General features: G+C 72.7%; 59 protein-coding genes and 1 riboswitch (2 of these 60 running past the window's edge). Of the genes, 34 read left to right on the top strand and 25 right to left on the bottom strand.

From position 1 onward, the window contains the following. A protein-coding gene (locus AB0B35_RS31170; RefSeq protein WP_361052131.1) for a hemerythrin domain-containing protein crosses the window boundary here: on the top strand, positions 1–792 show its 3' portion. It extends 54 nt beyond the left edge of the window; only the last 792 of its 846 coding nucleotides appear in the window; the start codon falls outside the window, past its left edge; it ends in the stop codon at positions 790–792. A 242-nt stretch (positions 793–1,034) separates the two neighbouring features. Continuing rightward, a complete protein-coding gene (locus AB0B35_RS31165; RefSeq protein WP_361052128.1) occupies positions 1,035–1,880 on the top strand; it encodes a hypothetical protein in 846 nt (281 codons plus the stop codon). 16 nt (positions 1,881–1,896) lie between these two features. On the opposite strand, the gene AB0B35_RS31160 is transcribed toward AB0B35_RS31165, so the two are convergent. The 3 genes from AB0B35_RS31160 to AB0B35_RS31150 all read right to left on the bottom strand — a co-directional run bounded on the left by AB0B35_RS31160 (position 1,897) and on the right by AB0B35_RS31150 (position 4,779). Next, entirely contained in the window at positions 1,897–2,544 is a 648-nt protein-coding gene (locus AB0B35_RS31160) for a thymidine kinase (protein WP_361052143.1), read from the bottom strand. Between the two features lie 97 nt (positions 2,545–2,641). Next, a complete protein-coding gene (locus AB0B35_RS31155) occupies positions 2,642–4,000 on the bottom strand; it encodes an MFS transporter (RefSeq protein ID WP_360540149.1) in 1,359 nt (452 codons plus the stop codon). Next, positions 3,997–4,779, bottom strand: coding sequence for a glycerophosphodiester phosphodiesterase (locus AB0B35_RS31150; protein ID WP_361052125.1), 783 nt, complete (start codon positions 4,777–4,779; stop codon positions 3,997–3,999). The genes AB0B35_RS31155 and AB0B35_RS31150 overlap by 4 nt, the downstream gene beginning before the upstream one ends. A 213-nt stretch (positions 4,780–4,992) precedes the next feature. On the opposite strand from AB0B35_RS31150, the gene AB0B35_RS31145 reads away from it, so the two are divergent. Then, complete coding sequence (locus AB0B35_RS31145; RefSeq protein ID WP_230686784.1) at positions 4,993–5,211, top strand: hypothetical protein; 219 nt, start codon at positions 4,993–4,995, stop codon at positions 5,209–5,211. Between the two features lie 6 nt (positions 5,212–5,217). On the opposite strand, the gene AB0B35_RS31140 is transcribed toward AB0B35_RS31145, so the two are convergent. Continuing rightward, the gene (locus AB0B35_RS31140) at positions 5,218–5,940 is read right to left on the bottom strand and encodes a lysophospholipid acyltransferase family protein (protein ID WP_361052140.1); all 723 of its coding nucleotides are present in this window, start codon (positions 5,938–5,940) and stop codon (positions 5,218–5,220) included. Between the two features lie 183 nt (positions 5,941–6,123). Here AB0B35_RS31140 and AB0B35_RS31135 point away from each other — a divergent pair, with 183 nt between their 5' ends. Continuing rightward, positions 6,124–7,542, top strand: a complete 1,419-nt coding sequence (locus AB0B35_RS31135; protein WP_360540143.1) for a cytochrome ubiquinol oxidase subunit I — start codon at positions 6,124–6,126, stop codon at positions 7,540–7,542. A 9-nt stretch (positions 7,543–7,551) separates the two neighbouring features. Then, positions 7,552–8,616 (top strand): cytochrome d ubiquinol oxidase subunit II, encoded by a 1,065-nt coding sequence (gene cydB / locus AB0B35_RS31130; protein ID WP_361052122.1) that lies wholly within the window; start codon positions 7,552–7,554, stop codon positions 8,614–8,616. 161 nt (positions 8,617–8,777) lie between these two features. On the opposite strand, the gene AB0B35_RS31125 is transcribed toward cydB, so the two are convergent. Then, positions 8,778–9,476: a hypothetical protein gene (locus AB0B35_RS31125; RefSeq protein ID WP_361052119.1), complete on the bottom strand. Its 699-nt coding sequence runs from the start codon at positions 9,474–9,476 to the stop codon at positions 8,778–8,780. Positions 9,477–9,672: 196 nt separating this feature from the next. Between AB0B35_RS31125 and AB0B35_RS31120 the strand changes: the two genes are divergently transcribed. The 3 genes from AB0B35_RS31120 to AB0B35_RS31110 all read left to right on the top strand — a co-directional run bounded on the left by AB0B35_RS31120 (position 9,673) and on the right by AB0B35_RS31110 (position 11,249). After that, positions 9,673–10,401 (top strand): glucose 1-dehydrogenase, encoded by a 729-nt coding sequence (locus AB0B35_RS31120; protein ID WP_361052117.1) that lies wholly within the window; start codon positions 9,673–9,675, stop codon positions 10,399–10,401. A gap of 248 nt (positions 10,402–10,649) precedes the next feature. Further along, positions 10,650–11,054: a hypothetical protein gene (locus tag AB0B35_RS31115; RefSeq protein WP_361052114.1), complete on the top strand. Its 405-nt coding sequence runs from the start codon at positions 10,650–10,652 to the stop codon at positions 11,052–11,054. Between the two features lie 51 nt (positions 11,055–11,105). Then, positions 11,106–11,249, top strand: a complete 144-nt coding sequence (locus tag AB0B35_RS31110) for a hypothetical protein (RefSeq protein WP_361052111.1) — start codon at positions 11,106–11,108, stop codon at positions 11,247–11,249. Between the two features lie 10 nt (positions 11,250–11,259). On the opposite strand, the gene AB0B35_RS31105 is transcribed toward AB0B35_RS31110, so the two are convergent. Together AB0B35_RS31105 and AB0B35_RS31100 are read right to left on the bottom strand one after the other, a co-directional pair. After that, the gene (locus tag AB0B35_RS31105) at positions 11,260–12,474 is read right to left on the bottom strand and encodes an ATP-binding protein (protein WP_361052108.1); all 1,215 of its coding nucleotides are present in this window, start codon (positions 12,472–12,474) and stop codon (positions 11,260–11,262) included. Continuing rightward, a complete protein-coding gene (locus AB0B35_RS31100; protein ID WP_360540127.1) occupies positions 12,474–13,130 on the bottom strand; it encodes a response regulator transcription factor in 657 nt (218 codons plus the stop codon). Before AB0B35_RS31100 ends, AB0B35_RS31105 begins: the two co-directional genes overlap by 1 nt. 110 nt (positions 13,131–13,240) lie before the next feature. On the opposite strand from AB0B35_RS31100, the gene alr reads away from it, so the two are divergent. Together alr and AB0B35_RS31090 are read left to right on the top strand one after the other, a co-directional pair. Further along, on the top strand, positions 13,241–14,422 hold the full coding sequence (gene alr, locus AB0B35_RS31095; RefSeq protein WP_361052105.1) for an alanine racemase: 1,182 nt from the start codon (positions 13,241–13,243) through the stop codon (positions 14,420–14,422). Next, positions 14,419–15,420, top strand: coding sequence for a D-alanine--D-alanine ligase family protein (locus AB0B35_RS31090; RefSeq protein ID WP_361052102.1), 1,002 nt, complete (start codon positions 14,419–14,421; stop codon positions 15,418–15,420). Before alr ends, AB0B35_RS31090 begins: the two co-directional genes overlap by 4 nt. 129 nt (positions 15,421–15,549) lie before the next feature. Here AB0B35_RS31090 and AB0B35_RS31085 read toward each other — a convergent pair whose 3' ends face one another. After that, complete coding sequence (locus tag AB0B35_RS31085; protein WP_361052099.1) at positions 15,550–15,969, bottom strand: FBP domain-containing protein; 420 nt, start codon at positions 15,967–15,969, stop codon at positions 15,550–15,552. 126 nt (positions 15,970–16,095) lie between these two features. Here AB0B35_RS31085 and AB0B35_RS31080 point away from each other — a divergent pair, with 126 nt between their 5' ends. The 3 genes from AB0B35_RS31080 (at position 16,096) to AB0B35_RS31070 (ending at position 18,535) form a co-directional block, all read left to right on the top strand. Then, positions 16,096–16,746, top strand: coding sequence for an HAD family hydrolase (locus AB0B35_RS31080; RefSeq protein WP_361052096.1), 651 nt, complete (start codon positions 16,096–16,098; stop codon positions 16,744–16,746). A gap of 77 nt (positions 16,747–16,823) precedes the next feature. Next, a complete protein-coding gene (locus AB0B35_RS31075) occupies positions 16,824–17,081 on the top strand; it encodes a hypothetical protein (RefSeq protein WP_203690644.1) in 258 nt (85 codons plus the stop codon). Positions 17,082–17,218: 137 nt separating this feature from the next. Next, the gene (locus AB0B35_RS31070) at positions 17,219–18,535 is read left to right on the top strand and encodes a hemolysin family protein (protein ID WP_361052137.1); all 1,317 of its coding nucleotides are present in this window, start codon (positions 17,219–17,221) and stop codon (positions 18,533–18,535) included. A 34-nt stretch (positions 18,536–18,569) separates the two neighbouring features. On the opposite strand, the gene AB0B35_RS31065 is transcribed toward AB0B35_RS31070, so the two are convergent. Next, positions 18,570–19,148 carry a TetR family transcriptional regulator C-terminal domain-containing protein gene (locus tag AB0B35_RS31065; protein ID WP_360540117.1) on the bottom strand — a complete coding sequence of 193 codons (579 nt, stop codon included), beginning with the start codon at positions 19,146–19,148 and terminating at the stop codon, positions 18,570–18,572. A 162-nt stretch (positions 19,149–19,310) separates the two neighbouring features. Between AB0B35_RS31065 and AB0B35_RS31060 the strand changes: the two genes are divergently transcribed. Further along, a complete protein-coding gene (locus tag AB0B35_RS31060) occupies positions 19,311–20,030 on the top strand; it encodes a hypothetical protein (RefSeq protein ID WP_361052092.1) in 720 nt (239 codons plus the stop codon). Positions 20,031–20,048: 18 nt separating this feature from the next. Here AB0B35_RS31060 and AB0B35_RS31055 read toward each other — a convergent pair whose 3' ends face one another. The 3 genes from AB0B35_RS31055 to AB0B35_RS31045 form a co-directional block, all read right to left on the bottom strand. Further along, positions 20,049–20,216: a hypothetical protein gene (locus AB0B35_RS31055; RefSeq protein WP_361052089.1), complete on the bottom strand. Its 168-nt coding sequence runs from the start codon at positions 20,214–20,216 to the stop codon at positions 20,049–20,051. An 88-nt stretch (positions 20,217–20,304) separates the two neighbouring features. After that, the gene (locus AB0B35_RS31050; RefSeq protein ID WP_361052086.1) at positions 20,305–20,778 is read right to left on the bottom strand and encodes an NUDIX domain-containing protein; all 474 of its coding nucleotides are present in this window, start codon (positions 20,776–20,778) and stop codon (positions 20,305–20,307) included. Further along, a complete protein-coding gene (locus AB0B35_RS31045; RefSeq protein WP_361052083.1) occupies positions 20,775–21,341 on the bottom strand; it encodes a helix-turn-helix domain-containing protein in 567 nt (188 codons plus the stop codon). The genes AB0B35_RS31050 and AB0B35_RS31045 overlap by 4 nt, the downstream gene beginning before the upstream one ends. Positions 21,342–21,421: 80 nt before the next feature. Between AB0B35_RS31045 and AB0B35_RS31040 the strand changes: the two genes are divergently transcribed. Further along, complete coding sequence (locus AB0B35_RS31040) at positions 21,422–21,832, top strand: nuclear transport factor 2 family protein (protein WP_361052080.1); 411 nt, start codon at positions 21,422–21,424, stop codon at positions 21,830–21,832. 18 nt (positions 21,833–21,850) lie between these two features. Here AB0B35_RS31040 and AB0B35_RS31035 read toward each other — a convergent pair whose 3' ends face one another. Together AB0B35_RS31035 and AB0B35_RS31030 are read right to left on the bottom strand one after the other, a co-directional pair. Next, complete coding sequence (locus AB0B35_RS31035) at positions 21,851–22,801, bottom strand: hypothetical protein (protein ID WP_361052078.1); 951 nt, start codon at positions 22,799–22,801, stop codon at positions 21,851–21,853. A gap of 65 nt (positions 22,802–22,866) precedes the next feature. After that, on the bottom strand, positions 22,867–24,174 hold the full coding sequence (locus AB0B35_RS31030; protein WP_361052075.1) for an AAA family ATPase: 1,308 nt from the start codon (positions 24,172–24,174) through the stop codon (positions 22,867–22,869). A 152-nt stretch (positions 24,175–24,326) separates the two neighbouring features. Here AB0B35_RS31030 and AB0B35_RS31025 point away from each other — a divergent pair, with 152 nt between their 5' ends. The 4 genes from AB0B35_RS31025 (at position 24,327) to AB0B35_RS31010 (ending at position 27,516) form a co-directional block, all read left to right on the top strand. Beyond that, on the top strand, positions 24,327–24,758 hold the full coding sequence (locus AB0B35_RS31025; RefSeq protein WP_361052072.1) for a hypothetical protein: 432 nt from the start codon (positions 24,327–24,329) through the stop codon (positions 24,756–24,758). Further along, a complete protein-coding gene (locus AB0B35_RS31020) occupies positions 24,758–25,633 on the top strand; it encodes a tetratricopeptide repeat protein (RefSeq protein WP_361052070.1) in 876 nt (291 codons plus the stop codon). Before AB0B35_RS31025 ends, AB0B35_RS31020 begins: the two co-directional genes overlap by 1 nt. A 6-nt stretch (positions 25,634–25,639) precedes the next feature. After that, positions 25,640–26,644, top strand: a complete 1,005-nt coding sequence (locus AB0B35_RS31015) for a methyltransferase domain-containing protein (RefSeq protein WP_361052067.1) — start codon at positions 25,640–25,642, stop codon at positions 26,642–26,644. Between the two features lie 68 nt (positions 26,645–26,712). Then, complete coding sequence (locus AB0B35_RS31010) at positions 26,713–27,516, top strand: PhzF family phenazine biosynthesis protein (RefSeq protein ID WP_361052064.1); 804 nt, start codon at positions 26,713–26,715, stop codon at positions 27,514–27,516. A 42-nt stretch (positions 27,517–27,558) separates the two neighbouring features. Here the strand turns inward: AB0B35_RS31010 and AB0B35_RS31005 are convergent, their stop codons facing one another. Together AB0B35_RS31005 and AB0B35_RS31000 are read right to left on the bottom strand one after the other, a co-directional pair. Continuing rightward, positions 27,559–27,807 carry a hypothetical protein gene (locus tag AB0B35_RS31005; RefSeq protein ID WP_361052061.1) on the bottom strand — a complete coding sequence of 83 codons (249 nt, stop codon included), beginning with the start codon at positions 27,805–27,807 and terminating at the stop codon, positions 27,559–27,561. Positions 27,808–27,840: 33 nt separating this feature from the next. After that, positions 27,841–28,497 carry an MOSC domain-containing protein gene (locus AB0B35_RS31000; RefSeq protein WP_361052058.1) on the bottom strand — a complete coding sequence of 219 codons (657 nt, stop codon included), beginning with the start codon at positions 28,495–28,497 and terminating at the stop codon, positions 27,841–27,843. 51 nt (positions 28,498–28,548) lie between these two features. On the opposite strand from AB0B35_RS31000, the gene AB0B35_RS30995 reads away from it, so the two are divergent. Both AB0B35_RS30995 and AB0B35_RS30990 read left to right on the top strand, forming a co-directional pair. After that, complete coding sequence (locus AB0B35_RS30995; protein ID WP_361052055.1) at positions 28,549–29,040, top strand: GNAT family N-acetyltransferase; 492 nt, start codon at positions 28,549–28,551, stop codon at positions 29,038–29,040. A gap of 8 nt (positions 29,041–29,048) precedes the next feature. Beyond that, on the top strand, positions 29,049–29,630 hold the full coding sequence (locus AB0B35_RS30990) for a hypothetical protein (protein WP_361052052.1): 582 nt from the start codon (positions 29,049–29,051) through the stop codon (positions 29,628–29,630). Positions 29,631–29,688: 58 nt separating this feature from the next. On the opposite strand, the gene AB0B35_RS30985 is transcribed toward AB0B35_RS30990, so the two are convergent. Further along, positions 29,689–30,381, bottom strand: coding sequence for a hypothetical protein (locus AB0B35_RS30985; RefSeq protein WP_361052049.1), 693 nt, complete (start codon positions 30,379–30,381; stop codon positions 29,689–29,691). A gap of 93 nt (positions 30,382–30,474) precedes the next feature. Here AB0B35_RS30985 and AB0B35_RS30980 point away from each other — a divergent pair, with 93 nt between their 5' ends. Next, positions 30,475–31,884 (top strand): protein kinase, encoded by a 1,410-nt coding sequence (locus AB0B35_RS30980; protein ID WP_361052046.1) that lies wholly within the window; start codon positions 30,475–30,477, stop codon positions 31,882–31,884. A gap of 103 nt (positions 31,885–31,987) precedes the next feature. On the opposite strand, the gene AB0B35_RS30975 is transcribed toward AB0B35_RS30980, so the two are convergent. Continuing rightward, positions 31,988–32,896, bottom strand: coding sequence for a DUF4184 family protein (locus tag AB0B35_RS30975; RefSeq protein ID WP_361052043.1), 909 nt, complete (start codon positions 32,894–32,896; stop codon positions 31,988–31,990). A gap of 95 nt (positions 32,897–32,991) precedes the next feature. Here AB0B35_RS30975 and AB0B35_RS30970 point away from each other — a divergent pair, with 95 nt between their 5' ends. The 5 genes from AB0B35_RS30970 (at position 32,992) to AB0B35_RS30950 (ending at position 37,330) form a co-directional block, all read left to right on the top strand. Then, positions 32,992–33,234 carry a hypothetical protein gene (locus AB0B35_RS30970; RefSeq protein WP_361052041.1) on the top strand — a complete coding sequence of 81 codons (243 nt, stop codon included), beginning with the start codon at positions 32,992–32,994 and terminating at the stop codon, positions 33,232–33,234. 48 nt (positions 33,235–33,282) lie between these two features. Further along, positions 33,283–34,245 carry an aldo/keto reductase gene (locus tag AB0B35_RS30965; RefSeq protein ID WP_361052038.1) on the top strand — a complete coding sequence of 321 codons (963 nt, stop codon included), beginning with the start codon at positions 33,283–33,285 and terminating at the stop codon, positions 34,243–34,245. 17 nt (positions 34,246–34,262) lie between these two features. Further along, positions 34,263–34,550: a GNAT family N-acetyltransferase gene (locus AB0B35_RS30960; protein ID WP_361052035.1), complete on the top strand. Its 288-nt coding sequence runs from the start codon at positions 34,263–34,265 to the stop codon at positions 34,548–34,550. Positions 34,551–34,712: 162 nt separating this feature from the next. Next, the gene (locus AB0B35_RS30955; protein WP_361052032.1) at positions 34,713–36,302 is read left to right on the top strand and encodes an ABC-F family ATP-binding cassette domain-containing protein; all 1,590 of its coding nucleotides are present in this window, start codon (positions 34,713–34,715) and stop codon (positions 36,300–36,302) included. 53 nt (positions 36,303–36,355) lie between these two features. Beyond that, complete coding sequence (locus AB0B35_RS30950) at positions 36,356–37,330, top strand: sporulation protein (RefSeq protein WP_361052029.1); 975 nt, start codon at positions 36,356–36,358, stop codon at positions 37,328–37,330. Between the two features lie 142 nt (positions 37,331–37,472). Here the strand turns inward: AB0B35_RS30950 and AB0B35_RS30945 are convergent, their stop codons facing one another. Next, on the bottom strand, positions 37,473–38,279 hold the full coding sequence (locus AB0B35_RS30945) for an alpha/beta hydrolase (RefSeq protein ID WP_361052026.1): 807 nt from the start codon (positions 38,277–38,279) through the stop codon (positions 37,473–37,475). 262 nt (positions 38,280–38,541) lie between these two features. Here AB0B35_RS30945 and AB0B35_RS30940 point away from each other — a divergent pair, with 262 nt between their 5' ends. Further along, entirely contained in the window at positions 38,542–39,321 is a 780-nt protein-coding gene (locus AB0B35_RS30940) for a TSUP family transporter (RefSeq protein WP_361052023.1), read from the top strand. Here AB0B35_RS30940 and AB0B35_RS30935 read toward each other — a convergent pair. Further along, positions 39,262–40,221, bottom strand: coding sequence for a LysR family transcriptional regulator (locus AB0B35_RS30935; RefSeq protein ID WP_361052020.1), 960 nt, complete (start codon positions 40,219–40,221; stop codon positions 39,262–39,264). The genes AB0B35_RS30940 and AB0B35_RS30935 overlap by 60 nt on opposite strands. 82 nt (positions 40,222–40,303) lie before the next feature. Here AB0B35_RS30935 and AB0B35_RS30930 point away from each other — a divergent pair, with 82 nt between their 5' ends. Next, the gene (locus tag AB0B35_RS30930) at positions 40,304–41,182 is read left to right on the top strand and encodes an EamA family transporter (protein ID WP_361052017.1); all 879 of its coding nucleotides are present in this window, start codon (positions 40,304–40,306) and stop codon (positions 41,180–41,182) included. Positions 41,183–41,265: 83 nt separating this feature from the next. Here the strand turns inward: AB0B35_RS30930 and AB0B35_RS30925 are convergent, their stop codons facing one another. After that, positions 41,266–42,216 carry a hypothetical protein gene (locus AB0B35_RS30925; protein ID WP_361052014.1) on the bottom strand — a complete coding sequence of 317 codons (951 nt, stop codon included), beginning with the start codon at positions 42,214–42,216 and terminating at the stop codon, positions 41,266–41,268. Between the two features lie 217 nt (positions 42,217–42,433). Between AB0B35_RS30925 and AB0B35_RS30920 the strand changes: the two genes are divergently transcribed. From AB0B35_RS30920 to AB0B35_RS30905, 4 genes are all read left to right on the top strand, one after another. Continuing rightward, positions 42,434–43,981 (top strand): IucA/IucC family protein, encoded by a 1,548-nt coding sequence (locus AB0B35_RS30920; protein ID WP_361052011.1) that lies wholly within the window; start codon positions 42,434–42,436, stop codon positions 43,979–43,981. Further along, positions 43,981–45,591, top strand: coding sequence for an IucA/IucC family protein (locus AB0B35_RS30915; RefSeq protein WP_361052134.1), 1,611 nt, complete (start codon positions 43,981–43,983; stop codon positions 45,589–45,591). The genes AB0B35_RS30920 and AB0B35_RS30915 overlap by 1 nt, the downstream gene beginning before the upstream one ends. Positions 45,592–45,685: 94 nt before the next feature. After that, complete coding sequence (locus tag AB0B35_RS30910; RefSeq protein ID WP_361052008.1) at positions 45,686–46,870, top strand: alanine racemase; 1,185 nt, start codon at positions 45,686–45,688, stop codon at positions 46,868–46,870. 171 nt (positions 46,871–47,041) lie between these two features. Then, the gene (locus tag AB0B35_RS30905) at positions 47,042–48,781 is read left to right on the top strand and encodes a substrate-binding and VWA domain-containing protein (RefSeq protein WP_361052005.1); all 1,740 of its coding nucleotides are present in this window, start codon (positions 47,042–47,044) and stop codon (positions 48,779–48,781) included. 98 nt (positions 48,782–48,879) lie between these two features. On the opposite strand, the gene AB0B35_RS30900 is transcribed toward AB0B35_RS30905, so the two are convergent. Beyond that, positions 48,880–50,088 carry a chorismate-binding protein gene (locus AB0B35_RS30900; RefSeq protein ID WP_361052002.1) on the bottom strand — a complete coding sequence of 403 codons (1,209 nt, stop codon included), beginning with the start codon at positions 50,086–50,088 and terminating at the stop codon, positions 48,880–48,882. A 175-nt stretch (positions 50,089–50,263) separates the two neighbouring features. Between AB0B35_RS30900 and AB0B35_RS30895 the strand changes: the two genes are divergently transcribed. Then, positions 50,264–50,461 carry a DUF5999 family protein gene (locus AB0B35_RS30895; RefSeq protein ID WP_120321268.1) on the top strand — a complete coding sequence of 66 codons (198 nt, stop codon included), beginning with the start codon at positions 50,264–50,266 and terminating at the stop codon, positions 50,459–50,461. A 118-nt stretch (positions 50,462–50,579) separates the two neighbouring features. On the opposite strand, the gene gcvP is transcribed toward AB0B35_RS30895, so the two are convergent. The 3 genes from gcvP to AB0B35_RS30880 all read right to left on the bottom strand — a co-directional run. Continuing rightward, on the bottom strand, positions 50,580–53,384 hold the full coding sequence (gene gcvP, locus AB0B35_RS30890) for an aminomethyl-transferring glycine dehydrogenase (protein WP_361051999.1): 2,805 nt from the start codon (positions 53,382–53,384) through the stop codon (positions 50,580–50,582). 99 nt (positions 53,385–53,483) lie between these two features. Continuing rightward, positions 53,484–53,572: riboswitch (glycine riboswitch) on the bottom strand. Between the two features lie 237 nt (positions 53,573–53,809). Continuing rightward, positions 53,810–54,787, bottom strand: a complete 978-nt coding sequence (locus tag AB0B35_RS30885; RefSeq protein WP_361051996.1) for a zinc-binding dehydrogenase — start codon at positions 54,785–54,787, stop codon at positions 53,810–53,812. Positions 54,788–54,871: 84 nt separating this feature from the next. After that, positions 54,872–55,001, bottom strand: the end of a protein-coding gene (locus AB0B35_RS30880; protein WP_361051993.1) for a cysteine desulfurase-like protein. It continues 1,085 nt past the right edge of the window; the window shows 130 of its 1,215 coding nt (coding positions 1,086–1,215); the start codon falls outside the window, past its right edge — the gene reads right to left on this strand; the stop codon is at positions 54,872–54,874.

Raw genomic sequence — 55,001 nt, 5'->3', positions numbered from 1 at the left:
CGGCCCGGTCGCGCCGAGCGCGACGTGTACCGGATGAAGGTGCAGGAGCTGCGCGCCCTGCTGCGGGAGGCGGGCGTGCCCGGGACCTCGCACATGCACAAGGACGAACTGGTCCGCGAGCTGGTCAAGACCATGCACTCCGACCAGCGCGCCCGCCCCATCGCGAAGGTCGCCACGGGCAAGAAGAGCGTGGTGCCGCCCGACGACGGCGCGCCCAGCTCGAAGGTGCCGAAGGCGCAGCGCCCGGCCAAGCGGGTGCCCCCGGCGGCCGAGCCGATGCCGCCCGACGAGCACGGCGACGTGATCGACATCCTGCTGGTGCAGCATCAGCAGCTCGGTGACCTGTTCGACGAGCTGGAAGGGGCGCGTGGCGCGCGCCGCCGGGACCTGTTCGCCGAGCTGGTACGCCTGCTCGCGGTGCACGAGAGCATCGAGCAGCTGCTGGTCCACCCGCTGGCGCGGGCGCGGCTGGCCGACGGCGACGCCGTCGTGGACGCCCGGGTCGAGGAGGAGGACCAGGCCGAGCAGGACCTGACGGAGCTGTACGAGCTGGGCCTGGAGCACGACGACTTCGCCGACAAGCTGGCCAACCTGCGCGACGCCGTGATCGAGCACGGTGAGCTGGAGGAGGAGGAAGAGTTCGACGCGCTGCGCGAGCAGGTGCCCGCCGAGGAGCTGAGTCGGCTGGCGGCGATCGCGACGGCCGTCACCGACGCCGTCACCTCCGCCGACGACGCCGCCGCGCCGGACGAGATCTTCGCCCTCGCCCGCGAATCCTTCCCCGAACCCTGACCCGTCCCGCGTGGCGGCGGCGGGAGCACCCATGATCGTCCGACTTGCCAGGCAACCGGGCGAATGGCTCCTCAAGATACGCACGAGTGCCCGGCAAGTCGGACGACCTTGGTGTGGTGCGGCACCGCATCGACCCACGCCGCGCGGGCGGGCGTCGGGGTGGGTGGGCGTCGGGGTGGGCGGGGCCGCCGAAGTCCTCGCGATCCGGGAGGATGAGGGCGCACCCATCGACGGAGGTCGTCATGATCGATAGCGCCCGGCACGAAGGCCCGCCCACGCGGCTTGTGTTCGGCACCGCCATGGCCGTGATCGTGCTCGCTGCGGCCGGGGCGGCCGCGGCCGTCATGGCGGTGCCGGGACGCGGCCTGTGGGCGGGCAACACCGGCACGCTGTACACGGCCCACCACAAGATCCTGGTGGGCCTACTGATGCTCTGCGGGCTGCTGCTGGCAGCCGGGCGGCAGCCACGGTTCGCCGGGGCGGTGGGAATGGCGGGCGCGGTCACGGCGGCGCAGCTGTGCGCCATCGGGGTGTGGGCGGCCCGGCACTGGCGGCCGATGATCGGCATGAACGGCATCCCCGAGGCCAACATCGGCCAGGTCCGCGCCCTGGCCCTGGCGATGGCCGCGGGCGCGGCCGTCGCGACGCTCGCCTGCCTGGCCGTCGTACGCCGCAGCGGAGTGTGGCGGCCCGCCGCCCTGGGCGGTCCCTGGCGTCGCGGGCTGCTGCTCGCCGCGACGGTCGCCGTCGCCGTCCTGCCGGTGCTCGGCATCGTCGAGCGGGACTTCCTGACGATGAAGATCGCGACGCATGTCCTGCTGTACTCGCTGCCCTGGGCCCTCGCCGTGGCGGCCTGCGTCCGGCTGCACCGGCCCGCCGCCGCGGCCGGGGCGCTCGCCGTGGGCGTCAGCGCATTGGCCCTCACCGGCGGGACCGCCGCCCTCGCCGCCAAGTACGGCGAGATCTCCTACCTCCTGCCCGCGCTGGTCGCGTTCTCGGCCGTCGCCGCGGTCGCGGCCGGTGTCCTCGTGATCGCCCTCCGGGACGCCGACGAGCAGCTCCCGGCTGCGCTGCCCGAGCACGGCTAGCCGAGGCAGCCCGCGGCTAGCCGCCCAGGTCGCCGGTGCGGTGGTGGCGGCGGCAGAGCACCTGGTAGCGGACCTCGGCCTGGGCGGCGGCGGTGTCACCGATGACGACCTGCTCGCCCTCGCGGGCCACCGACCCGTCGACGACGCGGGCGTTGAGCAGGCCTTCCCGGCCGCACCAGCACAGCACCTCGACCTGCAGCCGGTTCACCTCGTCGGCCAGCTCGAACAGCCGCTGCGCCGCCGGGAACAGGTACGAGCGGAAGTCCGTCGCGAGACCGAAGGCGTACACGTCGACGTCGTAGGAGTCGACCAGGTCGGCCAGCTGCTCGATCTGTTCGACGGTGTAGAAGCACGCCTCGTCGCAGATCAGGTAGTCGATGCGGGCCCCGTCGCCCCACTCCTTGCACACCAGCGCGATGAGGTCCAGGTCGTCAGTGACCTCGACGGCCGCATGGGCCAGCCCGATCCGCGTGGTCACCTGCGGACCCATGGACCGGTCGTTACGGGTCAGCACCAGGCCGCGCCGGCCCTGGCGGCCGTGGTTGTGACCCATCTGCAGGGCCAGGGTCGACTTGCCGCAGTTCATCGGGCCCCAGAAGAACTTCAGGGCCGCGCCGTGGCGCAGTCGGCGGTCCCCGGTGGGCTGGAAGTACGCCGGGGCGATGGTGGGTTGGTCAACAGCGGTCACGGAGGGGCAGCCTAGTGGCTGCCCCTCCGCAATCGGGAATCCATCTCTGCGATTCCGCTTGCCGCCGGCCGGGTCAGAGCTTCTCGGGCGGCGTGTTGCCGACCGCGGCGATGGCCCGCGCCATCGGCACCATCAGCAGCATGATGAACCCGGCCACGAAGAACACGATCAGCGAGATGATCGCGATCCGGTACGAGCCGGTCAGGTCGTACGCGAGGCCGAACAGCAGCGGCCCGAGCCAGCTGGTGCCCTTGTCGGAGATCTCGTAGAGGCCGAAGTACTCGCCCTCCTTCCCGCGCGGGATGAGCTGGCTGAACAGCGAGCGGCTCAGCGCCTGGCTGCCGCCGAGCACGATGCCGATCGCGCCGCCGAGGATCACGAACGGGACCGCCTGGCCGTACGGCAGGAAGAACGCGGCGATCAGGATCGCCGTCCAGCCGACCAGGCTGCCGAGCACCGTCTTCCACGCGCCGTAGCGCTTGGCCAGTCTGCCGAGCAGCATCGCGCCCGCGAACGCGAGGAACTGCACCATCAGGATCGTCGGCATGAGCACGGTGTTGTCGAAGCCGAGCTGCTTGGAGCCGTACGTGCCCGCCATCGCGATGACGGTCTGGATGCCGTCGTTGTAGATGAGGAACGCGCCGAGGAAGAACAGCGTCAGCGGGAACGCCCGCATCTCCTTGAGCGTGTGCCCGAGCTGCTTGAAGCCGTCGATCAGCACCGAGCCGCGCGCGGTGCCCGCCGGGGAGGGCCGGTCGCGCAGCCACAGCAGCGGCAGCGTGGTGAACGCCGCCCACCACACGCCCGCCGACACCAGGGACCAGCGGGCGATCTCGCCCTGGTTCTCCTCGCCGCCGATCAGCACCACGATCACGTTGAGCAGCAGGAGCAGGCCGCCGCCGAGGTAGCCGAACGCCCAGCCGCGGCTGGACACGCCGTCGCGCTCGTTCTCGTCGGCGATCTGCGGCAGGAACGAGTTGTAGACCACGATGCTCGCACCGAAGGCAAGGTTCGCCACCAGGAACAGCCCCGCGCCGAGCTGGTAGCGGTCACCGGTGAGGAACACCAGGCCGCAGGTCGCGCCGGCGCCGATGTAGGCGAAGATCGCGAGCCAGATCTTCTTGCGTGCCGCCCGGTCGGCGATCGCGCCGACCACCGGCAGCAGCAGCACCTGCAGCACCACCGACAGAGAGGTGGTGTACGCGAACAGCGAGCCCGCCTTGAACGACATGCCCAGCAGGTGCACGTCACCCGCGGCGTCGGCCCCGTTCTCGGCGATCGCGGTCAGGTAGGGGCCGAGGAAGGCGGTGACCACCGTGGTGGAGAACGCGGAGTTGGCCCAGTCGTAGAAGTACCAGCCGACTCGTTCACGTTTGGTGCTCTCGCCGTAGCCCTCAGCAGGAGCGGGGGGTGCGCTGACATCAGCGGTCATGCAAGGTCCTTCCAGAGGCCCCGGTGCGTGAAAACTTCCCGTAACACGTCGATGCGATCGGTCATGATGCCATCCACACCGAGATCAAGTAACCCCTCCATCACGGCAGGATCGTCGACCGTCCACACGTGGACCTGGAGCCCCAGCACGTGCGCGTGGTTCACGAACCGCCGGTCCACCAGGCGCACCGCGCCGAAGCGGATCGGCACCTGAGCGGCGACGACCGAGGGCGGCAGCACGATGCGCCGGCCCAGCCGCGAGGACAGCCACAGCCGGGCCGTCTCCCGCTGCGCCAGCGAGGTGGCGTACGCCGGACCGGCCAGCGCCCGGGTCCGCTGGAGGCGGGCGTCGGAGAAGGAGGCCAGCAGCACCTGCTCGGGGATGGCCCGGTCGTGCACCGCGGCGACGGTCGGCTCCACCGCCGCGTCGGCCTTGATGTCGATGTTGAACCGGATCTCGGGCCAGGCGTCGAGGACCTCGTCGAGCCTCGGCACGGCGGCCGCCCCCGCGACGCGTACCGTCTGCAGGTCTTTCCAGGTCATCGAGGCGACCGCCTGCGGCTCGCCGGCGACGCGGCGCAGGTTCGCGTCGTGCAGCACCACCGCGACCCCGTCTCGGGTGGCGTGCACGTCGGTCTCGACGTACCGGTAGCCGGCTTTCACCGCCCGGTCGAACGCGTCGGCGGTGTTCTCGTCGCCCTCCGCCGCGCCACCCCGATGGGCGAAGGCGAGCGGCGGCGCGGCGAGATACGGATGGGGGTGACCCTGCGGCGTCTCCATCTGGGAAAGCTTGCCACTGCCGGGTGCGGATGGATGGCCCGCGTACTGACCGCTCGCCAACAACGGGCGACATCGGTGAGAATGTCCGCACCACCGCGTCGAAACAAATCGATCTATCCAGGACCGCTGGTGGGGAGTCCACGGCGAATCGCCGTCCAGGCGATCGCCGGGACGAGCCACTAGCGGAGTCTGAAGTGATGAAGGGGTGCTCAGGTGGCCGACGACGACCCAGTGGACTGGCTGCGACAGCTGTCCCCGGTCCAGCGTGCGCTGCTGGACCGGCTGGCTGACGGCGCGACGATAGCCGCGGCCGCCGCCGCGGAATACCTGTCGCTGCGCACGGCCAACCGCCGCATCGCCGACCTACGCCAGGAGCTGGGCCTGGCCACCACCCGCGAACTGGTGGCCGCCTACCGCTCACGCCGGGGTTGACGCCGCTCAGCGCGCGGTACGCGGCCTCGCGCGGCGGGTCTCGGTGGGACGGGACGGGTCGGTGAAGCGGGGCACGTCGGGTTCGTCGGCGCGCAGCGGGACCAGTTCGGCGGCGATCGCGTCGATGATGCGGTCGGCGATCCGCTGCGCGGCGCCCGGCCGCCCCTCGTCGATGCCGGACAGGTCCACCGGCTGGCCGACGTGCACCCGCACCCGCGGCCGACGCCGCAGCGACCGCCAGACCATCGGCCACATGCCGGCAGGCGCGGCGTACGGGATGACCTCGTGGCTGCCCCAGATCGCGATCGGCACGACCGGTGCGCCGGTGGCCAGCACGAGGCGGCCGACGCCGGTGCGGCCGCGCTCGGGCCACATGCCGGGGTCCAGGCCGATCCGGCCCTCCGGGTAGATCATCAGCGGCGCGCCGCCGTTGAGCGCGGTGACGCTGTCGGTGACGGCGTTGCGGGCGGTCGGCTCGCCCCGGTCCACCTGGATGTGGCCCTGCCGGCGCATCAGCGGCCCGACCACCGGGGTGCGGAACAGCCCCGCGTTCGCCATGATCCGCGGGTACACGCCCCGCCTGCGGAACGCCGCCGCGACCGCGACCGGGTCGAAGGGGCTGATGTGGTTGGCCGCGAGGATCAGCGGGCGGCCGCGCAGTGCCGCGGGGATGTCCCCGGTGACCTCCATGCGGGTCAGCAGCCGCACCACGCCCTCGGCGAGCAGCATCGCGAAGCGCAGCAGCGGGGGCGGGGACCAGTCGGTCGAGGGGCTCACGGTCCACGATCCTGCCATGCGCCGTCCACGGCCCGGGGAGTTGTTCGACGCAGGGTCCGCAAAGTCGGCTTCCCGGCCCGCCACCTGTGCTTATCGTCAGCGGAAGGAATGAATTCGGAACGGGGATTCCACGCCATGGACGCGACGGACCTGGCTCGCTGGCAGTTCGGCATCACCACCGTGTACCACTTCCTGTTCGTCCCGATCACGATCGGCCTGTCGTTCCTCGTCGCGGGGCTGCAGACGGCCTGGTCGCGGACCGGGGACGAGAAGTGGCTGAAGCTGACGAAGTTCTACGGCAAGCTGCTGCTGATCAATTTCGCGATGGGCGTGGTGACCGGCATCGTGCAGGAGTTCCAGTTCGGCATGAACTGGAGCGTGTACTCCCGCTTCGTCGGCGACATCTTCGGCGCGCCCCTGGCGATGGAGGCGCTGCTCGCGTTCTTCCTGGAGTCGACGTTCCTCGGGCTGTGGATCTTCGGCTGGGAGCGGCTGCCCAAGAAGATCCACCTGGCCTGCATCTGGATCGTCGCGGTCGGCACGGTGCTCAGCGCCGCGTTCATCCTGGCGGCGAACTCGTGGATGCAGAACCCGGTCGGGTTCAGGATCAACCCCGAGCGCGGGCGGGCGGAGCTGACCGACTTCGGCGCGGTGCTGACCAACAAGGTCGCCCTGATCACGATCCCGCACACGATCGCGGGCGCGTTCCTGACCGCAGGGGCGCTGGTCGCCGCCGTGGCCATGTGGCACCTGGTCCGCCGCCCGGGGCGGGACACGGCCGCGTTCCGCAGCGCGGTGAAGCTCGGCTCGTGGACCACGCTGGTGGCGATGGCGCTGCTGTTCATCACCGGCGACGTCCAGGGCAAGATCATGACCGAGGTGCAGCCGATGAAGATGGCCGCCGCCGAGGCCCTCTACAACACCGAGCAGCCCGCGCCGTTCTCCCTGTTCACCATCGGCACGCTGGACGGCAGCCGGCCGGTCTGGTCACTGGACGTGCCGCGGCTGCTGTCGTTCCTGGCCACCGGCACCTTCGACGGCCGGGTCCAGGGCGTCAACGACCTGCAGGCCGAGTACACGGCGCGGTTCGGGCCGGGCGACTACGCGCCCAACATCCCGGTCACCTACTGGTCGTTCCGCCTCATGATCGGCTTCGGGGTGCTGGCGGCGCTGTTCGCGCTGTGGGCGCTGTGGGCGATCCGCAAGGGCCGCTCGCCCGCCCCCGAGCGGCGCGGCACCCGGTTCCTGATGTGGGGCATGATCGCGCTGCCGCTGATGCCGCTGGCCGCCAACTCCTTCGGCTGGATCTTCACCGAGATGGGCCGCCAGCCCTGGATCGTGTTCGGCCAGATGAAGACCGCGGTCGCGGCCTCGCCTGCCGCCTCGTCCGGCGACGTGATCACCTCGCTGATCGTGTACACGCTGCTCTACGGCGTGCTCGCCGTCGTCGAGGTGGGCCTGCTGCTGTACTACGCCCGCGCCGGGCTGCCCGACGTCACCCCGCCGCCCCCGGCCGAGTCCGACGAGGACCGGCCACTGGCGTTCGCGTACTAGGAGGACGCCGTGGAGCTGTCGACCGTCTGGTTCATGCTGATCGCGCTGCTGTTCATCGGCTACTTCGTGCTGGAGGGCTTCGACTTCGGCGTCGGCATGCTGCTGCCCGTGCTCGGCCGCGACGAGCGCGAACGCCGCGTGATGATCAACACGATCGGGCCGGTCTGGGACGGCAACGAGGTCTGGCTGATCACCGCGGGCGGGGCGATGTTCGCCGCGTTCCCCGAGTGGTACGCCTCCCTGTTCTCGGGTTTCTACCTGCCGCTGCTGCTGATCCTGCTGGCGCTGATCCTGCGCGGGGTGGCGTTCGAGTATCGCGGCAAGCGCCCCGCCGCCTCGTGGAAGCGGCGCTGGGACTGGTGCATCGTGTTCGGCTCGGCGGTGCCGGCGTTCCTGTGGGGCGTCGCCTTCGCCAACATCGTGCGCGGCGTGCCGCTCAACGCCGAGCACGACTTCACCGGCAACCTGTTCACGCTGCTCAACCTGTACGCCATCCTCGGCGGTCTGACCACGCTCGCGCTGTTCCTGACCCACGGCGCGGTCTTCGTCGCGCTGAAGACGGTCGGCGACATCCGGCACCGGGCCAACCTGCTCGCCGAGCGGCTGGGCGTGTTCGCGGTGATCGCCGCGGCGCTGTTCCTCGACGTGACCCTGCTGCGGCGGGCCACCCCGGCGGCCGTGGTGCTGGCCGTGCTCGCCGCGCTGTGCCTGGTCGGAGGCCTGGTCGCGAACCGGATGCCGTCGCGCACCGACCCCGCGGGCCGCCGCGAGGGCTGGGCGTTCGCGGGCACCGCCGCGGCGATCGCGCTGGCCGTGGCGTCGCTGTTCGCCGACCTGTACCCGTTCGTGCTCCCGTCGACGGTCGACCCGCTGACCAACAGCCTGACGGTGGGCAACGCGTCGTCCACGCCGTACACCCTGAAGATCATGACCTGGGTCGCGGTGGTGTTCACCCCGCTCGTGCTGCTCTACCAGGGCTGGACGTACTGGGTGTTCCGCAAGCGCATCGGCACGACCCACATCCCCGCGGAACCGGCCCCGGTGCCCGCCTCCGGCGGCCGAGGGCCCTCATGATCGTCGGACTTGCCCGGCACGTGTGCGTATCTTGAACGCGCTCTCGCCCGCCTGCCTGGCAAGACCGACGATCAAGGGCGCGGTGCCGTGCTCCTGCCGCACGCCATGGGCACGCGCACAGAAGCGGGTGGCCGTGATGGCCACCCCGCTTCGACGGAAGCTCAGGCGCCTGCCGCGCCCAGTTCGGCTAACTTGGCCTCCAGCTCGGCCAGCTCGGCGCGCAGCTTCAGCGCGTGCGCCTCGGCCTCGGCCCGCTCGGCGGCCAGGATGTGCTCCACGGCCTCCTGCACACCGGGCACGTCGAGCATCGACACCATCTTCAGCGCCTCCTGCGCCTTGATGATGTAGGGCTTGGCGAGCGCCTTGGTGCCCTGGACCGCGCCGACCGTCCACTCGCCCTCGGTGTAGGCCAGCGTCACGGTCAGCCCGGCCGGCGGCTTGACCTTGGGGCCCTTGCCGGCGGCGGGCTTGCGCGGGGCGGGCGCCACGGCGGGGGTCTCCGGTTCGGACACCTCGGGATTCACGGACACTGGTCGCTCCTGACGGACGGGCTTCTCACGGATGATCATGAACTCGGGCTCGGGCGGGGCGACGGGCTCCGGCACCGGCTCGGGCGTGGGCTTGCGACCCGTGGCGCCCTTGGGCGGGATGCTGAGATCGCCGGGAGCGAAGGGCAGCACGTCGCTGCCGAACTTCACCATGATCCACTCATCGTGGGTATCGGGGTCGTCGAGCTGCACGACCTGCCCCAGCTGGCCCGCGATCTGGCCGGCCGCCTCGGTGAACATGACCCGGGGCCGCTTGCCCGACGCAAGCGTCTCCTGGATCTGCGTCAACTCCTGAGTCGACAGTCCCGCCATAACCGCGCTCCCACACCCTCGCCGAACACATGTTTGATACGCATGTTCTATCAGAGCCCACCGACAACAGCGGAACTGACACCATGCGGAAAGTGGGGACATCTTCGCAGCACCGGCCCGCGCCGCGCACCGGGTGTGTCGGCGGTGACAGTGTCACGGTCTGTCACGGTCGCGCGACGGTTGTTCTAATGGGCCGATGGGGATCATCATCGTGACCGGCGGCAGCCGCGGCATCGGCGCTGCCACCTGCGTGAAGCTCGCCGCGGCGGGACATGACGTCGTGGTCGGCTACCGCGGGGACGCCGACGCGGCGGCCGAGGTCGTGGCGGAGGTGGCCGGGGCCGGACGGCGCGCGATCGCGGTGCGCGTCGACGTGTCCGACGGCACGCAGGTGCGTGAGCTGTTCGACCGTACGCAGGACGAGCTGGGCACACCCACGGGCCTGGTGAACAACGCCGCCGTGAGCAGCGCCATCGGGCCGTTCACCGAGCTGTCCGAAGCCGACCTGCGCCGCGTGGTCGAGGTCAACGTCATCGGCGCGATCCTCTGCGCGCAGGAGGCGGCCCGCCGCATGGGCCCCGGCGGCGCGATCGTCAACGTCTCCTCGGTCGCCGCGACCCTGGGCAGCCCCGGCGAGTACGTGCACTACGCCGCCTCGAAGGCCGCGGTGGAGACGCTGACCGTGGGTCTGTCCAAGGAACTCGGCCCGGTCGGGATCAGGGTCAACACGGTCTCCCCCGGTGTGATCCACACCGGATTCCACGCCGGCAGCGGCGAGCCCGGCCGCGCGGACCGGCTCGGACCGGCCGCCCCGCTCGGCCGCTCCGGGCAGCCCGAGGAGGTCGCGAACGCGATCGCCTGGCTGCTGAGCGACGAGGCCTCGTACACCACAGGCGCGACCCTCAAGGTCTCCGGCGGCCGCTGACCCGCCCCGCCCCGTTCGGTCGCGGCGGGCGCGGCGCGGCGTGGGGCATGATCCACCGACTTGCCAGGCACCTGGGCGAATGGCGTCTCAAGATACGCACAGGTGCCAGGCAAGTCGAACGGTCATGGTGTGGTCCGCGCCCGCACCGGCAACGCGAGCAAGGGCCACCCGGCAAAAGCAGTTGACGGCATCAGGCGCGTGCTGGATAGTGATGCTATCCATTATCTGCCACCCCCAGCGAGGCCCTCGTGTCCCACGCCACTCTGCTCACCGCCGGCATCCTGCTCATCACCGTCTCGACCATCGTCTTCGGCGGGCTGTCGCTGCTGATGAGCATCGTCAAGCGCGTCCCCGGCTACCTCGACAACCCGGTCCGGCGAGCGCTGTGGACCGCCGGGCACGCGCACGCCGGCGTGCTGGTGATCTTCGCGCTGGTCGCCCTGCCCTACCTCGACCAGACCGGCTACAGCTCGGGCACGCAGACCCTGGTCCGCGCCCTGCTGGTGGCCCCGCCGATCGTGATGTCGCTGGGCTTCTTCCTGTCCGTGGTGCGCCCGGGCGACACCAAGCCGAACAAGCTCATCTGGCTCGTGCCCCTGGGCGGGGCATCGCTGGTGGCGGGAACGCTGACCCTCGGCCTCGGCCTCGTCTGACCCACCCGGACCCCGGGCACAGGAACATGTGGGGACGGCTACCGTCCCCACATGTTCTTCGACGGCATGCCCGGCGCCTGGGAACCGGTGCGCCCCTGGCCCAGGCGGCGCACGGAGCTCCTGGCGGACAGAGGCGGCGTCGACGTGGACGCGATCCATCGGGCCGTGCTGGCCTGCCGCCCCGTGCTGCGCTGACGGCGGCCGGTCAGGGGCGGTCGAGGTCGTGGCGGTCGGGCAGCCCCGGCGCCACGATCACCGGCTCGGCGAGCGGGTGCGCGGAGCGCGGCAGGATCACCCGCACCACCAGGCCACCGCCGGGGCGGGGCACGGCGACCGCGTCGCCCCGGTGGGCCTGCGCGACCGCGCGCACGATGGACAGCCCGAGGCCGCTGCCGCGCGAGGAGCCGACCCGGTCGGTGAGCCGCCGGAACGGCTCGAAAAGCGTCGGTACCTCGTACGCCGAGATGACCGCGCCGGTGTTGCTCACCACGATCTCGGCATGGCGGGGCCGGGCGATGGTCTGCACCCGCACCCAACCGCCCGCGACGTTGTACCGCGTCGCGTTGTCGATCAGGTTGCGGATCAGCTGCTCCAGCAGGATCGGGTCGCCGGTCACCGGCGCCGGGGCCAGGTCCCGGCCGATCTGCACGGACAGCCGCCCGGCCAGGGCCTCGGTGGTGTCGGCGGCGATGGTGGCCAGCTCGGCGATGTCGACGAGGCGGCGCTCGGTCACCGCGTCCTCGGCGCGGGCGAGCGTCAGCAGGGCGTCGATGAGCCGCTCGTGGCGCTGGTTGACGGCGAGCAGGTTCTGGCCGAGCTGGTGCACCTGCGGCGGGCTGTCCGGCCGGCTCATCGCCACCTCGACCAGGGTGCGGTTCAGCGCGATCGGGGTCTTCAGCTCGTGCGCGGCGTTGGCGATGAACCGGCCCTGACCCGCGAAGGCCTCGTCGAGGCGGTCGAGCATGCTGTCGAACGAGTCGGCGAGGCTCTTCACCTCGCCGGGCGGGGCGTCCAGGTCGATGCGCTTGTGCAGGGTGCGCCCGGCGATCCGGTGCGCGGTCGCGGTGATCATGCTGAGCGGGCGCAGCAGCCGCCCGGCCACGAACCAGCCCGCGGCGGTGGCCAGCACCCACATCGCCAGCAGTGTCAGGCCGCCCTTGAGCAACAGGTTGGCCTGCATCGAGTCCAGGATCGTCTGCTTGGACGCCGCGATGGAGCCGGCTTTGATCGTCCCGGCGCTGGTGTAATCGAACGGATCGGCGTCGCGGTAGGTGTCGGCCAGCAGGATGCCCATGCTGTACTCCATGGCGTTGTCGACCAGGATCAGCACGCCTGCCAGCACCGAGCCGCCCGCCAGGGCGAACACGAGGCTGAACACGACGGTCAGGCGTACCCGCAGATTGCCCCGCCACTCGCCCATCAGCGGATCCGGTAGCCGACGGCGGTGACCGTCTCGATCGGCTGCGGCTCGCCCAGCTTGCGGCGCAGACCACTGATGGTGACCCGGACGATGGTGGTGAACGGGTCCATGTTCTCGTCCCAGACCTTCTCCAGCAGCGTCTCGGCCGACACCACCGCGCCCTCGGCCCGCAGCAGTTCCTCCAGCACCGCGAACTCCCGGCGGGACAGGCTCACGTAGCGGCCGTCCCGGTAGGTCTCGCGGTGGTGCGGGTCGAGCCGGATGCCGGCCCGCTCCAGCACCGGCGGCGCGGCCGGGCGGGCCCGGCGGCCCAGCGCCCGCACCCGGGCCACCAGCTCGGCGAACGCGAACGGCTTGGGCAGGTAGTCGTCGGCGCCGAGGCTCAGCCCGGCGACCCGCTCGGCGACCGTCACCGAGACGGTGAGCATCAACACACGCACGTCCAGGCCCTGGGCCACGACCTGGCGGCACACCTCGTCGCCGTGCACGCGCGGCAGATCCCGGTCCAGGATCATCACGTCGTACGCGTTGACCGAGAGCTTCTCCAGCGCCGCCGCCCCGTCGTAGGCGACGTCGACGGCGATCGCCTCCTGCCGCAGCCCCTCGGCGACGGCCTCGGCCATCAGCTCCTCGTCCTCCACGACCAGGACCCGCACCCCGCCACCTCCTCGACGAACCGACCGCCAAGTATGCACGGCCGGTGTTAGCGCAGTGTTAGTGAAATCCCTCTCGGCACCCTCACACCCCCTGCTGTTGGCTACCCACCGTGACTGGAGAGCTGGCTGAGGCGGTCGTCGACCTCACGGCGATCGAGGGCAACGTCGGACGGATCGCCGGGGCCACGACCGCCGCGGTGATGGCCGTGGTGAAGGCGGACGGGTTCGGCCACGGCGCGGTGCCGGTGGCGCGGGCCGCGCTGGCCGGCGGCGCGACCTGGCTCGGGGTGACCAGCGCGGCCGAGGCCCTGGAGCTGCGCGGCGCGGGGCTGGCCGCGCCGGTGCTGAGCTGGCTGCACAGCCCTCGCACCGATTTCGCCGCGCTGGCCGCCGCCGACGTCGACGTGTCCGTGGCCGCCCCGGAGCTGCTCGACGCGGTCGCCACCGCGGCCCGCGCCACCGGCCGCCCGGCCCAGGTCCACCTCAAGATCGACACGGGTATGTCACGGCACGGTGCGACCGCCGCGGGCTGGCCGGAACTGGTCGCCTGGGCGCGCAAGTACGAGCGGGAGGGCGTGCTCGCCGTGCGCGGCGTGTGGTCGCACCTGGCCACCGCCGACTCCTCGCCGGACGGCGTGAGCGCGCAGACGGCCGCGTTCAGCGAGGCGGTGGCGTACGCCCGCGACGCCGGGCTGGAGCCCGAGCTGCTGCACCTGGCGAACTCGGCGGCTGCGTTCACCGCCCCGCACACCCATTTCGACCTGGTCCGCGCCGGTATCGCGGTGTACGGGGTCGAGCCCGTGCCCGGCCGCGCCTTCGGACTGCGCCCGGCACTCACCCTGCGCACCGAAGTGATCATGACCAAGCGGGTGCCCGCCGGCACCGGGGTCTCCTACCAGCACACCCACGTCACCGACCGGCCCACCACGCTCGCGCTGATCCCGCTCGGCTTCGCCGACGGCATCCCGCGCGGCGTCGACGGCCGGGCACAGGTCCTGCTCGGGGGGCGGCGATCGCCGATCATCGGCCGCGTCGCCATGGACCAGTGCATCGTCGACGCGGGCGACCTGGACGTCCGCATAGGCGACCAGGTCACCGTGCTCGGCCCCGGCGACACCGGCGAACCCACCGCCACCGACTGGGCCACGTGGGCAAACACCAACCCCCACGAAATCCTCACCGGCATCGGCACCCGCGTGCCCCGCCACCACCGAAGGAAGGGCACCTTCACATCGCACGTCCGTGTAGAAGGTGCCCTTCCTCACCGCACCACGGAAGGAAGCGTTCGATGAGGCTTGGCGTGATCTACGGCGGGCGGAGCGGGGAGCACGACGTGTCGTGCAAGAGCGCCCGGAGCATCCTCGCCCACCTGGACCGGGGCCGGTACGACATCACCGAGGTGGTCATCGGCCGCGACGGTGCCTGGCACGTCGACGGCATCCCCGTGAGCATGGGCGACGCGCTGCGCACGCTGGGCCGCGTCGACGTGGTCTTCCCCGCGCTGCACGGCCCCTACGGCGAGGACGGCACGGTGCAGTCGCTGCTGGAGATGGTCGGCGTGCCGTACGTCGGCAGCGGCGTGCTGGCCAGCGCCACCGGCATGGACAAGGAGTTCACCAAGAAGATCCTCGCCGCCGACGGGCTGCGGGTGGCCGACGGCGTCGTGCTGCGGCCCGGCCAGGACGACGTGTCGCCGGCCGACCGTGAGCGCCTTGGCCTGCCCGTCTTCGTCAAGCCCGCCCGGGCCGGGTCGAGCATCGGGGTCACCCGCGTCGACGACTGGGCGCAGCTGCCCGCGGCGCTGGCCGCGGCCCGCGCGTGCGACGGCAAGGTGCTCGTCGAGGCCGGCGTCGCCGGGCGCGAGGTGGACGTGGCGGTGCTCGAACACCCGGACGGCACGCTGCAGGCCGGACCGCCGCTGGAGATCCGCGTCGCCGACGGGCACGGCTTCTTCGACTACGACGCCAAGTACACCGCCGGTGAGGTGGTGTTCGACATCCCGGCCCGGCTCGACCCGTGGGTCATCGCGCTGCTGCAGTGCCGGGCGCTGCAGGCCTTCGCCGCGCTGGAGTGCCGGGGGCTGCTGCGGGTGGACTTCTTCCTGCCCGAGGGCGGCGGCGAACCGGTCCTCAACGAGGTCAACACGTTCCCGGGGTTCACGTCCGCGTCGCAGTACCCGCGGATCTGGCAGGCCGCTGGGATCTCCTACCCGGAGCTGCTGGACACCCTGGTGAACACCGCGGCCGCGTCGGCGGCCCGCTCGCTGACCGCCCTGGCCGGGCGGCACTGAGACGCCGCGGAGCCCGGTGACTGGGGTAGTGCCGGGTTCCGCGGACACCTCGCGCCGGCCCAGGGAACGCCGGCCGCCCGAACCTGGCGGCTTAGGCGGCACGGCTTCCCCGGGCCGGCGCACCACTACTCAGGAGTGCAGCACCTCGGCGAGGAAGGCGTCGACCCGCGCCTCGACCTCGTCACCGGGCACGCACGCCAGGTCGGCGCACATGTAGGTGCCGACGCTGTCGCCCCGGCGTCCCGCGTCGCCCTTGCGGCGGGCGGTGAACAGGGTCACCTCGTCGGACGGGCGTACCGCCTGGCACAGCAGGCACATCGCGGCCCGCCGCCGCGACATCACCGAGTCGGCGGCCCGCAGCAGCAGCCCCACCGGCCGGCCGTCGCGCCAGCGCAGCAGGTAGCCGCGCTGCTCCAGCTTGCCGTCCCGCCAGCCGAGGAAGGTCCGCCCCGCCCAGTCGAGGTCCGCGAAGTCCTTCGGCAGGGTCATCGCCGACGCGTCGCCCCGCGAGCAGTTCGCCATGGCCCGCCTGATCTGCGGTTCTGTCATCGGTTCCACCCGGCGCACGGTACGCGCGGCCCGTCGGCGCGAGCCACCCGATTTCCGCCGGTGACCGGCGGCACCCGGGCCGCACCCGTACGGCGTATCCGCCCCCGCGCCCGATATCCTGGGCAGATGATCAAGGCAGTGGTGTTCGATGTGGGCGAGACGCTGATCGACGAGACCCGCATCTGGAGCCGCTGGGCCGACCGCCTCGGCGTGCCCCGCTTCGCGATGCTCGGGCTGCTCGGCGGCATGGCCGCCATGGACCGCCCGCACGGCGACGCGTTCGCGCTGCTGCGCCCCGGCCTCGACGTGGACGCCGAGATGGCCGCCTGGGCCGCCGACGACCCCGACGGGCTGCGCGAGAACTTCGACGAGGACGACCTCTACCCCGACGTGCGCCCGGCCTTCGCCGAGCTGCGCCGCCGCGGGCTCACCGTGATCATCGCCGGCAACCAGCCGCCGCAGGCCAAGGCCGCCCTGGAACGGATGGACCTGCCCGTCGACGCGATCTACACGTCCGCCGAGTGGGGCATCGAGAAGCCCCACCCGAGCTTCTTCGCCAAGGTCGCCGAAGTGGCCGACCTGGCCCCGGCCGCGATCTGCTACGTCGGCGACCGGGTCGACAACGACGTGCTGCCCTCCACTCGCGCGGGCATGAAACCCGTCCTGGTGCGCCGCGGCCCGTGGGGTTACCTCGGCTCGGAGAAGCCCGAGGCGGCCCGGCACGCGACCATCGTCGACGGCCTCGAAAACCTGCCCGACCTGCTGCGACCCGCCTGATCGGGTGCTGATTCGCCAACCGCCTGCGCCCGCCGTCCGCGCTCCTTAGCGTGGAGGTGATCCGTCGAGGAGGAGCGATGCCCAAGAACAACCAGTCCCGCCGGCACCCGCGCCAGGACAAGCCGCGCGTCGAGCAGGACCAGCCCGGAACGCCGCACGCCGAGCACGACCACATGCCCGGCGAGCACGCGGCCTGGGCGTCCGAGCACGCGCAGGAGCAGTCGCGCCAGCGCGCCATGGCGGCGCGGGAGAAGGCCACCCGTACGCAGATGTCGGTCGGCCAGTCCGGTGTGATGCGCCTGAAGAAGGGCAACCAGCCCCGCGGCGGCCGCTGACCGGTCCGGCAGACCCGGCCCCAGGGCCTTGAGCTGCTGCTACCGTTGACCGAATGGAAGGCTGTGATACCAGGCCGGGCCGACGCCCGGCCTGCGCGTACCGGCTGTCACTCCAGGCGGGCCCCAGGTGATCGATGGTGGGCGACCACTGGATACAGCTGGTTCTGGTAGCCGTACTGATCGTGTTGAACGCGCTGTTCGCCGGCAGCGAGATGGCGCTGGTCTCCCTGCGTGAGGGCCAGCTGCGCCGGATGGAGCAGCAGGGTGGCGGCGCCGCGGCCGCCGCGGCGCTGGCCCGGGACCCGAACCGGTTCCTCGCCACCATTCAGATCGGCATCACCCTGGCCGGCTTCCTGGCCTCGGCGACCGCCGCCATCGCCCTGGCCGAGGTGCTGCAACCCGCCCTGGGCTTCCTCGGGGCCGCCGCCCGGCCGGTCGCCGTCGTCGCCGTGACCCTGGTGCTGACGTTCCTCACCCTGGTCTTCGGCGAACTCGCGCCCAAACGCGTCGCCATGCAGCACGCCGAGCGGTGGGCAGGCGTGGCGGGCCGCCCGCTGACCGTGCTCGCGACCATCTCCCGGCCGTTCGTCTGGGTGCTGAGCAAGGCAACCGACCTGGGCGTACGCCTCATGGGCGGCGACCCGCACCGGCACCGCGGCGACGAGATCACCCCCGCGGAGGTGCGCGACATGGTCAGCGTGCACCGCGGCTTCACCGCCGAGCAGCGGCTGATCATCGCCGGGGCCGTGGAGATCACCGAACGGGTCCTGCGCGAGGTGCTGATCCCGCGCCGCAACGTGTTCACCCTCGACGCCGACATGCCCGTCGAGGCGGCCCGCAAGGAACTCGCCGGCTCGGGTTTCTCCCGGGCCCCGGTCGTACGGCGGCGCAACCTCGACGACACGCTCGGCGTCGTGCACCTGCGCGATCTGCTCGCCGACGACGTCGCGGGCCTGGCCGACCTAGCCCGCCCCGCGCTGCTGCTGCCCGACTCCCTGCACGCGGCCGACGCGCTGCGCAGGTTCAAGCTCGAACACCAGCAGTTCGCGCTGGTCGTCGACGAGCACGGAGCCGTCGACGGCATCGTGACCCTGGAGGACCTGCTGGAGGAGGTCGTCGGCGAGATCTACGACGAGACCGACCGGGACGTGATGGCGGTCCAGCAGGGCGACGACGGGGACATGCTGCTGCCCGGCACGTTCCCGATCCACGACCTGCCCGATATCGGGGTCAACCTGGACGAGCGGCCCGGCGGCGACTACATCACCATCGCGGGGCTGGTCATCGCGATGCTCGGGCACGTGCCGACCCGGACCGGCGAGATCGTGCACCTCGACGGGTGGACGGCACAGGTCACGTCGGTGGACCGGCACGCCATCACCGAGATCCGGCTGCGCCCCTGCGGCGGCCCCGCAGGCGACGCGCTCTGCCCGCCGAAGCCGCGCACGGGGTGACCCCCGGACCGGCCCTGCGCGGCGGCGTCTCGGACTACGCGGGCGCGAGCAGGGTGTCGAACACGGTCGTGAAGAAGGTGTCGAAGGCCGCCGGCGAGCGGTCGGTGCGCGCCCTGATCAGCGTGCCCTCCCAGGCGTCGACCAGGAAGCCGGCGGTAGTGGCGGGGTCGAGTCCGGCGCGGACCGCGCCGGTGCGCGCGGCCTCGGTCAGGGCCGCCGCGACCAGCGCCGTCCACGCGTCGAGACTGCCGCCGACGGCCTCGCGGACGGCGTCGATGTGGTCGGCGATCTCAACGCCGAAGTTGCCGTAGAGGCAGCCGCGCCCGTACCCGTGCCGGACGACGTCGTCGCGCAGGAACGTGAAGTGCGCCCGGAGCCGGTCGAGCGGCGCGACGCCGGTGTCGGCGAGGTCCTGCAGGCGACGGCTTTCGCCGTAGCGTTCGAGCACCACCACGGCGAGGTCTTCCTTGCTGCCGAAGTGGTTGTAGAACGAACCCTTGGGCACACCGGCGGCGTCGGTGATGTCCTTGACCGCCGCGGCGTGGTAGCCCCGGCTGTGGAACTGGTCGAGCCCGGCCGCCACGATCTCCTCGCGCATGCTCTTCCTGCCCATCGCGCAGCACCTCCGTCCCGAATATGACCGGTCGTCTCGTCATCGTCAAGCCCTCCCCGACGTGATCCAGCGCTCGTTGCCGCGATCTAAGACGACCGGTCATATTTGAGCCGTATCCGGGTCGACGCCCGGCCCGACGATCCTCGCCACGGAGGCAACGCAGTGAACGACCTGACCGACTTCGTCATCGAGGCCCACGGTGGCCTCGACCGCTACCGCCGGTTCACCTCGGCGACGGCCCGCTTCCGCACCGGCGGAGCGCTGTGGGCGGTCAAAGGCCGGCCGGGAATTCTCGCCGAGGCCGAAGTGCGCGTCGACCTGCGGGAGCAGCGCGCCTCCCACAGCCCCTTCCCGGCGCCCGGCCTGCGCACGTCGTTCACCGCGCAGCGGGTGGCCATCGAGAGCGACACCGGCGAGGTGCAGGCCGAACGGCTCGACCCGCGCGCCGCCTTCGCCGGCCACACCCTGCACACCCCCTGGGACGACCTGCACGTCGCCTACTTCGCCGGTTACGCCATGTGGACCTACCTGACGGCCCCGTTCTCGTTCGCCTCGCCAGGGTTCCGGACCGAGCAGCTGAGCCCGGTGCAGGAGGAAGGGCAGACCTGGCAGCGGCTCAAGGTGACCTTCCCGGACCATGTCGCCACCCACTGCCGGGAGCAGACGTTCCACTTCGACGAGTCCGGGCTCCTGCGCAGGCACGACTACACGGCCGAGGTCATCAACGCCGGTCCGGCCGCCCACTACTGCTCCGGCCACCGCGAGTTCAACGGGATCATGGTGCCCACCCGGCGGCGCGTCCACCCGGTCGGCGCGGACGGCGCGGTGGACCGCGACCTGGAACTCGTCACCATCGACATCGACGAGGTCTCGTTCACCTGATCCGCACGCCGGGTCCGGTCAGCGCGGCGCACCGGCCCTGCTCGACGCCGTCCGCCTGATCCGCCTGGTTCTGCCGTGGCACGCCAGCAGCTCCAGCACCTGGTGCTCGTCGTGCGGATCGGCGGGCACCGGCACGCCGGCCCGCTCGGCGAGCACGGTCAGCTCACCGAGCAACGCGTCCACCACACGGCCCCCTCCGGTGCATGGCTCCTCCGGTGGATCATCGCAGAAGCGTTCGCCGGGCCGCCGCGCGATGCGGTGGGCCAAGCCCGGATCAGCCGAGGTACGGGGTGTCGCGGTCGTCGAGGTGGTGGCGCAGCCGCAGCCGGGTCGACTCGTGGATCGGCAGCGTGTCGAACTCGGCCGGGTCGACGTGACGCAGGTCGGTGGACTCCTCGCTACGCGACAGCCCGCCGCCGACGACCCGGGCCCGGAACACGAGGCTGAACTGCTGGCGGACCTCGCCGTCGGCGTACGCGATGACGTGCCCCGGGTCGGTGTAGACCCCGACCAGGCCGGTGATCTCGACGTCGAGCCCGGTCTCTTCGCGGACCTCGCGGATCACGCAATGTTCGAGGGTCTCGCCGACCTCCATGGTGCCGCCGGGCAGCGACCAGTTGCCGGAGTCGGCCCGCCGCTGCAGCAGCACCCGTCCCCGCTCGTCGACGATGACGGCGACCCCGCCGGGCACGATGCGGGTGGCCGTGGGCGCATCCGGGTCATGGAAGTGGTCGCGACGGGTGCTCACGCCGCCGCCCCCAGGCCGGCGAAGACGACCGCCAGGGTGCGGACCTGCAACCGCTCGTCCCAGCCGCCGGTGACCGCGCCCTGGCAGACGGCGCCGAGCAGCGCCATCACCTCGGGCAGGTGCACGTCGCGGCGGACCGTGCCCGCGTCCTGCGCCGAGGTCAGCAGCCCGTCGACGGAGCGTTCCAGCATCCCGACCGCGTCGGGGATGCTCAGCTCCGTGCCCGCCTCGGCGAGCAGGTCGAGCACGGTCTTCTGCCGTGCCGCCTGGGCGACGAGCGTGGTGAAGAAGGCGAACAGCGCCGTGCCCGGCGGGCTGTCGCGCCGCAGCGCCTCCACATCGGAGACCAGCCGAGCCAGCAGGCCCTTCATGATCTCGCGGAGCAGGTCGGCCTTGGTCGGGAAGTGCCGGAACACGGTGCCGATGGCGACACCGGCCCGGTTGGCGACCTCCTCGGTGGACGCGGCCGGTCCGCGCTCGGAGAACACCTGCTCCGCGGCCTGCAGGATGCGGTTGCGGTTGCGCAGCGCGTCCGCGCGCATCGGCTTGTCGTCAGGCGGCACGGCCCTCCCCTTGAAAAATTGAGTCGACACTCATTATCGTACGAAGTCGAGTCGCCGCTCATCTTAGCCGGAGGTGTCCCATGTCCACACCCCACGAAGCGTTCGATCGGCTGCGCCGGCAGTGGTTCCTGTCCGACGGGCCTGCCCTGGACCCGGAGCTGTTCACCGAGGACGTCGTCGTCGAGATGCCGTTCGCGGCGCCCGGCCGGCCCGGCCGGATCGAGGGCCGGGCCGCCTTCGTCGCGTTCGCCGAGGCCGGACGGGCGGCGCTGCCGGTGCGCTTCGACCGCTGCCAGGTCACCGCGGTGCACGAGACCGCCGACCCCGAGGTCATCGTCGTCGAGTACGAGCTGGGCGGCATCGCCACCACGACCGGCACGCGGGCGTCCGCGCCGTTCATCGGCGTGCTGCGCGCCCGCGACGGGCGCATCGCCCACTGGCGGGAGTACCAGCACACCCTCGCCATCGCCACAGCCCTCGCCCGAACCTGACGCCGGCCGACAGGACGCCTACCCGGCGTGGACGGCATCGCCGCCGGGCAGTTCACCGGTCGCGCAGTACCTGCGCAGGATCTCCATCGCGAGTTCCATCGGCAGGACCGCCTCTCGCGGGAGCACGGGTCGCGAGCCGTCCAGCTCCACCGGGATCGTCCGCAGTCTCCCGACGCTCACAGTGACCACCCGCGGCGCAGTGCCGTCCTCGGGCAGGGTCACCAATGTGGTCTGCTCGTCGCCGAGGCCGATGCGAACGGGCACGCCCGTCTCCGGCGCGAAGTCGGCGAACCCAGGCAGGGTCACCGTGCTCAGGTGCAGCCGCAAGAGCTCGGCGTGCAGCTGCGCGGAGGTCTGCACCTCTCGGTGTCCGGCTCCGTCGTCCCACGTCAGGAGTCCGCCGCCGTCTCCGTGCGGCGGCGGGAGCGCCCGCCATGTCCACACCGGGGAGGGGCGGGGCACCACCATCGGCGCGCGCTCGATCTTCGCCTGGACCGGGGTCGAAACCACCGGTGGCGGTGCCGGACGCGGACGGGTGGTCTTCACCACGCGGCGGGCAGCGAGCGCCAACGCGCCGAGTGCCGCCGACATGAGCACCAGCACCGCCATGTTGCGCGGGCCACGTCCCCCGGCGATGGGCACGAACCGATCGACCAGCACGACACCCACCGCGTACAGGACCGGAACCGCCAACACGCCGTATCGCCGCACCTGTGTCCACACCCGACGAGCCGTATTGCCCGCTGCCGTCGCCGACCGCGCATCGGCCGGCACCTCGATCGGCTCACGATCGCTCAGATGACCCCTGAACAGGCCCAGCCCAAGCATCGTCAATATCGTCGGCAACAGCAGTGCCTCGCGGACAAAGCCGTCCGATGTCCACAGCCGAACGCAGGCGTAGTACAGCAGGCCGTATGCCAAGGCCGCGTCCACGAAGTCCGGCTGCTGCCATTTCCGCCATCGGCTCATGCCCGAGACGCCCCGTCCTGTCGATGACCACGCAGACAGTAGCGGGGGCGCGCGAGGCGGTGGGGTCAGAGCAGTTTCTGCTTCTTCAGGTAGCTGACCAGCTCGTCGTACGCGCCGCCCTCGTTGGCGAACATGGCCACGTTGCGGGCGGTGGTGAACCACGGCCCGGTGGACGGGCGCACCTCGCGCAGCGCCGCCTCGAAGTCGCGCTGCTCGATCATCCGCAGGTCGCCGCTGGTGATGGAGTCGTGCATGGCGTACTCGGTGGCGGTCTCGCACAGGTGCGCCAGGTCCGCGCCGGAGAACTGCTCCGTGGACCCGGCCAGCTTCTTCAGGTCGATGCCCGCGATGGGCCGCTGCCGCAGGTGGTACTCGATGATCGAGCGCCGGGCGGCGGCGTCCGGCGGCGCGACCAGCACGGTGCGGTCCAGGCGGCCGGGACGGCGCAGCGCCGGGTCGACATCCCAGGGGGCGTTGGTCGCGGCGAGCACGAACACGCCCTCGTTGGCGCCTTCCATGCCGTCCAGCTCGGCCAGCAGCTGGTTGCCGAGGGTACGCATCGCCGAGGACTTCATCTGGCTGCGTTTGTGCCCGAGCGCGTCGACCTCGTCGAGGAAGATCACGCACGGGGCGTTGCGCCGGGCGGTCTCGAAGATCTCGTGCAGGTTGCGCTCAGATTCGCCGATCCACATGTTCAGCACGTCGACCAGCGAGATCGTGGTGAACTTCGCGCCCATCTCCCCGGCGACCGCGCGGGCCAGGAACGTCTTGCCGCAGCCGGGCGGGCCGTAGAGCAGCAGGCCGCCGCGCAGGCTCTTGCCGTACAGCTCGCGCAGCTTCCTGTTCTTCATCGGCGCGAGGAACGACAGCTCCAGGCGCTTCTTCACGTCGGTCATGCCGCCGACGTCGGCCAGGCGCACGTCGCTGCTCTCGACGTCGAAGACCCGGTCGCCGTCGCCCTTGACGGCCTCGGGCTCGTCGTCGGCGGAGGCGAACCGCAGCGGCACCGAGTCGGCAAACTGCGCCTCCAGGGCCAGCCAGTTCAGTTCACCGCCTGGCGCGGCGGGCTGCGGGGCGGCGGACGGCGGGGCCTCGGCCGACGCCGGATCGGCCTGCCGCGGCTGTTCGGGCTGCACGTCCGCCGGTGTCGGCACCGCGGGCCGCGCCGGGGCAGGGCCGCCCAGAGCGCGGGCCATGAGCGCCTGGGCCTGCTCGTGCTGCGGTTGCAGCGCCAGCACCGCCGCGAGCTGAGCGATCGCCTCGCCCGGCCGGTCCGCGGCGACCAGCAGCTCGGCGACGTGCAACCGCAGCGGCAGGTCGTCGGGGCGGGCGGCGACGGCCGCGAGCAGACTTTCGATCAGCGAGGAGCTCATGGCGTGCCATTATGCTGGCTCGTCCCAGCTCGCGGTGCCCCCTACCCGGCGGTTCGGATCGGCCGGAACAGCGACCCCCGCAGCTGCGGTGAAGTCACTATGCTGTGCCGACCCGGCCACGCGCCGACGTGACACCCCACCCCGAGGACCACATGAACGACGACCTGTTCCGCCCGACGATCACCGCCGCGCCCGTGGCGGCCGGCGATCCCCCGTGGCGGCCCTCCTCGATCGTCTACCCGGCGTTCTTCGGCGGCCCGCTGGCCGTGGCGGTGCTCGGGGTGCTCAACGCGCGCCGGCTGTCGCTGGGTGTCAACCAGCAGCTGGCCGTCGCCGCCGCCGGGCTCGCCGCCGTCGCGGCGCGGCTGGCCATGACGGCCCTGCTCGGGCAGACCCAGGCCCGGATCCTGGGCACCGTCTTCGGGCTGCTGGTCTGGGGCGTCGTCAGCACGACCCAGAAGAAGGCATTCCGGGCGTACGAGTACGGCAACGGTGAACCGGCGAGCCTGTTCGGCCCCGGCCTGGCCGCCGTCATCGGCTGCGGCCTGCTGGAGAACATCCTGATCGCGGTGGTGGTGGACTGATGACCGAGAACGCCCACGCCCCGGCGCTGCTGCGCGCGCACGCCCTGCTGGCCGCCGACCGGCCCGAGGACGCGCTGCGTGAACTCGCCGTGCTGCCCGAGTCCGACGCCGGGTCGGCGCTCGTGTTCGAACTGCGCGCGGCCGCGCTGCTCCAGCTCGAACGCTGGGGCGAGGCGCGCGACGCGGCCCGGGCGGGCCTGGCCGCGGGCGGACCCGACCCGGACCTGCTCTGCCAGCTCGGCCTCGCCGAGCACCGGCTCGGCCGGCCCGAGACCGCCGAGCGGGCGCTGCTCGACGGGCTGGCCATCGCGCCGGAGGACGTCAGCCTGCTGTGCGTGTACGCCCGGCTGTGCCTGGAGCACGGCCAGCTCGACAAGGCCCGCCGCCTGGTGGAGCTGGCCGCGGCGCAGGACCCCGACGCGCCGGCCGTGTACTCGACCCGGGTCCAGCTCGCCCACGCGAGCGGCGACGACGTGCTCGCCCAGCGGATCAGCCGCGAGTTCGTCGCCGCGCACCCCGAGAACGCGCAGGCGCACGCCCTGCTCGGCGGCACCAGCGCGGCCCGCGGGCAGGTCCGGTCGGCGTACTCGGGGCTGCGCCAGGCGGTCGCGAACGACCCGACCGACCGCGACTTCGCGCGGGCGGCGTACGAGGCCAGGATCGGGCTGCACCCGCTGCTGGTGCCGCTGCGCCCGTTCACCCGGTTCGGGCCGGTCAAGACGTGGATCGCCGCGATCGTCGTCATCTACGGCCTGCGCAGTCTCGGGCTGCCGACGCTGTCGGCGGTGGCCGCTGTGGTGTGGTTCGTGCTGTGCGTGTACTCGTGGGTGGTGCCGCCGCTGCTGCGCCGCTGGCTGCTGCGCCGCTGGCGCTGACCGGCCGTGCGTCTTCTCGACGACGAGGCCCTGGAGCGGTCCTCGGTGGTGGCGAACAACGCGATGAACCGCGAACGCGGGCTGGACGGCGTCAACAGTTACGCCCGTGACCTGGGCTTGCATCCGCTGGAGCGGCTCCGGCCCCGGCTCGTCGAGCACGGCGCGGCGGCGTGGCTGGACCTGTGCTGCGGCCAGGGCCGGGCCCTGGTCGAGGCCGCCGGCCAGGCACCGGACGGCCTGGAGATCGTCGGCGTGGACCTGGTGGACCACTTCGACCCGCGGGCGTCCGTGCTGAACGGCCTCACCCTGGTCACCGCGTCGATCGCGCAGTGGCAGCCGGACCGTGCCTTCGACCTGATCACCTGCGTGCACGGGCTGCACTACGTCGGGGACAAGCTCGGCGTGCTCGCCCGCGCGCTGACCTGGCTGTCCCCCGGCGGCACGTTCGCCGCGCACCTGGACCTGGCGAGCATCCGCCTGGCCGACGGCACCCCGGCGGCCCGGCTGGTACGCCGACTGCTGCGCGAGGCCGGGGTCGCCTACGACGCCCGCCGCCGCATCGTCACCCGCACCGGCCCGGCCGTGCTGGACCTGCCCCTGGAGTACGCCGGAGCAGACGATCAGGCGGGCCCGAACTACACCGGCCAGCCCGCCGTCGACTCCTACTACCGCCCGCTGCGCACCGGCACCCGCCCCGAGCCGACGCCGCCGCCGCGCCGCTCGGTGCTGGTGGACGACCGCGGTGTGCACGTCGACTCGCTCGAACCGATCCCCTGGGAAGACGTCTACCACGCCTCGGTCTCCCGGTTCGTGGTCGAGATCGCGGGTGTCGACCACATCGAACTGACCGTCGACCTCGTGTACGGCCATTACGTGACCGTCCTCGACAGCGATGAGGGGTTCGGCGCGGCCGTGGCCGAGTTCGCCCGCCGGTCCGGCCGCCCCTCGCCTGACCTGTCCTGCCTCGACGCCGGGCACGACGGCATCGAGCTGTGGCGGCAGCAGTTCTGACGCACCCGGGTCCACCGACCCGGGATTGGCCGTGCCGCAGGCCGCGCCGACCGGGTTAGGGTGCCGGTATGCGGATCAGGATCATCGACGCGTTCACCGACCGGCCGTTCGGCGGCAACCCGGCCGGGGTCGTCGTGCTGGACACCGACACGTTCCCGGACGAGGCGTGGATGCAGCGCGTCGCCGCGGAGATGAACCTGGCCGAGACCGCGTTCGCGCACCCGCGCGGCGGGCAGGACTGGGCCCTGCGCTGGTTCACGCCGCTGTGCGAGGTGAACCTGTGCGGCCACGCCACGCTGGCCATGGCGCACGCCCTGGTCGAGGACAGGCTGATCGGCGACCTGGTCGCCTTCGACAGCCGCAGCGGGGTGCTGACCGCCGCCGTCACCGAGGGCGGGGCCATCACCCTCGACTTCCCGGTCTCGCCGCTGACGCCCGCCGAGCCGGTCGGGGTCGCCGATGCGCTGGGCGCGCCGGTGCTCGCTGCGTGGGAGACCGGCCCGGCGCTGGGCGACCTGCTGGTCGAGGTCGCCGACGAGCAGGCGGTACGAGGCCTGCGGCCGGACCTCGCCAAGGTCGCGGCGCTAGCCACCCGCGGGGTGATCGTCACGGCGGCGGCCGCCGACCCGTCGTCCGGGTACGACTTCGTGTCCCGGTTCTTCGGCCCGGCCGTCGGCGTCCCGGAGGACCCGGTGACCGGCAGCGCCCACACCGCGCTCGCGCCGCTGTGGGCCGCGCGGCTGGGCCGCGACGAGCTGGTCGGCCTGCAGGCCTCGGCCCGCTCCGGCCTGGTCCGCACCGCCCTGCGCGGCGACCGCGTCGAACTGACCGGCCGCGCCGTCACCGTCCTCGACGGCACCCTGCACGCCTGATCAGGCCAGCAGGGAGACCATCGGCGATCACGTCGGCCCGGGTCACCGCCCACGCCACGTCAGCTCGGCCAGCCGTAAGTCGAGCTGACGCCGCCGATCCGGATCCGAACGTCGCGCGTCTGCCTCGGCAACCGATCGCGCTATCCGCGCGTACTGGTCACGTGGCACCTGATCGACACCGACGGCAGCGAGCGCGTTCCGCGTCGCCTCCCTGATGTGCTCGGAGACGATGCCACCGGCCGAAACCGCAGCGGCATAGTCATCGGGCAGGCCGGTGGAATCCGCAGACATCTCCGAACGCTATCGGGGCATGACTGCCTGCGGTCATCGGGCTGCGCGCAGGCGGGCCTTCTCGCGGACCTTCTCGGGAAGCGCGTCGGCCGCCAGCAGTTGCGGCAGCAGTTCCGGCTCCAGGGTCAGCGCGCGGAACGTCAGCGCCACGGTCACGTCGTGTTCCGGGCGGTGCAGCACGGTGACCGGGTCGCCTTCCTTCACCCGGCCCGGGACGATCACGCGCAGGTACGCCCCCGGCAGGGCGCGCTGCGTGAACGTCTTGATCCAGCCCTGCTCGCGCATCTGGTCGGCGAACGTACGGCACGGGATGCGCGGCAGCGACACCTCCAGCACCGCCTCGTCGCCGACCTGCCACCGCTCGCCGATCAGCGCCCCGTTGACGTCGACGCCGGACGTGGTCAGGTTCTCCCCGAACACGCCGCCGGCGATGTCGCGGCCCAGCTCGGCCGCCCAGCCGTCGAGGTCCTCCCGGGCGTACGCGTACACGGCCTGGTCGTCACCGCCGTGGTGGCGCCGGTCGCAGATCTCGTCGCCGACCACACCGCTGCCCAGCCCGCCGTCCTTGGGCCCCGGCGCCCGCAGCTCGACCGACCCGGCGACCGGGTGCTTGTCGATCGCGGTGACGCCGACGTCGGCGGCGTCGCAGTGCTTGGCTTTGCCCAGGTTGACGGAGAGTACGGTGCCCATCCGGCCAGCCTAGTCCCCCCACCTGGACGGCCACCGAGTATCCTCCCCGCCATGATCCGCCCCGCTGTGCCGGCCGACGTCCCGGTGCTCATCGACCTGATCCGCGAACTGGCCGAGTACGAGAAGGCCCCGCAGGAGGCCAAGGCGACCCCGGCGCAGCTGCACGAGGCGCTGTTCGGCCCGCACCCGGCCGCGTTCGCGCACGTGGCCGTCGACGACGAGTCCGGCGAGACGGTCGGCATGGCGATGTGGTTCCTGAACTTCTCCACCTGGCACGGCGTGCACGGCATCTACCTGGAGGACCTGTACGTGCGCCCGGCAGCCCGGGGCCGCGGCCACGGCAAGGCCCTGCTGCGCGAGCTTGCCCGCATCTGCCGCGAACGCGGCTACACCCGCCTGCAGTGGTGGGTTCTGAACTGGAACACCCCCGCGATCGACTTCTACCGGTCGATCGGCGCGAAGCCGATGTCGGACTGGACCGTCCACCGGCTCGACGGCCCGGCCCTGGCCGACCTGGCGGACCCGCCGGGCCCGCTCAGCTGATGGGGGGCGTGGGAGCACCCTCGGTCGAGCGGCCGTCACGAGACCTGGGCCGGTTCGCCGTCGAGCTGCTGGCCGGCCCCCTCGCGGCGTTGTTGAACCGCGGCAGGCCCGCCGAAAGGCGCACGACGGCACGGGAGGTCAGATCCGATGCGCGGTTCCGGCCGCAGACGCGAGACGATGCGCTGGTCAGCTGTGTACTGCGGTTCATGGCCTGGCTGGCGATATGCGGAGTGAGCCTGCCCGCGTACATTCTCGCCGCGACGCTGCGTCCGCTGGTCCCGTCCCTGTCAGTGATCATGGCGGTGACGATCGTCAGCGGCATGTTCTCCAGCAGCTCCGCGTTCTTCCAGCTAGGCCGGCTGACCCTGCTCTGGATGATCGGCATGCGCGGCTTCCCACCGGACACGTACGGGCGCCGCAAGCCGAGGGGTGAGATGGAGCGCAAGCACCATCAGATCTTCCTCCGCCAAGGCGCCCGGTCCAACCGATTCGTCCGGTGGCTCTGCTCGCCGTCGCACCTGGACGCGGTTTTCGCCGTGCTGTGGACGCTGATGTTCGCTCCGCTGCTGATCGGGGACATCCCGTCCTGACGCGGCGGCGCACCGGTCGAGTGAACCGGGCCGTCCACACATCGCGCGGCCGCAGCGGTCACCCGCGTGATTCGCACCCGCCGACCTGGTGTTCGACCCGGTGCCGCAGGTACTCGTCGGAGCTGGTGCGGGCGACGCGGACGGCCTCGTCGACCAGCGGGCGCAGCTCGGCCGGGTAGGCGTCGGCGGCCAGCGGCAGCATCGGCAGGATGCGGCGGCGGGCGTCGAGGTCGGGGTCGGCGAGGAACACCCGCAGCGCGGTGTGCCGCCAGACGACGGCGAGGTCGGCACACCGGTCGTCGTCTGGCTGCTGCGGCATGACCGTGTAGTCGTCGTCGCCGAATCCGAGCTCGCGGGCCCAGTACCACGCGCCTGCCGCGCCGGCCCGCTCGGCGCTGGTGCCGTGTGCGAGCCGATCGATGAGCGCGTGCTGCACGCGGCGCACGCCGTAGGCGGCCAGCATGGGCTTGACGAAAGTCCGGTTGGCGCTCGGGTTCGGGTCGTGGACAGCCGCGCGCAGCAGCGCCTCGAACCATTCGGGCTCGGCTGGGCGGGCGATGAACACCTGTCGCAGCGCCTCACGCGCCCGGGTCTCCGGCGTGCACCACGATGGCTCATCCGGCGGCTCTGCGCCGGTCAACACGATCAGGTCGCGCAGGCACTGTGCGAACTCCGGCCCGCCGCCGACCGGACCCGGCAGCGCCGCGAAGGATCGCGCCTGGTGAGTGCTCGTCTGCTCTGCTGCTGGCATGTCGGCAAGTATCCACCCCGCTGCCGCACTCCCGTGAGTGGACGGTGACCAGCATGTTTGACTGACGGCGGCCGATACCGAAGGCTGGCGGCCATGCTTGATCCGGGGTTGACGCTCGGCGGCCGGTACACGTTGCAGGTGCTGATCGCGCGCGGCGGCATGGGTGAGGTGTGGCGCGCGGAGGACACGGTGCTGGGCCGCCGGGTGGCGGTGAAGGTGCTGCTGCCGAACCTGGCCGTCGATCCCGGGTTCGCGGCCCGGTTCCGGGCCGAGGCGCAGGCGATGGCGGCGCTCAGCGACCCGGGCATCGTCGAGATCTACGACTACGGCCAGGCGGACGGCATCGCGTACCTGGTGATGCAGTTCGTGGAGGGCGAGTCGCTGCTGTCGCTGGTGCGCCGGGTCGGCCCGCTGGAGCCCGCGCGGGCGATGCGGCTGCTGGCGCGGGCCGCGGACGCGATCCACGCCGCGCACCTGCACGGCATCGTGCACCGCGACGTCAAACCGGCGAACCTGCTGCTGCGCGCGGACGGGCGGCTGGCGCTGACCGACTTCGGCATCGCCCGGATCGTCGCCGCCGACCGGCTCACCGCCGCGGGCGAGATCTTCGGCACCGCGTCCTACCTGGCCCCGGAGCAGGTGACCGGCGCGGACATCGGTCCGGCGACTGACGTCTACGCCCTCGGGGTGGTCGCCTACGAGATGCTGACGCAGCGCCGCCCGTTCGCCGGGGACACCCCGCTCGCGGTGGCGCTGCAGCACGTCAACGAGCCGCCGCCGGAGCTCCCGGACAGCATTCCGGAGCCGGTCCGGGCGGTTGTCGTGCGGGCGCTGGCGAAAGATCCGGCCGACCGGTGGCCGAGCGCGGCGGCCCTGTCCGCGGCTGCTTCGGCGGCGGCCACCGAACCGGCGGGTGGTGTGGCGGCTGGGGCACGCCCTGATCTGCCGCGTGCCGAGCCGGGGGATGCGGCGTCGGACACCCGGCGGCGGCCCGTCCTGGTCGGCACCGCGGCCGTGCTGTCGCTGGTGGCGCTCGCCGCCTTCCTCCTGTCCCGGGGTGGGGCCGAGGAGTCGCCGGCACAGGGCCCCGCGACGTCCCGCTCGGTGGCGGTCTCCGGTTCCGCGGCCCCGGCCACCACCCAGGCGGCGACGCCGGTCGCGGGTGCTACGCCGACGCACCGTGCGTCGCCCGCAGCGCCTGGCGGGACCGAGCCGTCGGACGCCCCGGTCGACCCACCCGAGCCCGCCGAGACGGCGAACCCCGCCGGATCGCCGAGCCCGCAGTCCACGAGTCGCACCGTGCCGGGCATGTTCAGCTGGCGGGAGGCGGAGGTGAAGGAGGCCATGGAGCGTCTCGGGCTGGTGGCGAACATCGAGTACCGGTCAACCCTCGACCAGTGCCACGTCCTGGACCAGTCCCCACCCGGCGGCACCGTCGTCGAGGCAGGCTCCACCGTCGAGGTGGTGATCGGCAAACCAACCGGCACCTGCAAGGTCACCTGACCGAACCTGACCCGATTCCGCGGATCTAGAAGCTTTCTGGCTGCCCCAACGACCATAAAGCTTCTGGATCCGGCCGAGGAGCTCTGCACGGTGGTCTGCTGTCTCAGTGGGTCGCCGTGGCGAAGGCCCGCCGGGCCGCGATCCGCACCGACACGGCCCCGACCAGCAGCGCCCCGGCGGCCACGTGCAGCAGCCTCACCCCGGTCGCCGCGGGAAGCCCGGAACCGGGCAGCGACGGCACCGCGACCAGTCCCGCCAGCGCCGCTGGCGCCACCGCCGTCCAGAAGACCCGGGGCCGGGTGCGGAACGGCTCCGCACCGCCGCTGACGGCGAGCCCGGCACTGACGGCGAGCTCCGCACTGATGGCGGGACCGGTGCTGTCAACTGGTCCCGTGCTGATGGTGGGACCGGCGCTGTCGGCGGGACCTGCGTCGGCGGCTGCGCCGGTCGCGGCGGCCGTGCGGCCGGCTGCGGCAGGATCGTGTCCGGATCGCCGGGCGGCGCGGGCCGCGACGGTGAGGACGACGGCCGCACCGAGGACGGTGCCGGCCAGGTCGGACACCGTCCACCAGGCGATCGGGCTGACGTCGGCCCAGCGCACGCCGAACACGGTGTGGATCCAGCCGTCGGTGTGGGTGAGCCGGTCCCACCCGACGTGACTCGCGGCCCCGAGCAGGCACGAGGCTACGGTGATCCACCAGCGGTGCCGGTGGTCGGCGAGTCCGGCGTACGCCTGCCAGGTGAAACGCCGGTTTTCGGGCAGGTGGGCGGCGATCGTGCCGATCGAGCGCCGGGCGATCCAGGTGTAGGCCAGCGCGACCGGCAGGCACCACCACAGCAGCGCATGCCAGGCGTGCGTGTCGGCGAACAGCCGCCCCTGGGCGTCCAGCGCCAGGTAGGCGACGTCGGGCGCGACCGCCCCGGCGGCCAGGGCCACCCCGTCGAACCAGCGCGGCCGCCACAGCTTCAGCGGCAGCACCGGTGCCAGGTGCGAGGGGAACGTCAGCGGCACCGCGGGAGCATAGCCCCAGGTGAGCCGATGACCTGCACGGCCTCGACCGGGTGGCCGCGCGTGTACCCGGCGGGCGGCGCGGGTATGCGGGCGGCATGACGAAGGACGTGGTGGCACCCCCTGGCGGGGTGATGACGGACGAGGTCGGCACCATCACCGGTGAACTGACCCTGGAGCCGAAGGTCGGCAAGGACGGCACGGTCACGCTGCGGGCGCAGTACAAAGGCGCAGAGGAGTGGTACACCGTTTCCGGCGCGCAGATCAAGGTCCCCGACCCGGCCGACGGCGCGGCCGTCGACCGCGCCGCCCAGGACCTGCTGTCCCGCTTCGTCCCCTGACGTAGCACGCCAGGGCGTGGTCCGGCCGGGCGAGATAGTGTGGCGATCATGCGCTATCGGGCACTGGGAAAGTCAGGGCTGGTCGTCTCGGCGGTCGGGCTGGGCTGCAACAACTTCGGGTGGCGGCTCGACCTGGACGGCACGCGTGCCGTGGTCGACGCCGCGATCGACGCGGGCATCACGTTCTTCGACACCGCGGACATCTACGGCCGGGCGACCGCGATCGGGGCGTCGGAGTCGATGCTGGGCGAGGTCCTCAAGGGACGCCGTGACCAGGTCGTGCTGGCGACCAAGTTCGGCCACCAGGGTGCGGACATGGGCTACGGCCCGGCCGCCGGGGCCAAGGGCGGGCGGGCGTACATCCGCCGGGCCGTCGAGGAGTCGCTGCGACGGCTGAACACCGACCACATCGACCTGTACCAGCTGCACACGCCCGACCCGGTGACGCCGCTGGCGGAAACCCTGGCGGCGCTGCACGAGCTGGTCGTCGAGGGCAAGGTCCGCTACATCGGCAGCTCGCAGTTCGCGGGCTGGCAGATCGCCGACGCCGCGCGCCTGGCCGAGATCATGGGCGTGACGCCGTTCGTCAGCGCCCAGAACCACTGGTCGATGCTGGAGCGCGGCAGCGAGATCGAGGTCGTGCCCGCCGCCCGGCACTTCGGGCTGGGTGTGCTGCCGTTCTTCCCCCTCGCGAACGGCCTGCTGACCGGCAAGGTGCGCCGCGGGCAGAACGCGCCGTCGGACAGCCGGCTGGCCAAGGACCAGGCCGGATTCATCACCGACGAGCGGCTCGACACCGTCGAGGCGCTCGCGGGCTGGGCCGAGGCCAACGGCCACGAGCTGGGCAAGGTCGCGGTCGGCTGGCTGGCGGCGCAGCCGGGCTGCGGGTCGGTCATCGCCGGGGCGACCAGCCCCGCGCAGGTCGCCGCGAACGCGGCCGCCGCCGACTGGGAGCCGACCGCGGCGGAGCTTGCCGAGCTGGACAAGCTCGCACCGCTGCCCACGCTGTGACGGAGAGGGGACGGTCCGTGGCCGACGTCGAGGTCGTCGAGGTGCCCGAGAGCAGCCGGTACGAGGCCCGCGAGGGCGGCCGCCTGCTGGGCGTGCTGACGTACCACCGCAAGCCGGGGTCGATCGTGTTCGACCACACCGGAGTCGAGCCGGAGGCCCGCGGGCGCGGCATCGGCGCGATGCTGTGCGCGGCGGCGCTGGCCGGGGCCGCCGCCGACGACGTGCAGGTGGTGCCCCAGTGCTCGTTCGTGCGCCGCTGGGTCGAGGACAACCCGCAGTACCTGCCGCTGATCGAGCGGGCGTAAATCACTGGCAGCCCGGTGGGGCCGGCCGTTAGGCTGGCCCCACTATGGAGCTGTGACATCACCGACCGGCCTGTGACCTGAGGCGACGACGACCCGACCGCTGTGCGGGGGCGTCGCGGATGCCCGGCAGGCTTCGAAATCGAGATTCCCTCGGTGGTGTTCATGCCTGCGCAAACCCTCATCGCGACCGACCTTGTCAAGATCTTCGGCGACCGTCGTGTGCTCGACGGCGTCAGCCTCACCGTGTCCGCCGGCCGCCGCGTCGGCCTGGTCGGCGAGAACGGCGCGGGCAAGTCCACGCTGCTGCGCCTGCTCGCCGGGGCCGACACCCCCGACTCCGGCACGGTCGTCCGCCCCGACGACCTCGGGCTGCTGCACCAGGAACTGCCGTACTCGCCCGGCGACACCGTCGGCGACGTGCTCGCCGAGGCGCTGAAGGAGAGCCGCGAACTGCTCGCCCAGCTCGACGAGCTGGCCCGCGACCTGGGCGACGCGGACCGGCTGGACGCGTACGGCCACGCCCTGGCCCGCGCGGAGCAGCTCGACGCCTGGGACGCCGAGCGCCGCGCCGAACTGGTCATGCACGGCCTCGGCCTGGCCGACGTCGCCCACGAACGCACCCTGGGCACCCTGTCCGGCGGCCAGCGCTCCCGGGTCGCCCTGGCCGCCCTGCTGGTACGCCGCCCCGCCGCGCTGCTGCTCGACGAGCCCACCAACCACCTCGACGACGAGGCCGTGGCGTTCGTGGAACAGCAGCTGCGGCAGCTGCCCGGCGCGGTCGTGGTCGCCAGCCACGACCGGGTCTTCCTCGACGAGGTCTGCACCGACATCGTCGACCTCGACCCCAGCGACGACGCCCACGGCGGCCTGGTCCGCTACGGCGGCGCGTACACCGAGTACGTGCGGGCCAAACGGGAGCGGCGGGCCCGCTGGGAACGCGCGTACGCCGACCGGCAGGACGAACTCGCGGCGCTGCGGCTGTCCGCGGCGACCACGGCCCGGCAGGTCGCGCCCGGACGGCCGCCCCGCGACGCCGACAAGATGGGCTACAAGTTCCACGGGGCCCGGGTCCAGTCGCAGGTGTCGCGGCGGGTCCGCAACGCCGAGCAGCGCCTGGCCGTGCTCGAACGCGATCCGATCCGCAGGCCGCCCGCGCTGCTGCAGTTCCAGGCGCCCGCGCTGACCTCCGCCGGGGCGAGCGAGGAGGCCGCGCTGACGCTGCGCGACGTGCACGTGCCCGGCCGGCTGCGGCTGGACCGCCTCGACCTGCCCGCCGACGGGCGGCTGCTGATCACCGGACCCAACGGGGCGGGCAAGTCCACGCTGCTGTCGGTGCTCGCCGGGCAGCTGCGGCCCGCGCAGGGCAGCGTCACCCGCCGCCGCGGGCTGCGGGTCGGCCTGCTCGCCCAGGACGACCGCTTCGACGACCCCGCCACCACCCCCCGCGCGCTGTACGACCGCTGCCACGCCGAGACACCGCTGGTGGAGCTGGGCCTGGTCGCCCCGCGCGACCTGGACCGGCCCGTCGGCGCGCTCAGCGTCGGCCAGCGCCGCCGGGTCGCGCTGGCCCTGCTCGTCGCCGACCCGCCGCACCTGCTGCTGCTCGACGAGCCGACCAACCACCTGTCCCCCGCCCTGGCCGACGAACTGGAGGACGCGCTCGGCCGGGCGCCGGGCGCGATCGTCGTCGCCAGCCACGACCGGTGGCTGCGCCGGCACTGGGCCGGGGCGCGACTGGACCTCGTCTGCTAGGAAGGTGTGAGCGCAGGTCGAGTGGACCCGCACCCCAGAGGAGATGCAGTTCAGTGGTTTTCAAGAAGATGCTCGCCGCGTTCGGCGTCGGCGGACCGTCGGTGGACACCGTGCTCGCGACCCCCGTCGTACAGCCTGGGGGCACGCTCAGCGGCACCGTGCACATCAAGGGCGGCGACCATGACACGCTGATCGAATACGTCTCCGTCGGCCTGGTCACCCGGGTCGAGGTGGAGGGCCACGACAGTGAGTACGACGCGACCGTGGAGTTCCACCGGGTCCACCTGACCGGCTCGTTCACCCTGGCCGCGGGCGCGCAGCAGTCGCTGCCGTTCTCGTTCGACGTGCCCTGGGAGACCCCGGTCACCCGGTTCTACGGCACGCCGCTGCACGGCATGACGATGGGTGTGCGCACCGAGCTGTCGGTGGCCAAGGCCGTCGACAAGACCGACCTCGACCCGGTCGGCATCGAGCCGCTGCCGCTGCAGGCCGCCGTCATGGAGGCGTTCAGCCGGCTCGGCTTCCACTTCACCCGCGCCGACCTGGAGCGCGGCCGCATCCACGGGGTGCACCAGACGCTGCCGTTCTACCAGGAGATCGAGTTCCACCCGTCGCACGCGTACGCGGGCCGTATGCGCCAGCTGGAGCTGACCTTCGTGACCAGCCCGCAGGGCATGGACGTGGTGCTGGAGTTCGACAAGCGCGGCTTCCTCGGCTCGCACGACACGTTCAGCCGCCACCACGTCAGCCACGCCGACGCGGCCACCACCGACTGGCCCAGCGTCGTCGACGGCTGGATCCGCGGGGCGCTGGACCGCCACGGCTCGGGCCACGGCGGCTACGGCCACGGCGGAGGCGGCGGGCACGGCTTCCACGGCGGGCACGGCGGCCACCAGAGCCACCGCGGCCACGGCATGGGCGGCGTCGCCGCCGGTGCGGCCGCGGGCTTCCTCGGCGGCATGGTCGCCGGCGAGGTGGCCGAAGAGGTCTTCGACATGGACATGGACTTCGGCTTCGGCGACGAGTAGCCCGGACGGGCGCACCATGATCATCTGACTTGCCAGGCACCTGTGCGTATCTTGAGGCCGTTTTCGCCCAGCTGCCTGGCAAGTCGAACGATCATGGTGCGGCCCGTTCCCGGCTCGGGGCGCGTGCGGCGGCGCTCGCGCCCTACTCCTGCACCGTCGCGGCCGCGTTCTGGATGAGCTTCGCGACCTGGTCGGGGTGGGAGATCATCACGACGTGGGATGCGCCGTCGACGACGACGGTCTCCTTCGAGCCGGCCCGCTGCGCCATGAACGCATGGGCCTGGGCGGGGATGTTCTTGTCCGCCGACCCGTACACGAACCACGACGGGATGTTCTTCCACGCCGCGTTCGCCGACGCCTCGTTCAGCGCCGCCTCGGTGATCGGGCGCTGGCCCGCCGCCATCAGCGCGGCCTGCTCGGCCGGCACGTCGGCGGCGAACTGGCCGCGGAACTTCGCCTGGTCGATGAACAGGTCGTTGCCGCCGCCCGGCAGCGCCACCGGCTTGGCCAGCGCCGGTCCGAGCGTGCTGCCCGGGAACTTGGCCGACAGCGCCGCCGCGGACTCGCCCGCCTCCGGCGCGAACGCCGCGACGTACACCAGGGCCTTGACGTTCGGGTTGCCCTCGGCCGCGTTGGAGATCACACTGCCGCCGTAGGAGTGGCCGACCAGCACGATCGGCCCGCTGATGCTCTTGAGCACGGCGGCGACCTCGGCGGCGTCGCCCTTGACGCTGCGCAACTCGTTCGGGACGGCCACCACCGGATACCCCTGCGCCTGCAGCAGCGGGATGACCCCGTTCCAGCTCGACGCGTCCGCGAAAGCGCCGTGCACCAATACGATCGTCGGTTTTGTCTGTTTCTGCGCGGCGGCGGCCGGCGTGGCCACCACCGCCAGCACCGTGGCGGCGGCGAGCGCGAGAACGCCCAGGAACCTTCTGCGACCCGACATGGTCGACTCCTCCCATTCCGGTTTCACGGCCCGGGGGTCGACCACGACCCAACCTACGCCAGGCGAACGACCGTCACCCCAGGTTCCCTGAGACGGCCGCCCCGCCGCCCTCGATCACCGGCCGCGCAGTCGCTATGGTTGCCGGGTGTTCAAGGCCCTCGTCTGCTTCATGCTGCTCTTCATCGCCATCGGGGCGATCGGGATGTGGCTCGCCACCCAGCGCCGCAAGTCATCATGATCCACAGCACCCCCGCGCCGGCCCGTGGACGCCGGTAGCCTCAGCCTGCTGCTGACCGCCGCCACCGCCGCCGGGTGGGTGGACGCCGTGGTCGGCGGCGGCGGACTGCTCCTGCTCCCGGCCCTGCTCATCGGCCTGCCCCCGCAGGTGCCGCTGGCGACCGCCCTGGGCACCAACAAGATGACCGCGATCGCCGGGACCACCAGCGCCGCGATCACCTACGCCCGGCGCACCCGCATCGACTGGCGCGTCGCCGGACCCGCCGGGGCCATCGCCGTGTTCGTGTCCGGCCTCGGCGCGTGGCTGGCCATCGAACTGACCCCGAACAAGGACGTCTACCGGCCCGTCGTGCTGGCCATCCTGGTCGCCGTCGCGCTGTTCGTCACGTTCCGCCCGAACAACGGCATCTACGCCCACCCCGAACGCCGCACCCGCGAGCGCGCCGCGCTCGCCGTGGCACTGGCCGGCGGCGTCATCGCCCTGTACGACGGCATGATCGGCCCCGGCACCGGCACCTTCCTGGTGCTCACCTTCACCACCGTCATCGGCGCGGACTTCCTGCACGGCTCCGCCATGGCCAAGATCGTCAATGCGGGCACCAACCTCGGCGCGCTCATCGTGTTCGCCGCGGGCAATCACGTCTGGTGGGAGCTCGGCGCGGCCATGGCCGTCTGCAACATCATCGGCGCGCAGCTCGGCGCCCGGATGGCCCTCAAACGCGGCTCCGGCTTCGTCCGCATCGTGCTACTCGTCGTGGTGCTCGCCCTGATCGCCCGGCTGTCCTACGACCAGTGGCTGGCCTGACCGCCACCGCTCCGCCAGCGCGTGCGCGGCGACCCGCTCGATCACCAGGCTGACCGCGGGCCAGTGCTCCCGGCCCGGCCTGGTGATCGAGAACATGCGCCGCCGCACCGGCACCCCCGGCATCGGCACGAACCGCACCCCGGGATGCTCCGGCAGGTGACCGGGCACCAGCGCCACCCCCAGATCCGCCGACACCAGGTCCAGCACCAGATCCATGCTGTCCGCCCGATGTTCGATCATCGGCTGGTACGCCGCCAGCGCGCACACCCGCACCGCCAGCTCGTCGTCGGCGGGCCCGCGCGAGTTCACCACCCACGACTGCCCCGCCAGTGCGCACAGCCGCCCCGGCTCGTCGATCCGCTCCGGCAGGTCCCGCTCCGCCGGCACCGCCAGCACCATCGGCGTCTCGCACAGCTGGCGCACCGTGTACCCGTCCCACCCGCGCGGCACCAGGTCGTAGTCGTACACGAAACCCAGGTCGACGCGGTCCTCCTCCAGCAGGCGCAGCACCTCCGGCGGCTCCTGCTCCTGCAGCAGCAGCTGCAACCCCGGATGCGACACCGCCAGCCCCCGCACCACCGGGATCAGGTCCCCCGACAGCACCGACGCGTACGCCGCCACGTGCACCGCCCCGCCCGGCTCCCCGCCCCGCGCCAGCGCCGCGCGGGCCGCGTCCACCGCCGCCAGGATCGGCCGCGCGTGCGTCACCAGCCGCCGCCCCGCCGGAGTCAGCCGGACCGTCCGCCCCGTGCGCTCGACCAGCGGCGCGCCCACCTCCCGGGTCAGCGTGGCCAGCTGCTGCGACACCGCCGACGTGCCGTAGCCGGTGGCCTCGGCGACCGCGCGCAGTGTGCCCCGGTCCGACAGCTCGACGAGCACGCGCAACAGCCTGGTGTCCACGCCTCCATCATCCGCGAATCGCGGACGGTCCGTCCGCAGACCCGTGGTGGACGGCATGATCTTCATCCGGTGACATGGAGTGGTGACCGCAGTCGACATCGCCACCGGCACCACCCGCCGCCAGAGCACCGCCCCCGCCATCGGGCTGATCATGGGGTCGATGCTCTCCGTGCAGGTCGGCGCGGCCGCCTCCACCCGCCTGTTCGACGACATCGGCCCCGCCGGCACCGCCTGGCTGCGCGGCTGCTGGGCCGCCCTGGCCTTCCTGCTCATCGCCCGCCCCTCGCCGCGCTGGCTGCGCGCCCAGTCCCGCCACGACCTGCTCGGCGCGATCGGCCTCGGCGTCGTCAGCGCCGCCATGAGCGTCGCCTTCTTCGAATCCATCGCCCGTATCCCGCTGGCCACCGCCGTCGCCCTGGAGTTCCTCGGCCCGCTGTCGCTGGCGGTGCTGCGCCGCACCGGCCGCTGGGGCCTGCTCTGGCCCGCGCTCGCCCTGGCCGGCGTACTCGCGCTGACCCGGCCCTGGCTCGGCGACATCAACCTCACCGGCGTCGCGCTCGCCCTCGTCGCCGCCGCGGGCTGGGCCGGCTACATCGTGCTCACCCAGCGCGTCGGCGACAGCTTCAGCGGCGTCAAAGGCCTCGCCATCGCCATGCCCGTATCGGCCGTCGCCGCCGCCACCATCGGCGCACCCCAGGCCCTGCCGAACCTGACCTGGGCCGTCCTCGTCCAGGCCGCCTGGCTGGCCCTGCTCCTGCCGGTGCTCCCGTTCGCCCTGGAACTGCTCGCCCTGCGCCGCCTCACCGTCGCAGCCTTCGGCACCCTGATGTGCCTGGAACCCGCGTTCGCCCTGCTCGTAGGCGCGACCGTGCTCCACCAGACCCCCCACCCGCTCCAGGTCGCCGGCGTCGCCTTCGTCGTCGCCGCCGGCATCGGCGCCCAACGCTCCGGCCACCGCTGAGAACGAAGGAAGGGCACCTTCTACAACGCGGAGCGTTGTGAAGGTGCCCTTCCTTTACAACGCTCCGCTGCCGTAGGCAGGGGTTATGCGGCTGTGGTCAGGGTGTTTTCGCGGTCGGCGGCGAGGTGGGCCAGGCGCGCCCGCACGTCGGCGTGACGCCCGTCGAGCTGCTGCCCGATCCGGCCGACCTGCTCGTCGCACTGCTTCGCACTGGTCAGCGCCTGCTTGATCCGGTCGCGTACGGCCAGGTCGGTGAAGATGTTGTCGAACCAGACGTCCAGGAAACGGGTCAGCCCGCTGATGGTCAGCGCGGCTGCCGCACCGCCACCGGGCACGTCGGCCAGCTCGGCGTTCAGCACGGCGATGCGCTGGTCGGCCAGAGCCGCCGCCTTGGCGGCCTCGTCGAGCCGGTCGTGCTTGATCGCGCTGCTGATCATTCCGCCGCCGAAGAACGTGTCGTACGTCGACCAGTTGTCGGCACTGTCGAGCAGCTTCCACAGGTCGTGCAGGGCCTTCGACGCGGCGGCGGCCGCCTGCTGGGCCTCGCGGATCTCCTTCAGCTCGGCCTCGGCCACCCCGCGCGCCTCGGCGAGGTCGAGCAGCCGCCGGGCGCGGTCACCGCCGCCGGCCGCCAGGACCCGCTCCTTCTCGTCGAGGATCGCCGCGTACCGTCCCGGCGCGTCCTCCAGGGCCGTCAACCGGGCGGCGACGCCGTCGAGTTCCCGGCGTAGGGCACCCTCGTCGGCTTCGGCACGGGCCAGCCGGTACGCCGCCGCGTCGGCCTCGGCCCGCTCCCGCGCGATCGCGTCGTGACGGGTGCCGCGCAGCGCCGCGATCACCCGGGTGAGGGTGACCGTCTCCAGGCGTACGACGTCGCGGGCCTCCCGGGCGTGGGCCTGCGTCAGCTCCCGCACCAGCGTCTCGGCCTCCCCGATCAGCCGCAGCAGTTCGCGATGCCGAGCGACGGCGGCCTGCCGCTCGCGGTGCGCCTCGGCCGCGGCCGCCAGCCGCGCTTCCATGTCCCCGTCTGCCATGACCCACATTGCAGCAGCCCGGGGCAAGGCCCCAGGCAAGGCCTGGGGCCAGGCGCGACCGGCCGCCCGGCGGCGTCCCGGGGACGTCACTCCGGCTACGCGATCCTAGGACGCTAGGCTGAGAGCGGGCGCTGGCAGGCGGCCGCCCCGGTGGTCCACACTGGATCTCTGCCGAGCCCGCCGGACGAGGGAGTGGACCATCAACATCGTGCCGAGTGTGTCCGAGACGCTCCCCGGGGCCCGCGCGGCGATCCTGGCCCGGCTGTGGGGCGCGCTGGTGCGCGAGCCGCTGCCCGGCGTCGAGCGCCAGGTGTACGGCGGCGACGTCCGGGTCACCCTCGCCGGCGGCAAGCGGGTGATCGGTTCCGCCGCCATGGCCGAACCCTTCGCCGTGCCGCCCGAGGGCCTGCGCGTCGTCACCGACGCCGGAGCCTTCGACGACCCGGTCGAGCTGCTGCGAGCGCTGAACCTGCCCGGTGCCGGCGCACGCCTGACCGCGGAGGTCGCCGACAGCGTCGCCGGGCTCGCCCTGGCCCGCGCCAACCAGCCCTACCGGCCCGGCGGTGAGCCGACGCTGACCGTCCTGGCCGGACGCCCCGACGGGCTGGCCCTGCTGGAGCAGTCCGTCGTGGACGGCCACCCGCTGCACCCGTGCTGCCGCACCCGGCTGGGCATGTCCCAGGCCGAGGTGCTGCGCTACGCGCCCGAGCACCGGCCCACGGTCGAGCTGGAGGTGTTCACCGTGCCGGCCAAGCGCTGGCTGACCACCGGCGCGGGGCTCGCGCCGCGGCTGCCGGTGCACCCGTGGCAGCGCGAGCACGTGCTGTCGGCGTACCCCTTCCTCAAACCCGACGGTGCGCGGATCGCGGCCATGCCGCTGATGTCGCTGCGCACCCTGGCCGCGGCAGCCGACCCGACGCGGCACTACAAGACCGCGGTCGACGTGCAGATGACCAGCGCGGTGCGGACAGTCTCCCCCGCCGCGGTGCGCAACGGCCCGGTCGTGTCGAAACTGCTGGCCGTCGTCGCCGCGGACCTCGGGCTGCAGGTGTGGCCCGAGCTGGCCGCGGGCGCGGTGCTGGACACCGACGGCACGCCGCTGCGCAGCCTGGCCGTGGTGGTGCGGCGCGCCCCGAAGCCCGGCCCGAACGAGGTGGTCCTGCCGGTCGCGGCGCTGGCCGCCCCGTCCCCGGCGGACGGCCGCCCCCTGATCCGGGAGGCGGTCCTGCTCGGCTACGGCGGCCACCCGGCCGGTTTCCTCGCCGACCTGGCCGCGCTGATCGTGCCGACGCTGCTGACCCTGCTGCACCGCGGCGTCGCGCTGGAGGCGCACGGGCAGAACCTGCTGGTCACGCTCACCCACGGGCGGCCGACCGGGCTGTCCTACCGCGACATCGGCGGGGTGCGGCTGAGCCCCGAACGGCTGCGCCGCCACGGCGTGGACGTGCCCCGCCTGCACGGCGACCTGGCCAGCGACGACCCGGCCCAGCTGCGGGCCAAGGCGCTGGGCTCGGGCCTGGCGGTGGCGCTCGGCGAGCCGATCGCGGTGCTGTCCCGCGAGTACGGCATCGAGCCGCGGCAGTTGTGGCGGCTGGTGCGGGACCGGGTGGAGCAGGCGTACGACAACCTGCCGCCGTCGGCGGCCGCGGACGCGCGCTCGGTGCTCGGCGACCCGCTGCCGCTGAAGGCGACGACCGCGATGCTGCTGGCCGACGACCCGCTCGACGACGCCTGGGCGCAGCTGCCCAACCCGCTGGCCGCGTGATGCGCCCGCTCACCGACCCCATCGCCGCCGACCTGGCGGACCTGGCCCCGCAGCTGCTGACCGGCTACTTCGACGCGCTGCCGCAGGCCCGGATCACGGTGGCGACCAGGCTGGCCGAGGCGCTGTGGCGCGAGGACCTCGGCGACGCGCGCGCCCGTTTCCACGGCGAGCGGCACGGCTTCGACCGGGTGCTGCTCGGCCCGGTGGACGTCGACCCGGTCACCCTGGTGACCCACGAGGGCCTGCGCGCGGAGCTGGACAGCGCGGTGCACGGGCTGGCGCTGGCGTACGCCCGCCGCGCCACCATAGACCCCGGTCACCGGGCCGCGGCGGCCGTCGCGGGGGCCGCGGACATGCTCGCGCTGCTCGACGGCACCGCGCCCGACGAGCGCACCGCCCGGCTGGAGCAGCTCGCCGTCGAGGGGCACAACCTGCACCCGTGCGGGCGCACCCGGCTGGGCTGGGGCACCGGCGACCTGATCGCGCACGACCTGGAGAGCGAGTCGACCGCGATCGGCTTCCTGGCCGTGCCCCGGGAGCTGGCGCTGGGCGACGACCTGTCCGAGCGGCTGGGCGTGGCGGCCACCGGCGGGCGGCGGCTGCTGCCGGTGCACATCTGGCAGTTGCGGCACCTCACCGGTCGGCACCCGGCGCTGTTCGCCGACGGCACGCTGCGGGTGCTCGACGAGGTGCTGCCCGCGCGGCCGACCGCCGCGCTGCGCACCGTGCTGCCGCCGGGGTCGACGTACCTGAAGCTGTCGCTGGACATCCAGGTCACCTCGACCCGGCGCAGCATCTCCATCGCCTCCACCCGCAACGGCCCCGCGCTGAGCGAGGTGCTGGCCCGGCTGCTGGAGCTGGTGCCGGGCGGCGACCGGGTGCTGCTGATGGCCGAGCCCGCGGGCGTCGCCGGACTGCTGGAGGACGGCCGCCAGCTCAGCACGATCGTGCGCGACGGGCTGGGGGGCCGGCTGGCCGCCGACGAGCAGCCGGTCCCGGCGAGCTCGCTGGCCGCCGCCGACCCGGTCACCGGGCGCACGCTGCTGGCCGGGGTCGTCGACCGGTACGCGGGCACCCGCGCGCTGGCGGACCCGAGAGCGGCCGCGTCGGGCTTCCTGCGTGAGTACGCCGCGCTGCTGCTGCCGCCGGTGCTGGCGCTGGCCGCGCGGCACGGCATCGGCCTGGAGGCGCACCTGCAGAACTGCGTGCCGACGTTCCGGCACGGTGTCCCGCACCGGCTCGCCCTGCGGGACCTGGCCGGGCTGCGCGTGCACCACCCACGGCTGGCGGCTTCCGGGGCCCGGCTGCAGCTGTGGCCCGGCTCGGTGATCGGCACCGAGGACGAGGCGGTGCTGCTGTCGAAGGTGGCGTACACCGCGTTTCAGGCGCACCTTGGCGAGCTGGTGCTGCGGCTGGGGCAGTCGCACCGTCTGGCCGCCGACGCCGCATGGCGGATCGTGCGCGAGATCGTGGACGACAGCCTGGCCGGGCATCCCGACCACGCCTTCTACACTGCCGCGACGGTGCCGCACAAGGCGCTGACCCGGATGCGCCTGGCCGGCGCGGGCGACCTCTACGTCCCGGTGCAGAATCCGCTGTATGCCCTCTGATCAGCGCTCCCCGCACCGCGACACCCGCCGGACGGCTCCCTCGTCCGGCGGGGCCGCATCCGTCCCGGAAGTGTCCGGATCATGGACACCCGGGATGACGGACGCGGCTCCGGCAGGCCCGCACGGGGTCCCGGAGCGGATCGCGGCGGCGTTGCGCGGCCTCGACGGGCCGGTCTGCGCCTACGTCTACGACCCCGGCGTGCTGCGGGCCCGGGTCGGCGAGCTGCGGCGGGCGCTGCCCGGGGTGACCGTCTGCTACGCGGTGAAGGCCAACGGGCACCCGGCGATCGTCGGCGCGGCCGCCGACGCCTGCGACGGGCTGGAGGTCGCTTCCGGCGGCGAGCTGGCCCTGGCCGAGGCGGCCGGGGCACGGCGGATCGTGTTCGGCGGCCCCGCCAAGACCGACGCCGAGCTGGCGTACGCGCTGCGCCTGGGCGCGGCCGCGGACGTGACCGTGAACGTGGAGAGCGTGCACGAGCTGCGCCGGCTGAGCCTGCTCGCGCAGCGGGCGGGCGCCACGGCGACGGTCACGCTGCGGGTGAACCGCGCCGACGCCGGGCTGCCCGGCACGCACGCGATGACCGGCGCGCCGACCCCGTTCGGCGTCGAGGAGGCGCAGCTGCCGGAAGCGGTCGCACTGGCCCGGTCCCTGCCCGGCCTGGACCTGGCCGGCTGGCACCTGCACGCGGTCTCCAACAACCTCGACGCGGCCGCGCACTCGGCCTTCCTCGCCGAGGCGCTGCGCTGGTCGGCGGCCACGTCGCGGCGGCTGGGCGTGCCGCTGCGCACGGTGAACGCGGGCGGCGGCTTCGGCGTCGACTACCCCGGTGACGCGGTGTTCGCGCTGGACGAGCTGCGGGTGAGCGTGCCGGACGGGGTCGAGCTGGTCGTCGAGCCGGGACGGTGGCTCGCCGCCGACGCGGGCTGGTACGCCGCCGAGGTGCTCGACCTCAAGCACACCCACGGGCGGTGGTTCGCGGTGCTGCGCGGCGGCACTCACCACTTCCGGCTGCCCGCGGCCTGGGGATACGACCACCCGTTCACGGTGCTGCCGGTGGACCGGTGGGAGTACCCCTGGCCCCGGCCCGAGGTCGCCGGGGTGGCGGTGGACGCCGTCGGTGAGCTGTGCACGCCCCGCGACGTGCTCTGCCGCGGCCGGCACGTGGACCGGCTGCGGGTCGGTGACCTGCTGGTGTTCGGCCGGACGGGGGCGTACGGCTGGGACATCTCGCACCACGCGTTCCTGCGGCATCCGGAGCCGGCTTTCCTCGTCATCTGACCGCGCAGAGTGATCCCGCGGTCTACCCAGCGAATCGGATGATCACGAGATGGTCCGCCCTGTTCGACCTGGCTTGACAAGGTCCTAGACTGTGCCGGTTCCACCACGAGTTGTGGTGCGCAACACCCCCTCTTTCACCCCCCTCGACACCCCTCGAAAGCGGAGGCCCCGATGCCGAACGGCCGTAACTCCACGGTCCGATCGCACCGGCGCGGTGGTGGCCGTCGCCGCAGCATCGCACCGTGGATCGTCATCCCGACGGCGCTCGTGCTGATCGGTTCCGGTGCGACCATCGGCTACGTGTACGTCATCAAGGACTCGTGCAGCGGCAGCACCCAGGCCACTGTCGTGGCCGAACCGGGAACCGCCAACCTGCTGCGCGCGCTGGCCGGCAAGTGGGCCGAGACCAACCCGTCGGTCGACGGTGTCTGTGCCTCGGTGACGATCGGCGAGCAGGACACCGCCGCGACCGTACGCGCGCTGGCCCGCGAATGGGACACGGCCGTCTCCGGCCCGGCTCCCGACGTGTGGGTCCCACCGTCCAGCGCCTGGGTGAAGGCGGCCGCCGCCACCAGCGAGGCAGCCGACAAGGTCCTGCCGGACCGGCTGCCGAGCGTGGCGCGTACGCCCGTGGTCATCGCCATGCCGCAGGCCGCGGCCGAGAAGCTCGGCTGGCCCGACGCGAAGCTCGACTGGAAGGACCTGCTCGACAAGCTCGCCAAGGACAGCTCCGTCAAGGTCGGCATGAGCGACCCTGCGGCGTCCACGGCCGGCCTGCTCGCGCTGTCGGCGATCATCGACGCCGACGACAACACCGAGGTCGACCCGGAGGAGCTGGGCCGCGTCTTCGCGCTGGAGCAGCGCATGGCGCTGTACCGGACGACCACCGAGGAGCTGTTCGCCGAGTTCGTCAGCGGCGGCGGCAAGACGGTGAACGCGTTCCCGGCCCTGGAGCAGGACGTGGTGCGGCACAACGCCGAGCACCCCGACCTGCCGCTGGTGGCCGTCTACCCGCAGAACGCCACCACCGAGGCCGACAACCCGTACCTGGTGCTCAAGAACGCCGCCTGGACCACCCCGCAGCGCTCCGCCGCGGCCGAGGCGTTCCTGAGCTACCTGCGCGGCGACGCCGCCCGCGGTGAGGTGCAGAAGCAGGGCTACCGCGACTCCAACCGCCAGCCCGGTCCGCAGCTGTCCCCCGCCAACGGCGTGATCAGCAAGCTCACCGCCCTGCCGGGCGGCGTGCTGCTCACCGAGTCGATCACCAAGACGACGGAGACCTGGACGGCGCTCACCCGTCCCACCAACATGCTGCTGGTGCTCGACGTGTCGGGTTCCATGGGCGGCGTGGTGCGGGGCACCGGCGGCCAGACCAAGCTCGACCTGACCAAGGCGGGCGCGCAGGAAGCCGTCGACATGTTCGGCGACGACGCGCAGGTCGGCCTGTGGAGCTTCTCGTCCAAGCAGACCGGCAACAAGGCGTACAAGGAACTGGTGCCGCTGGGCAAGATGACCGAGGAGGTCTCGGGCAAGCCCCGCCGCGACCAGCTCACGTCGAAGCTCAAGGCCCTGGAGCCGGGTGGCGCCACCGGCATGTACGACACGGTCTGGGCGGCATACCAGACGATGCAGAAGAACTACGTGCCGGGCGCGACGAACATGATCGTGCTGCTGTCCGACGGCGCGGACGACGACCAGCTGGCAGGCCTCAAGCTCGAGCAGCTGATCGAGAAGATCAACGGCGCGGACAAGGAGCGGCCGGTCAAGGTCGTCACCATCGCCCTGGGCAAGCCGTCCAACAGCGAGGCCCTCGCCAAGATCTCGGCCGCCACCAAGGTCAGCACCTACAGCTCCGAGCGCTCGTACGACATCGGCAACGTCCTGCGCGCCGCCATCTTCGACTTCCAGTGACCACCCGGCGGCCCCGCCGCCCCTCCTCGCGCAACTTTTAAAGACTCGCGGCCTCAGGACTGTCCTGAGGCCGCGAGTCTTCAAAGTTGCGGAACGGGTCAGCGGAGGCCGTGGAGGGCGGCGCGGACGGGGGCGGCTTTGGCGGCGGCCTCGGCGACCTCGGCGGCGGGGTCGGAGTCGATGGTGATGCCGCCGCCCGCCCAGACGTGCAGGTCCTGGCCGTCCGCCGCGACCGTGCGGATGGTAAGGCCGAGGTCGATGCCGTCGGGCCCGATCCAGCCGAGCGCGCCCATGCTGACGCCGCGGCCGACCGGTTCCAGGGCGGCGATCTCGCGCAGCGCGGCGAGCTTGGGCGCGCCGGTGACCGAGCCGCCGGGGCAGATCGCCCGGAGCAGCTCCGCCAGCCCGGTGCCGGGCCGCAGCAGCGCGGTCACCTCCGACTCGGCCTGCCACAGGTCGGCCCAACGGCGTACGGCGAACAGCTCGGGCACGCGTACCGTGCCGGTCTGCGCGACGTGTGAGAGGTCGTTGCGCTGCAGGTCGACGATCATGATGTGCTCGGCGCGCTCCTTGGGCGAGGAGAGCAGCTCGACCCGGCCGGCCTCGGTGGCCGGCGTGGTGCCTTTGATGGGCCGGGTGACCGCGTGCCCGCCACGGACCTCCAGCAGGGTCTCCGGGGAGGCGCAGCCGATCGCCCAGCCGTCGCCCTGCAGGATCCCGGCGTAGCGCGCTCCGGGCAGGCGCGTCACCCGGCGCAGCGCGGGCAGCGGGTCCCCGTGGTACTGGGCGGCGGCGTGGCCGACCATGTTGACCTGGTAAACGTCGCCGCGGGCGATGGCCTCGCGGACCGACTCCACCGCCTCGGCATGGCGCGAAGGGCTCCAGGAGGGCCGCCACGGGCCGAGCCGCCACGCCCCCGCCGTTCGGCCGAGGTCGCCCGCGGACGGCTCCTGGAGGCGTAGGTTTGCCGTGTGTTCGTATACCACGACGACCACGTCCGGCACGGCCGGCGCGGGGCTGGGCGCCCCGAGGCAGCCACCGATCATGGCGGCCCCGCCCGCCGCGGACACGAACAGCGCGGAGCCGCAGACCTCATGGGCCAGCCCCGCCAGGGACGGCCCGGACAGGTCGCCGACCGGCAGCCCGTGCCGGGCCAGGAAGTTCTCGACCAGCGTGGCCGGATCGCCCGGGTCGCCCACACGCCACTCCAGCCGGGAGCGTTCCCATGCCTGGTCACGGCAGGTCGCCGGAATGCCGGGAATATCCCTGGCCGTCCCGTGGGTGGGGGCTAGACCGACTGGCTTCATTCCGCTCGTCCGAAAGGTTGATATCTAGAAAGGCCCTGCGTTACCTGCTCGTAAAAGGCTCGTTCGGCTTGGTAGCGTGCGTCACTGTTGTGATCGACAGCACACCGGCGACGGACGGTCTCAGATCGAGCTTCCAACGCCACCACCCCTAACCGAATCGCGGAGAACCCCGATGTTGTGCCAGCACCAACCGGTCTGCCCCTCAGCCGACGCGATCGACCACGACGCTGCCAAGGTCGTCGCGTCCTTCCCTGAGCAGGGCTGGAGCCTGCTCTGCAACGGCGTCATCGTTTTCGAGGACACCGGCGAGCTGCTCCCCGACGGGTCGAGCATCGCTCCGCACCGCGGTCCCGCGGTGCACGCCATGGCCTGACCCTAACGGCGAAGACCCGGGGCGCGACGCAGCGCCCCGAAAGATCATTAGAACACCCGCCGAGCCGGCCCGAAGCCCGCGTCGTATGGACGCCTCCCCGGGCCGGCGGCAGCAGGCCTCAGGCGAACGCCTCCGGCGGCGGGCACGAGCAGACCAGGTTCCGGTCCCCGAAGGCGCCGTCGATGCGCCGGACCGGCGGCCAGTACTTTCCGGCGCGCTCCGACGCGCTCACCAGACCCGGGTAGGCCGCGACCGAGCGCGGGTACGCGTGGTCCCAGGAGTCCCCGGTCACCATCGACGCCGTGTGCGGCGCGTTGACCAGCGGGTTGTCATCGGCCGGCCACTCCCCCGCGCCGACCTTGTCGATCTCGCGGCGGATCGAGATCATCGCGTTGACGAAGCGGTCCAGCTCGCCCAGGTCCTCGCTCTCGGTCGGCTCCACCATCAGGGTGCCGGCGACCGGGAACGACATCGTCGGGGCGTGGAAGCCGTAGTCGATCAGGCGCTTGGCCACGTCGTCCACGGTCACGCCGGTGGCCTTGGTGATCGGCCGCAGGTCGAGGATGCACTCGTGGGCGACCAGGCCCTTGTTGCCGCTGTACAGCACCGGGTAGTGCTCCTTCAGCCGGGCCGCGACGTAGTTGGCCGCCAGCACCGCGGTGCCGGTCGCGGCCGCCAGGCCGTCCGGGCCCATCATGCGCAGGTACGCCCACGGGATGGGCAGGATGCCGGCGCTGCCGTGCGGGGCCGCGCTGATCGCCGACACGTCCTTGGTGCCCGGCAGGTACGGGGCCAGGTGCGAGCGCACGGCCACCGGGCCGACGCCAGGACCGCCGCCGCCGTGCGGGATGCAGAACGTCTTGTGCAGGTTCAGGTGCGACACGTCCGCGCCGAACTTGCCCGGCTTGGCGAAGCCGACCAGCGCGTTGAGGTTCGCGCCGTCGACGTACACCTGACCGCCGGCCTCGTGCACCTTGGCGCACAGCGAGGCGATGCCGGTCTCGTACACGCCGTGCGTCGACGGGTAGGTGACCATGATCGCCGCGAGGTCGTCGCGGTGCTTGTCGATCGCCCGGTCGAGGTCGACCAGGTCCACGTTGCCGGAGTCGTCGCAGGCCACCACGACCACGCGCATGCCGGCCATCACGGCGCTGGCCGCGTTGGTGCCGTGCGCGCTGGACGGGATCAGGCACACGTCGCGGTGGGCCTCGCCGTTGGCGCGGTGGTACGCCCGGATCGCCAGCAGGCCGGCCAGCTCGCCCTGCGAACCGGCGTTCGGCTGCACGCTGACCGCGTCGTACCCGGTGACCTCGGCCAGCCAGCCCTCCAGCTGCGCGATCATGTCGCGGTAGCCGGCGGTCTGGTGCTGCGGCGCGAACGGGTGCAGCTGGCCGAACTCGGGCCAGGTGACCGCTTCCATCTCGGTGGTGGCGTTGAGCTTCATGGTGCACGAGCCCAGCGGGATCATGCCCCGGTCCAGCGCGTAGTCGAGGTCCGACAGGCGGCGCAGGTAGCGCAGCATCGCCGTCTCGCTGTGGTGGCTGGAGAACACCTCGTGGGTGAGGAACTCGGTGTCGCGGGCCAGCTCCGCCGGGATCGCGGTGGCCTGGCGCGGCTCGGCCAGGGTCACGCCGAACGCGGCGCAGACCGCCTTCAGGTGCGCGACCGTGGTGGTCTCGTCGCAGGACACGCTCACCCGGTCGGCGTCGACCAGGCGCAGGTTGATCCCGTCGCGCTCGGCGGCGGCGACCACGGTCTGCGCGCGGCCCGGCACGACCGCGGTGACGGTGTCGAAGAACGCGGTGTGCGCGACCTCGACGCCGCCGGTGAGCAGGCTGACCGCCAGGCGGCTCGCGCTGTCGTGCGCGTGCCGGGCGATCTTCCGCAGCCCGTCCGGGCCGTGGTAGACGGCGTACATGCTGGCCATGACGGCGAGCAGCACCTGCGCGGTGCAGATGTTGCTGGTCGCCTTCTCCCGCCGGATGTGCTGCTCACGGGTCTGCAGGGCGAGCCGGTACGCGCGGGTGCCATCGGCGTCCTTGGAGACGCCCACCAGGCGGCCGGGCAGCGAGCGCTCCAGACCGGCGCGCACCGCGAGGTAGCCGGCGTGCGGGCCGCCGAAGCCCATCGGCACGCCGAAGCGCTGGGCGCTGCCGCAGGCGATGTCCGCGCCGATGCTGCCCGGGGCGCGGACCAGGGTCAGCGCCAGCAGGTCCGCGGCCACCGAGACCAGGGCCTGGCGGGCGTGCGCGGTCTCGATCAGGGCGGCGTGGTCGCGCAGCGCGCCGGACGCGCCCGGGTACTGCAGCTGCAGGCCGAAGAACTGCTCGGGCAGCTCCTCGGCGTCCAGGTCGAGCACGCGGACCTCGATGCCGAGCGGCTCGGCCCGGGTGGCGATCACGTCGATGGTCTGCGGCAGCGTGTCCGCGTCGACGACGAACACGTTGCTCTTGCTCTTCGACGAACGGCGGGCCAGCGTCATCGCCTCGGCGGCGGCGGTGCCCTCGTCGAGCATGGAGGCGTTGGCGGTGGCCAGGCCGGTGAGGTCGGTGACCACGGTCTGGAAGTTGAGCAGGGCCTCCAGCCGGCCCTGGCTGATCTCCGGCTGGTACGGCGTGTAGGCCGTGTACCAGGCCGGGCTCTCCAGCACGTTGCGCTTGATCACGCCGGGCACGTGGGTGCCGTAGTAGCCCAGGCCGATCATGGAGGTGGCGACCGTGTTGCGGTCGGCGAAGGCGCGCAGCTCGGCGATGGTCTCGGCCTCGGTCGCGGCGGCCGGGAGGTCCAGCGCGCCGTGCCAGCGGATCACCTCGGGGATGGCCGCGTCCATCAGCTCCTCGATCGAGGAGTAGCCGATGGCGTTGAGCATGCTCTCGGTCTGGTCTGAACCGGGACCGATGTGGCGTTCTACGAAGGCGCTCAATGTGTGCTCCGGGGTCGAGGACTATGGATAGCCCTCCCCCTCTGTCACGGGCGATGCTCATGAGCCTCGCCACGGCGGGTCGCGCCGCTCCAGAGTCGCCATGCCCGTACGGTTCGGGTGCCTGAGAGGTTCCGGGGAGGAATTGCCCCTTCGGCGCCGCTTTACGCGGACTCTCCCACACGGGTGTGCCGGCACCGCCCACGCTACCAGCACGTGTGTTTCGGCACCGTAACCCAGGCCACTCACACGCCGGTCGGCCGGCCGCCGACCGCCCCATGATCGCTCGACTTGCCAGGCACCTGTGCGTATCTTGCGCACCCATTCACACATGTGCCCGGCAAGTCGAATGATCATGGTGTGGGACGCGCCCGCGCCGAAGCGCCACGTGGCCGGTGAGACCTCGCGCGGTCAGGTGCGCGGGCGGATCAGGGGATCAGGACGACCTTGCCGACAGTGGCCCGGGTCTCCAGGGCGGTGTGGGCGCGGGCGGCTTCGGCGAGCGGGAACGTGGTGATCGCCGGGGTGAGCCAGCCCTCGGCGGCGTCGCGCAGGGCCTGCTCCTCCAGGGGGCGCAGGCTGCCCGCGACCTTCATCATGGCCGGGCCGATCGCCGACGAGGCGATGATGCCCCGGGCGTACAGGTCCTGGGTGGTGAGCTGGGTCGGCGCGCCGGCGGACCCGCCGAAGATCAGGAAGCGGCCGAGCGGGGCGAGCAGTTCCAGGGCCGCGCGGCCCCGCTCGCCGCCGACGCCGTCGAGGACCACGGTCAGGTCGCGCTCACCCAGTTCGGCACGCACCTTGCCGGCCCAGCCCGGCTCCAGGTAGTCGGCGGCGATGTCGGCTCCGTTGCGCTGGACCCGGGCCACCTTGTCCGGGCCGCCCGCCGCGCCGACGACCAGCGCTCCGGCCCGCTGCGCCGCCTGCACGAGCAGCGTGCCCAGACCGCCTGCCGCGCCGGTGACCAGCACCGCGTCGGCATCGGTAAGGCGCGCCAGGCGCAGCACACCGACCGCGGTCCGGCCGGTGCCGATCATCGCCACCGCGGCCGGGGCGCTGAGTTGCTCGGGGATCTCGTGCAGGGAGGCGACGGCGGCGACCGCACGGGAGGCGTACCCCCCGCTGGTCATGCCCAGGTGTGCGACCACGCGCCGGCCCTGCCACGCCGGGTCGACGCCCGGCCCGGTGCCGCCCACTCGCCCGGCGACCTCCCGGCCCGGCGTCATCGGCAGCGTGGGCGGCGGGAACGGCCCCGGGCTGCCGGAGCGGATCGTGGTGTCGACGAGGTGCACCCCGGCGGCCTCGACCTCGATCAGCACCTGCCCCTCGCCCGGCACCGGGTCGGGGACCTCCTCGAAGCGGAGGTTCTCGGCGGGGCCGAACTCGTACTGCCGGATGGCGTGCATGGGCGCTCCTGGGTGTGCGTCGGTTGCGACGACGCTAGGAGTTCAAGTGCACTTGAGGTCAAGCCGCGACGCCGACGCGCTGCCTCAGGCCGCCTGCTTGGCCAGCGCGCGGACCGCGTCCAGCAGCACGTCGACGTCCTCGGCGGTCGTGTAGTGGTAGATGCCGGCCCGCACCGCGCCGCCGGAGTCCCGCAGGCCCATCGTGTGGAAGTAC

Source organism: Catellatospora sp. NPDC049133, from assembly GCF_040648455.1.
Taxonomy (GTDB): domain Bacteria; phylum Actinomycetota; class Actinomycetes; order Mycobacteriales; family Micromonosporaceae; genus Catellatospora; species Catellatospora aurea.
This window is presented reverse-complemented; position numbering and strand designations above follow the sequence as displayed.

Bases quoted from the DNA above. Each gene is read 5' to 3' on its own strand.
- AB0B35_RS31165 (WP_361052128.1), top strand. From the start codon at position 1,035: ATGATCGATAGCGCCCGGCACGAAGGCCCGCCCACGCGGCTTGTGTTC.
- AB0B35_RS31155 (WP_360540149.1), bottom strand. From the start codon at position 4,000: ATGACCGCTGATGTCAGCGCACCCCCCGCTCCTGCTGAGGGCTACGGC.
- AB0B35_RS31150 (WP_361052125.1), bottom strand. From the start codon at position 4,779: ATGGAGACGCCGCAGGGTCACCCCCATCCGTATCTCGCCGCGCCGCCG.
- AB0B35_RS31140 (WP_361052140.1), bottom strand. From the start codon at position 5,940: ATGCTGCTCGCCGAGGGCGTGGTGCGGCTGCTGACCCGCATGGAGGTC.
- AB0B35_RS31135 (WP_360540143.1), top strand. From the start codon at position 6,124: ATGGACGCGACGGACCTGGCTCGCTGGCAGTTCGGCATCACCACCGTG.
- AB0B35_RS31125 (WP_361052119.1), bottom strand. From the start codon at position 9,476: ATGGCGGGACTGTCGACTCAGGAGTTGACGCAGATCCAGGAGACGCTT.
- AB0B35_RS31120 (WP_361052117.1), top strand. From the start codon at position 9,673: ATGGGGATCATCATCGTGACCGGCGGCAGCCGCGGCATCGGCGCTGCC.
- AB0B35_RS31110 (WP_361052111.1), top strand. From the start codon at position 11,106: ATGTTCTTCGACGGCATGCCCGGCGCCTGGGAACCGGTGCGCCCCTGG.
- AB0B35_RS31105 (WP_361052108.1), bottom strand. From the start codon at position 12,474: ATGGGCGAGTGGCGGGGCAATCTGCGGGTACGCCTGACCGTCGTGTTC.
- AB0B35_RS31090 (WP_361052102.1), top strand. From the start codon at position 14,419: ATGAGGCTTGGCGTGATCTACGGCGGGCGGAGCGGGGAGCACGACGTG.
- AB0B35_RS31085 (WP_361052099.1), bottom strand. From the start codon at position 15,969: ATGACAGAACCGCAGATCAGGCGGGCCATGGCGAACTGCTCGCGGGGC.
- AB0B35_RS31080 (WP_361052096.1), top strand. From the start codon at position 16,096: ATGATCAAGGCAGTGGTGTTCGATGTGGGCGAGACGCTGATCGACGAG.
- AB0B35_RS31075 (WP_203690644.1), top strand. From the start codon at position 16,824: ATGCCCAAGAACAACCAGTCCCGCCGGCACCCGCGCCAGGACAAGCCG.
- AB0B35_RS31065 (WP_360540117.1), bottom strand. From the start codon at position 19,148: ATGGGCAGGAAGAGCATGCGCGAGGAGATCGTGGCGGCCGGGCTCGAC.
- AB0B35_RS31040 (WP_361052080.1), top strand. From the start codon at position 21,422: ATGTCCACACCCCACGAAGCGTTCGATCGGCTGCGCCGGCAGTGGTTC.
- AB0B35_RS31035 (WP_361052078.1), bottom strand. From the start codon at position 22,801: ATGAGCCGATGGCGGAAATGGCAGCAGCCGGACTTCGTGGACGCGGCC.
- AB0B35_RS31030 (WP_361052075.1), bottom strand. From the start codon at position 24,174: ATGAGCTCCTCGCTGATCGAAAGTCTGCTCGCGGCCGTCGCCGCCCGC.
- AB0B35_RS31025 (WP_361052072.1), top strand. From the start codon at position 24,327: ATGAACGACGACCTGTTCCGCCCGACGATCACCGCCGCGCCCGTGGCG.
- AB0B35_RS31020 (WP_361052070.1), top strand. From the start codon at position 24,758: ATGACCGAGAACGCCCACGCCCCGGCGCTGCTGCGCGCGCACGCCCTG.
- AB0B35_RS31010 (WP_361052064.1), top strand. From the start codon at position 26,713: ATGCGGATCAGGATCATCGACGCGTTCACCGACCGGCCGTTCGGCGGC.
- AB0B35_RS31005 (WP_361052061.1), bottom strand. From the start codon at position 27,807: ATGTCTGCGGATTCCACCGGCCTGCCCGATGACTATGCCGCTGCGGTT.
- AB0B35_RS31000 (WP_361052058.1), bottom strand. From the start codon at position 28,497: ATGGGCACCGTACTCTCCGTCAACCTGGGCAAAGCCAAGCACTGCGAC.
- AB0B35_RS30995 (WP_361052055.1), top strand. From the start codon at position 28,549: ATGATCCGCCCCGCTGTGCCGGCCGACGTCCCGGTGCTCATCGACCTG.
- AB0B35_RS30985 (WP_361052049.1), bottom strand. From the start codon at position 30,381: ATGCCAGCAGCAGAGCAGACGAGCACTCACCAGGCGCGATCCTTCGCG.
- AB0B35_RS30980 (WP_361052046.1), top strand. From the start codon at position 30,475: ATGCTTGATCCGGGGTTGACGCTCGGCGGCCGGTACACGTTGCAGGTG.
- AB0B35_RS30970 (WP_361052041.1), top strand. From the start codon at position 32,992: ATGACGAAGGACGTGGTGGCACCCCCTGGCGGGGTGATGACGGACGAG.
- AB0B35_RS30965 (WP_361052038.1), top strand. From the start codon at position 33,283: ATGCGCTATCGGGCACTGGGAAAGTCAGGGCTGGTCGTCTCGGCGGTC.
- AB0B35_RS30955 (WP_361052032.1), top strand. From the start codon at position 34,713: ATGCCTGCGCAAACCCTCATCGCGACCGACCTTGTCAAGATCTTCGGC.
- AB0B35_RS30945 (WP_361052026.1), bottom strand. From the start codon at position 38,279: ATGTCGGGTCGCAGAAGGTTCCTGGGCGTTCTCGCGCTCGCCGCCGCC.
- AB0B35_RS30925 (WP_361052014.1), bottom strand. From the start codon at position 42,216: ATGGCAGACGGGGACATGGAAGCGCGGCTGGCGGCCGCGGCCGAGGCG.
- AB0B35_RS30915 (WP_361052134.1), top strand. From the start codon at position 43,981: ATGCGCCCGCTCACCGACCCCATCGCCGCCGACCTGGCGGACCTGGCC.
- AB0B35_RS30910 (WP_361052008.1), top strand. From the start codon at position 45,686: ATGACGGACGCGGCTCCGGCAGGCCCGCACGGGGTCCCGGAGCGGATC.
- AB0B35_RS30905 (WP_361052005.1), top strand. From the start codon at position 47,042: ATGCCGAACGGCCGTAACTCCACGGTCCGATCGCACCGGCGCGGTGGT.
- AB0B35_RS30900 (WP_361052002.1), bottom strand. From the start codon at position 50,088: ATGAAGCCAGTCGGTCTAGCCCCCACCCACGGGACGGCCAGGGATATT.
- AB0B35_RS30885 (WP_361051996.1), bottom strand. From the start codon at position 54,787: ATGCACGCCATCCGGCAGTACGAGTTCGGCCCCGCCGAGAACCTCCGC.